Raw genomic sequence first — 55955 nt, 5'->3', positions numbered from 1 at the left:
GTTCCACCGGACGGCACCAGGGCGTCCGAGGGATCTTCGGACACTGTCGCGAAGAGATCGACAGGGAGTCCGACCTTGGCTTCACCCTGAACGCTCAGAACCGTCTTCGTCGCCTTGTCGACCGGAGCCGGATCCGAGACCGTCACCGTCTGAGCCGACGCCGAGGAACTCACAAACCCTGCACCAGCAGTGAAGTCAGCGGTAACACTCTGCGCGCCAGCAACATCGAACGCATGCGCCAGGGTCGCAACACCGCCAGTCACCGTCACCGGAGAACCGATCGCAACACCATTCGACTTGAACTGCACCGAACCCACAGCAGTGGAAGGAGCAACCGTCGCCGTCAGATCAACCGCAGAACCCGTGACCGCAGTAGCCGGGACCGAGAGTGACGTCGTCGTCACCACATCGACCGGAGCCGGATCAGACACCGTCACCGTCTGAGCAGACGCCGACGAACTCACAAACCCCGCGCCAGCGGTGAAATCAGCCGTAACACTCTGAGCGCCAGCGGTATCGAACGCATGCGACAGCGTCGCAACACCCGAAGCAACTGCAACCGGCGAACCGATCGCCGTGCCGTTCGACTTGAACTGCACCGAACCCACAGCAGTGGAAGGAGCAACCGTCGCCGTCAGATCAACAGCAGTACCCGTGACAGCCGTCGCCGGAACCGAGAGTGACGTCGTGGTCTCCACATCCACCGGAGCCGGATCAGACACCGTCACCGTCTGAGCCGACGCCGACGAACTCACAAACCCAGCACCGGCAGTGAAGTCAGCCGTAACACTCTGCGCACCAGCAACACCGAACGCATGCGACAGAATTGCGGCCCCACCGGTAACAGTCACCGGGGAACCGATCGCCACACCATTCGACTTGAACTGCACCGAACCCACAGCAGTGGAAGGAGCAACCGTCGCAGTCAGATCAACAGCCGCACCCGTAACCGCCGTAGCCGGAACCGACAACGACGTCGTCGTCTCCACATCAACCGGAGCCGGATCCGAGACCGTCACCGTCTGAGCAGACGCCGACGAACTCACAAACCCAGCGCCGGCAGTGAAGTCAGCGGTAACACTCTGAGCGCCAGCGGTATCGAACGCATGCGACAGCGTCGCAACACCCGAAGCAACTGCAACCGGCGAACCGATCGCCGTGCCGTTCGACTTGAACTGCACCGTGCCCACAGCAGTGTTCGGAGCAACCGTGGCCGTCAGATCAACCGCCGTGCCCGTGACCGCCGTAGCCGGAACCGACAACGACGTCGTGGTCTCGACATCGACCGGAGCCGGATCGGAGACAGTGACGGTCTGGGCAGATGCCGACGAGCTGACGAAGCCAGCGCCAGCAGTGAAGTCAGCCGTAACACTCTGCGCGCCAGCAATATCGAACGCATGGCTCAATGTCGCAACACCGCCAGTCACCGTCACCGGAGAACCGATCGCCGTGCCGTTCGACTTGAACTGCACCGAACCCACAGCAGTGGAAGGAGCAACCGTCGCCGTCAGATCAACAGCCGCACCCGTAACCGCCGTCGCCGGAACCGAGAGTGACGTCGTGGTCTCCACATCCACCGGTACCGAATTTACAGTGATGGTGGCCAACGGGCCTGCGCCCGCGTTCAGGTTCGCATTTCCCTTTGCATCGCGCGGACTGCACCTGGTCGGCGCCCATTGCGTGCCACCAAGGAAACTGGCGCGGGCGAGCTGAGTATTGAAATTCTTGTCATCGCCGTAATTGGCGGCAGTGCCCGCCGTTCGAATGGTCGGTTGAATTACGCCCGACGCGCCTGCGACCATAGTCACGTCTATCGCAGGCAACCTGAACCAACTGTCGCCGTTGCTGTTTGTGCTGCCGTCCAAGTTCTTCTTGGTTTTGGGAGCTCGGATGCCACCCTCGCTGTTGGTGCTGTTGGCAGCACCATTCCCAACCACCTGATTACTACCTGAAATTCGCAGGTAAGGACCGTTTGCGTCCTCGACACCCGCATCACTGATTCGAATAACACTGGGCGCAACACCATCGAGGTTGAATGAAGTCCCCGCGACGATTGTCGCGCTGACGAAGGTCGCGTTGCTCGGTAGCGTGAAGTCGTTCTTCAAGCGCGACAGGTTCGTCGTCGTCGCACCTGAATCAGAGTTTGGGTAAGAGGATGCATTTGTCTGCATCCGGAAGGTGAATGTTTCTCCGGGAGAAACTGTTTCGGGAGCATCAACTGTAACGGAGCTTGTCGTCATCTTATCGACGGTGAGCACGGACTTCGCCTGACACGCAGTCTGAAAGGTCGTCGTAACAGGCGCCGCTGACGCGGGCGTGCCGACCAGCAGCATTCCGGCGACCATGGCGGTTCCGGTTATGGGCACGGCGAATCGCCGCAACTGAGAGATTTGGGGCATGGGCACTTCCTTCGGAAGGGCAAACATGAGCAGTGGATTCGGACAAAACGTGTGCGCGCCGTCACAACATAACGAAAAAACTAGTACGTGTACTACTTTTGGCAAGACACTTGTCCAATTCACCCCGGACTCACCCTCGTATCACCAGACGCGGGATGGAAAAGCAGGGTATGGAAACTCGATTGAACGCAAAACTATCGCCAAAGCGGCCCATCGACAACGCTTTTGGTGGTCACCGCGCCATTCGGCGGGAAAAAGTTGATATTTCGTCAGTTCGGAAAAAGTTCCAAACCTACCAGTACGAAAGTACGAAAAGGGCCGCGACGGAGTCCGTCGCGGCCCTGGTTGTGTTGGTTCAGCGTGTCAGCGAAGCACATCCGTGCCGACAAACGGCACCAATGCCTCGGGCACTCGCACCGAGCCGTCGGCCTGCTGATGGTTCTCGAGAATCGACACGATCCAGCGCGTCGTAGCCAAGGTGCCGTTGAGGGTGGCAGCCGTCTGCGGCTTGCCGTTCTCGTCGCGGTACCGAACTCCGAGGCGACGGGCCTGGAACGTCGTGCAGTTGGACGTCGATGTCAGCTCGCGGTAGGTGCCCTGCGTCGGAACCCACGCTTCGCAGTCGAACTTACGCGCGGCCGAAGAACCTAGATCTCCGCCGGCGACGTCGATGACGCGGTACGGAACGTCGATGGCGGCCAACATGTCTCGCTCCCAGCCGAGAAGACGCTGGTGTTCGGCGTCGGCATCCTCGGGACGGCAGTACGTGAACATCTCGACCTTGTCGAACTGATGGACACGGATGATGCCGCGGGTGTCCTTGCCATAGCTGCCGGCCTCGCGGCGGAAGCACGAGGACCAACCGGCGTAGCGCTTCGGGCCTTCGTTCAGTTCGAGGATCTCGCCCGAGTGGTAGCCGGCCATCGGCACCTCGGAAGTTCCGACGAGGTACAGGTCGTCATCCTGCAGGTGGTAGATCTCGTCCGAGTGAGCGCCGAGGAAGCCGGTACCGGCCATGATTTCCGGGCGCACGAGCACAGGCGGAATCATCATCGTGAAGCCGTTGGCGATCGCCTTCTGCGCAGCCAACTGCAGCAGTCCGAGCTGGAGCATCGCTCCGTAGCCGGTCATGAAGTAGAAGCGCGAGCCCGAAACCTTGGCGCCGCGTTCCATGTCGATCAGGCCGAGCGACTCACCCAGTTCGAGATGATCCTTCGGCTCGAAGTCGAACTTCGGAATCTCACCGACGTGTTCGAGCACGATGTAATCGTCCTCGCCACCGGCCGGCGCACCTTCTTGTACGACGTTGGAAATCGCGCGGTGTGCGGCGTCGAGCGCGGCCTGCGCCTCGTGCTGCGCGGCCTCGGCTTCCTTGACCTTTGCCGCCAGTTCCTTGGAACCCTCGAGCAGCGCCGGACGCTCCTCCGGAGATGCCTGTCCGACCTTCTTGCCGAAGGCCTTCTGCTCTGCACGGAGGTTGTCTCCGGTCAGGACGGCAGCGCGTCGGGACGCGTCGGCTTCGAGCAGAGCATCGACCAGTCCTGGATCTTCTCCACGGGTGCGCTGCGACTCGCGGACGATTTCGGGGTTCTCACGGAGAAACTTGAGGTCAATCACGACTTCGAACTTTACCCACTCACCGCAGCTCGCCGACGCTCACGTCCACGTCGAAGAGGGGGAGATCACGATTCGAGCAGACTCAGGTAATCCTCGCGTCCGAACATCCGAGCCGCGTCGACGGCAGTCGGGTGTCCACCTTTCGGGTCGGCTCCACCGTTCACCAGCGCTTTCACCACCGCATCCTCGCCCTTGAAGACGGCTCCGGCGAGTGGTGTCTGATTCTTGTCGTTGGGTCGGTTGACGTCGGCGCCGCGATCGATCAAGGCAACGACGGCGTCAGCGTGACCGTGATACGCGGCCAACATGACGAGCGTGTCGCCGCTCTCGTTGGTCAGATTGACGGGAACTCCGGCATCGACGTACGACGCCAGCCCGGCTGCATCGCCGGTTCGTGCCATGTCGAAGAGCCGGCCCGCCAGCTCGACAGCCTCGGGATCGAGTGGGGTGTTTTCGCTCATGACTACAAAATACTCACAGACGCGATTGTGAGTTTTGTAGTGAAGGTTCGATATCGCCACGGCAACAGGCATGATGGAATCGATGTCCGAAGACAAGATCGAGAAGTCGCCAGATCCGGCAGATCCCCAGGGGGCGCCGGCGAAGAAAACTGTCTCCGCGAGTCGCACCCGTCGGGTCCTGGCTGCCGTCGCGGTGGGTGCGGTGGTCGCCGCGATCGCAACGATCGCGATTTCCGGTGGATTGAACAAGGACGACTCGTCCTCGGTCAGTGTCAGTGGCGGCGGTCCAGCAGCGACGGGCTCCGCTCGCGACGACGCTTTCACCGCGGCTGCGGCCGGCGACTGCCTCAACTGGACGCCTGCGACCGAGTCGGGCGGGGACCGCACGGACATGTCGAAGGTTCAGTGCGGAAGTGAGCATCGCTTCGAGGTCGCCGGTCCACTCGACCTGTCGGTATTCCCCGGCGCCGAGTTCGGCCCCGGTTCCCGGTACCCGGGCGCCCTTCGATTCGCCGAACTCCGCGACGAGCACTGCACACCCATCGTCATGTCCTACCTCGGTTCGAAATTCGATCCCAAGGGCAAGTTCAGCGTCGGCCTGATGTTCCCGAGCGAATCCGGTTGGGCCTCGGGCGAGCGCGCACTGCGTTGCGGCTTGCAGTTCTCGACGACGACCGGCGAACTTCAACCGTTCGCGGGCCGCGTGGCGGATCAGGACCAGTCGAACGTGTGGGACGTCGGCACGTGCATCGGCATCAACCAGAACCTCCCGACCGATCCGGTCGATTGTGCGAAACCGCATGCATACGAGGTTATTTCGGTGATCGACCTCGGCACTCAGTTCCCCGGCGCGATGCCGTCGGTGGAAGATCAGGACCGCTACCTCGAAGGCGTCTGCACTCAGGCGTCCAACGAGTACCTGGGTTCCGCAGACGCACTTCGCGACAAGACGCTGACGCTGTTCTGGGACAACATTTCACTGGAAAGCTGGTTGGCCGGTAGTCGCCGCGTCAATTGTTCGATCGGCAAAGAGGTCGAAACCGGCGGGTTTGCCGCGATCACCGGAAGCGCCAAGGGCGAGATCCTGATCAACGGTGCCGCTCCGGTTCCGCCACCCGCTGCACCGGAAGGTCGGTCGTTGCCGACGCCGTTGCCCGGCGCAGCTCCGCCGTCGTAAGCCATGACGGTGACTATGACGCCCGACCGGTTCGAGGAACTGGTCGGCGAGGCACTGGATCTGATTCCGCCAGAACTTGCGAAGGCCATCGACAATGTCGTGGTGCTGGTCGAAGCACGTGACGAGGAAGAACCGGGTCTGCTCGGTTTGTACCAGGGCGTCGCTCTGACCGAGCGGGATTCTCATTACGGCGGGTACCTGCCGGACACGGTCACCATTTTCCGCGATTCGATCCTCGATATCTGTGCATCGGAGGACGAGGTTGTTCACGAGGTTGCAGTGACCGTCATCCACGAGATCGCGCATTACTTCGGCATCGAGGAAGACAGGTTGCACGAACTCGGCTGGGGATAGGGGCAAAGTCGTCCGATTTCGGGGGGAACCAAAAGCGACCGGCATGCATCAAACTAGGTGCGGGGGGATTTCGACGGCTGTGTGCACGACCTCCCGACCACTTATCCGCCCTGGTCAGGAAGGAGTTCGGCACTATGTACGTCGATCCTCAAGCCCTAGTTGCCGCCGCAATAGAACTCGAGTCTGCGGCGACGCGCTTGCGCGGAATCGTCTCCACTGCGCAGCCGACGCTGCGCGTCCTTCCGGCCGGGTCCGAAGAAGTCTCCGGTAGCGCGGCACATTACTTCAACACCATCTCGGGCAGCCTTGCCTCGTCCACCGATCGGGCAATCGAGGAGCTCACCGCGGCTGCGGCGGCTCTGCGCAAGAATGCAGCTGCCTACGAGCTCGAAGACCAGCTCACCAAGACCAGCCTGGCGGCCGCACCGATCTGATCGACAGCGATCGAACTCGGCAACTTCGAACTCGACAACTTCGAACTCGGCAACAGTCACACTTCCTGGGGGGAAGAACAATGGTCGGCATCACGGGCGTCATCTGGTATCCGCGGGGCGCAGCACCCAACTCTGCAGCACTGGTCGCCGGGGCGGGGCCGGTCCCTCTCGGTGTGGCGGCCGGTGCTTGGTCTACCGTTTCGTCCGGACTTACCGACACCGCTGCGTCCATCTCTCGCGTGATGGCGGACCTTCGCACTGGGTGGTCAGGAGAAGCAGCCGATGCCGCGTTGAGCAAGTTCGCACCGTTCCAGGAATGGGCTGGTGCGGCCGCGCTGCTCGCGGGAGAAACTGCAGGTAAGGCCCAGGTGCAGTCCGGCTCGTACACGGTTGCCACCCTCGCCATGCCGTCCCTGCCCGAGATTGCAGCGGTTCAAGCGGCCAAGGTCGCCGCGTACTCCATCGGCGGTGCGCTGGTAGGCGGGGCCGCTGCAGCCGAGGCGGCTGAAGAAGCTCTCAAAATTCGAGCGGCGGTGACGATGGAAACGTACGACGCCGCAACAGCCCATCTGGCCGTGCAGCAGAACTTCGACTCACCACCGTCCATCGCGGAACCCACAGCTGGGGCATCCGCTTCGGCCGAAAGCCCAGGCAGCGCCGCTCGACAGTCCGTCGTGCACGCGGCATCCACGCTCGCTGACGTAATCGCTGATCCTGTGCGCGCCGCATCCGCTGCTGTCGCATCTGTAGTTTCCAGCCCGGTATTTGCCGCCGCTGCCTCACAGGCCGGTGCCATCTCCGGTGGAGTTGCCACCGCAGCCAGCGCCACCACCACCGCAGTCACGGGCGCCACCAGTGCCGCATCAGCTCTCGCGACGGCAGGAGCACGACTCGGCGGCGCAAGGCTCGGTGCTTCCACACCATCACTGTTCGGCACCCCGTCGGCAAGCCGGGCACCGGCACAGGTCAGCGCAGCATCTGCGACTACCGGAGTCGGAACAAGTGCAGGCTCGTCGTCGAGCGGCAGCACCGGCCGGCACGCTCTTCCCGATCCCTCCACCGGCCAGAGCGCCGCACGCCAGAACCCCGTGACCTCGCCGGTTCAGGGCACCGCGGATACCGTCAGAGTGGATCCCGCCCGAACCGCAAGCGGATCTGCGCCGATCGCCGGCGGTCGTCATGCCGCCCAAGCGGAAGACGAGACCGAGCACGAGACACCCGATTATCTCAAGCACTTCGAGCACTTCGCCGACGGCCGGACGGTCATCCCTTCGGTGATCGGTGGCGCGCTTGAAACCGCAGAGCGTTGACGGTGGACCTCGGCACCTCACCTGACGGCTGGAATTTGCCGGTCATCACGGTGTCACAGGACGAAATCGACTATGTACGTGAGCGACTCGGTCTCGATGCGCTTCCCGTGGTTCTCGGTGGCGCGTCGGTCCACGGCAGTGCGAGCGCTCACCATACGGCGATGCAGTCCGCGGCAGATTCACTCTCCGAGCGCGATCTCCTCCCCGGTGGGGAGATCCATCACGAGCTCAGTGCCCGCCTGCGCGTCCTGACTCACCCCAAGTGGGAGTTGGCGCTGCGTCGGCATGCCGGCGGAAGCATTTCACGCCTCTGCATCGCGCAGGGCGAATTCCTTTGTGTCGAAGCAACATCAACCGAATCTTCGTTTGCACTACGCAGTGTCACGTCCGAACCGGCCGTACCCGTGGTCACCGCACTCGGCAGCGCCGAAGCAATGCCGATCGCCGTGATCAACGCACCGACCGAAATGCTGAGCCTGGCATTCGGCGCCGGCCCGGATGCCGACAGCGTGACCCCTGCCTTGATCAACGCCGGGATACCCGAAGACGAAGCGCACCAACTGGGTAGCGCAATCGTCACCTGTACCGCTTTCGCCGAATTGGTCGGAATACCACACAGTTTGGGAGCGACGACGCTCATGACCGGCGCAGTGACGGTGTACGACACCTTGGCCGGCCGTCTCGTGGGTTCGACCACTCGGGCTGCCGACGGCACCGAATGGACATCCATCAGTTCCGGAACACCCCATCGCCTTCGGCAAGCCGTGAACGCGCTGGTAACCGAACTCGAGGAATCGACGCCGGACACTTCCGGGTAACCTCGGGGCGTCCCTTCAACGCCCGGAGCCTTACTTCAGCATGCAGTTCTCGCGTCAACCGTCGTCACCGGGCGAACAAGGCTCGGTCGGCACGATCGATCGGCCGACCGAAGAACGGGCAACAACACCTCACCGACAAGATCTCAACGGCCTGCGTGGCCTTGCCATCGGTTTGGTGGTCGTGTTCCACGTGTGGTTCGGACGGGTATCGGGCGGGGTGGATGTCTTCCTGGTTCTGTCCGGGTACTTCTTCGTTGGCTCACTGGTCCGACGCGCCGAAGCCGGGGGCTCGTCGAACCCGCTCCCAGCACTGCGGCGAGTGTTTCTGCGGCTGTTCCCTCTGATCGCGGTGGTCAGCGTCTTGACTGCGATCGGTACCGCGCTGCTGTTGCCGCGGACGCGCTGGGCAGATCTGGGTGATCAACTGATCGCGGTGCTCGGCTTCTTCCAGAACTGGCAGCTCGCCAGCACCGCAAGCGATTACCTGGCCGCCGATGGTTCGGTCACTCCCCTGCAGCATCTCTGGTCGATGGCCGTGCAAGGTCAGTTCTATCTCCTGGCCATTGCACTCGTCTCGGTGATCGCCTACCTGGCTTCGCGCGTGAATCCGAACTACTTTCGACCCTCGCTCGCGGTCACCCTCTTCGTTCTGGCCGCCGGATCTTTCCTCTACGCGCTCGCCAAATCGTCACGCCATCAAGCTTGGGCGTACTACGACTCCGGTGCCAGGTTGTGGGAATTGGCTCTCGGAGGTCTGCTCGCGGTTCTGATGACCAGCACGCGCAGTCGGCAGATCGCGTCGTTGCCGTTCTCGATCCGGGCAACGATCGGTTGGGCGGGTCTTTCGTCGATCCTGTTGTGCGGAACCGTTCTCGACGGCGCGGCGCAGTTCCCCGGCCCGTGGGCGCTGGTACCGGTGCTGGCAACTCTTGCGCTGATCCTGTCCGGAGTCGGCGACGACGCACCCTGGACGTCGCAGACGCTCGCTCATCCGGCGCTGACGTGGCTCGGCTCGTTCGCGTTCGCGCTGTACCTGATTCACTGGCCCATCCTGGTGTTTGCGCTCGTGATCACCGGACGCCCCGAAGCCGGCCCGCTCGGCGGGGCAATGATCATCGCCCTCTCCGTCGCCGGGGCGCTCGCACTCCGGCGCCTGGTCGAGGTTCCGGTGGAGCGCGGAGGTCGCTCGCGCCGATTCACCGTTCTGGCTTGCGTCATCACCGCTGCCGTGGTCCTCGCCGCTTCGGTCGCTTGGCAGTCGTACGCGAGCAGCCAGACGACGGGCCAACGGGCAGTCGACACCCTCGATCTCCCTACCCATCCCGGCGCCCTCGCGCTCACAGACGGCGCCGATGTACCCAAGGCGTCGATGGTTCCCTCGATCTTCGATGCGCCGCTGGACCTTCCGGCCAGCACGCTCGACGGTTGTATCGCCGATTTTCTCGAGCGGGACGTCGTCCACTGCACCTACGGCGACGCCGAGGCCGACAGAACCATCGCTCTCGCGGGCGGTTCGCACTCCGAACACTGGCTCACTGCACTCGACGAACTCGGCAAGAGCCACGGGTTCCGCGTCGACACGTATCTGAAGATGGGCTGCCCGCTCACGATCGACTCCATGCAGACGTTGTCGGACAACGATTATCCGGATTGCGTCGACTGGTCGCGTGGAGTGCTGACCGAGTTGGCCGACGCCTCACCCGATTTCGTGTTCACGACAGCAACCAGGCCGAGTTCCGACGGTCCCGGCGACGTGACGCCGGAGTCGTACGTGCACGTGTGGGAGGAACTGGGGCGCGACGGTATCGACGTGCTCGCCATTCGCGACACCCCGTGGTTGCATCACGACGGCGTCGCCTACCGCGCGATCGACTGTCTGGCGACCACCACGTCACCCGATCACTGCGCGATGCCACGGTCGGAGATGCTCAGCGACGTCAATCCGGCGCCGTCGGCAATTGCCGATCTGACCAACGTCCGGCTACTCGACCTCAGCGACGGCGTGTGCGGACCGGAGTTGTGCCGCGTCGTGGAGGGAAATGTGTTGGTGTATCACGATTCCCACCATCTGACCGCCAGCTACGTGAGCACCCTGTCCACAGAACTCGGGCGCCAACTGAGCGTCCAGACCGGCTGGTGGTGAAGTAGGCGGTCAGCCCATCACGTCGTCGGCACCGGGGATGAGCCGATGCTCGAACGGCGGATTCACAGCTCCCCAGCGCAGGCACTCCCAGCCGCCGTCGGCCGAGGGCAACAGTTCGACGGTCTCGGTGTTGGCCAGGTGGTTGTTGGCGGCGAACAGACCGGGGACACCGGCAAGTTGGGCGGCGACAAGACGGATCGCCGCACCATGACTGACCACGACGATGTCTCCGCCGTCGCGTGAGCCTTCGAGAAATTCTTCCCGCAACGCGTTGACGACGGGGACGTACCGTTCCAGGACGTCGTATCCCGTTTCGCCGCCGGGAATGCGGGCGCCGAGGTTCCCGGTGTGCCAGTGATGGAACGTCTCCATGAACAGTCGGTGCGCGGCTTCGTCAGTGCGATCCTCGAGATCCCCGGCCTGCACCTCGTGCAGTCCGTCCCGCACATCCAGGGAGACGCCCGCTGCCTGCTCCACGAAACCTGCGGTCTGCCGTGCACGCAACGCCAACGACGACACAAGTGCGAGGGGCGGGGCCGAAGCGAGGCCGATGCCCAACGTTTCGGCCTGCGCCAACCCTGCCGGCGTGAGCTTTGCTCCTGGCAGGGCGGTGTCGAGACGTTTGGCGACATTCGCCTCCGTCTGACCGTGCCGAACGAGGATGAGCCTTCCGGTCATCGTTCTCCCTCTCCCCGCTTGAGCTCGTCGATCCAGTTGATTGCTTCTTCGTCCGAAGGTGGTTGTGGCCCGGTCGAATTCGCTGTTGCCCACGATCCGAGGAAGCGGACTCCGGATTTGCGATGCAGTGCACGCATCGCTTCGGCCACCAACGAGTCCTCGATGTGCCCGACGCAGTCCACGAAGAAGCGATAAGTACCCAATTCCGTTCGCATCGGCCGCGATTCGATCCGAGTCAGATCGATACCGCGAGCTGCGAATTCGGAGAGTGCACGTACCAGGGAGCCCGGAGCGTTGTCGAGGTGAAGCACCAGCGCGGTGCGATCGGCACCGGTCCGCGGCGGAACCGGGGCCGGCTTGGTGACCAGCACGAAGCGTGTGCGGGCACCGCCCACATCGGCGACGTTGTCCGCGAGGCTGTCGAGTTCGAGCATCTGACCGGCCAGCGCCGTGGACACACCGGCGTCGACGGTTCCGGCCTGCACATCCAGGGCCGCACCGGCATTGGACGAGGCCAGCACTACCTCGGCTTGTGGAAGGTTCTCGGCGATCCATCCGCGGACCTGTGCGCCCGCATGTGGGTAGGCCCCGATCGTGCGGACCTGATCTGCGGTAGTCCCGGCCCGAACCAGGATGGAGAAGCTCACGTCCAGATCGGTTTCGGCCACGATCTGCAGCGGCGAACCGAGGGCCAGCGAATCGAGCGTCGGCGCTACGCCGCCTTCCACCGAGTTCTCGAAGGGAACCACGGCCCCGTCGACCGAACCGTCGCGAACCATGTCGAGCGTCGCCGGCGGACTTCCTGCCGGTACTCGCTCGACGGTTTCGCCGAACGCGCCCTCAGCCTCCAACTGGGCGAGAGCTATCTCCGTGAAGGTTCCCGACGGACCGAAATACGCGATTCTTGGCACGCCTACGAGATTACGCACCGACCCGCGCCGGTCACTGCAAACCCGCGGCACGCAGAGCGGTTTCCACCGCCTGCGGACCCGCGACCTCGATCGTGAGCAGCACCTCGCGCATCGCGGACGCGGCTTCCGGGATCAGAGCAGTGAGTTTTTCCGGCTTCGGATCGACTATCGCGGCGCGAACGTCATCACCACGCAGTGCGGCGACGGTGCCACACAGCAAGGCGATCACCTCGTCGGCGTCGGCTGCGCGGGCTACGAAACCGACGGACTCGTGCGCGAGTACCGCCAGGAAATCGGCCACTTCGGTGGGCGTACGACCGGCGGCGAGTCCGGGGATCCGGCCACCTTCGCACAGTCGCAGTGCCGCTTCGGCGGGTGTCAGATCCTCTTCGCCGCCGTCGACGTACACAGCGAGCGGAGCGGGCAGGCGCAGCGCGATCGCGTCGTCGATCTGGTCGGTGGTGACGTCGAGGTCGAAACGGACGGCCTCGTACGACACACCGGTGTCCGCACGTAGTTTCTCGGGATCGATGTCGAGACGGACGACCACCCGGCCCGCGGCTTCGGCGCCGATCAGGGCGGACGCCGGAACGACCGGGAGAAAGAGTGCTTCGAGGAGTCCGCGCGAGTTTCTCGGGGCGGGCAGCCCGAGTGAGAGAGGAATGGCCACGGACAAACCGTAACCCCGGCGAAGTCGACGGATTCCACGCGAGTTGCGTAAAAGTCTTGCGATTCACACCGGAGCACCTTAGGTTAGGGTTACCTCATCATCCGATGGAGTTCGAGAGAACACCCGCCAAGGGGGCAGCATGGCAACGAAGACCAGCACCGGCCCGTCCACCGCCGAACGCGTCCGCAGCGCCTGCGTGCGCGCACAGGACGCAGTTCTCGCCATCGAAGGCAGCGACCCCACCGTCACCTCGGTGCATCACCTGCGTTCGAACGGTGACGTCGTCGTTGCAGTCCCACATGCCTCCGCAGCTGCGGCTCTGGCCTGGAACTCCGGCGGCGGCGGCTTGCCTGCCGTCCTCGAGATCACCGATCACGCACCACTGCGACTGCGCGAGCCCGTGCGCTCCCTCGTGTGGCTTCGCGGCACGTTGCACGCGGTGCCCGATTACGAGGCACGCGTTCTCGCCGACGACGTCGCATCCGAACATCCCCACCCGGGACTTCTCGACATCGGCCACACCTCGGTCCTTCTTCGTTTGAGCCTGGCCTCGGCTGTAGTCGCTGATTCGACGGGAGCAGAACCCGTCGCCGTGGACGAACTGCTGAACGCCAGCCCTGATCCCTTCTGGGAAATGGAAACGGCGTGGCTGCAGCATCTGGACGAAGACCACCGCGACCTCGTGGACCTGCTCGTGCGCAAGCTTCCCCCGTACATGCGCACCGGACGCGTTCGGCCACTCGGCATCGACCGCTACGGCCTGCGCCTGCGGGTCGAGGATCACACCGGTGACCGCGACGTGTGGATGCCGTTCGCCAACCCCGTCGACGACGCTCCCGCGCTGAGCCGCGCCATCCGCATGCTGGTCGGGTGCCCTTTCCTCAACGGCCTCCGATCGGGCGGCGCATCGAACGGCTAGCGTTGCGCGGGTGAATGCCCGCGAAACCGTCCGCACGTGGTTACGGCCGCCGACTCCCGTCCCGGCCGGCCCGGCGCTCGATCCGGCCGCCAGACGCGGAGTCTGGATCGAGATCACGATCGTCCTGCTGGTCACCTTCGGACTCAGCGGATTGTCCGGGATCCTGTCGCTCGCCGAATCCTTGGCGACGCCGGTTGCGCTCTCGGATCAGACGGTTGCGCTCAATCCCTCGCGGGCCGCCATCGACTGGATCGACCTGGCGCGCCAATTACTGGGCGTCGCAAAGCTTCTCGCATGGGCAGCGCTAGGACTCTATCTACTGTGGCGCTCGGGGATCGGTCCGCGTGCTGCGGGGCTGACTCCCAAACCTCGATTCGGACGCGACATAGCCCCGGGTTTCGGCTTGGCCGCCGTGATCGGTCTCCCCGGCCTGGTGTTCTATCTCGTGGCTCAGGCGCTCAGCGTCAACCTCACCGTCCAGGCCAGCGCGCTCGACGACCACTGGTGGCGGGTGCCGATCCTCGTACTGTCCGCAATCGCGAACTCCGGCGCCGAAGAGGTGCTGGTCGTCGCCTACCTGATCACTCGCCTCCGAACGCTGGGTTGGAGCGAGAACAAATCGCTGCTCGCATCGTCACTCCTGCGCGGCAGTTACCACCTCTATCAGGGGTTCGGCGGCGGCGTCGGAAACGTGATCATGGGGCTCGTGTTCGGCCGGTACTGGCAGCGCACCGGGAAACTCTGGCCACTGGTCATCGCCCACGCTCTCATCGACATGGTGGCGTTCATCGGTTACGCCCTCCTGCGCGATCACGTCTCCTGGCTGCCGTGACCGGTACCGTGAACTGGTGACCGGCGACTCCGAATATCCTCAGCGCCCTCCGCGGCGCCAGCCGCCAGGGCCACCTCCGCGTGGACCGATGCCTCCGAGGCAGAACCCTCCACGCCCGAATCCACCCCGTCAGGGCCCACCCCCGCAGCGGCGTCCACCGATGCCGCCGGAAGGCCCGACGGTCATACGCCGCGACGGACGCCCGCCGCAGCAGAATCCGGCCAATCAGGCCTGGTCACAGGCCCCACAACAAGCGCCGCAGCAACCCAGACGCGAGGACTGGGCACCGACCCAGCGCCCGCAGCCGTTCCAGGACGATCCCCGTCGTCAGGGTGGGCAGCGTCAGGATCCGCAGCGTCAGGCCAAGTACGCGCCCGCTCCGCCGCGCCGAACCCCGCCGAACGCCCCGCCGCGCCCTCCTGAACCACCGAAGCAGCGACGCCCACGTAAGCGTCGTAGCTGGGGTAAACGTATCGGCATCACGTTGTTGGTGTTGCTGCTCGCATTGGCCGGTGCGCTCTATTACGTCGACAGTTCGCTCAATCGAATCGACGCGCTGCCTGACTACGCAGGACGCGTCGCCGATACTCCGGGAACGAACTGGCTGATCGTCGGCTCCGACTCTCGTGAGGGGCTCACCCCCGAGCAGGAGCAAGCCCTTGCGACGGGCGGCGACACCGGACCCAAGCGCACTGACACGGTGATCTTGGTCCACGTCCCCAAGAGCGGGAAGACGACGATGGTCAGCATCCCGCGCGACTCGTACGTTCCGATCCCCGGCTACGGCTCGGACAAGATCAACGCCGCCTTCGCCTTCGGTGGCGCTCCCTTGTTGGTGCAGACCGTCGAGGAGGCAACGGGGCTTCGCATCGACCACTACGCCGAGATCGGATTCAGCGGGTTCGCGGGCATCGTCGACGCCGTCGGCGGCGTCAACGTGTGCCTGGCTCAGCCGATCGACGACCCGCTGGCCGGGATCAACCTCCCCGCCGGGTGCCAGGACTTGAAGGGTTCGGATGCACTCGGGTTCGTGCGAACTCGCGCGACGGCGCTCGCCGACCTCGACCGCATGAACAACCAGCGCCAGTTCATGTCGGCGTTGCTGTCGAAGGCGACGAGTCCGACCACGTTCCTCAATCCGTTCCGGTTGTGGCCACTCGTCTCCGATACCGCCAAATCTCTACAGGTCGACGAAGGCGATCACATCTGGAATCTGGCCTCACTCGCCTGGGCGCTTCGGGGAGGGATGACCACCACGACGGTTCCGGTCGCCGGTTTCGAGGACGTGGACGGTTCGGGCAACGTGTTGTTGTGGGACAAGGCGCGCGCTTCGCAGTTCTTCGACGCCCTGGCCAACGATCAGCAGATTCCACAGGATCTGATCACCACGGGGTAATCGCCCTGAGTTCCGGTAGTACCGCGGGAGGACAAGCCCGGCGAACAAATCGCTTTCCGGCAGGACGCGGAATCGGCGGCCGAAAAATACCGTGAAGGTATGAACACAACACACCGCCGATTCCGCACTCTCGCCGTCGTTGCCGCCGCCGTCGGAGCTGCTGCACTCGTGACGTCCTGCTCCGGAACCTTCGAGAAGTTCGACGACTCCAAGGCGTACAAGAAAACCGAAACCTTCTCTTTTGCACAAGCATCCAACGGAATCGACACACTGCCGAGTTGGGTTCCCGCCGGCGCAACGGGTATCGACGAGGTCATCCGCACCACCGGCAACGAACGCATCCTGCGAATGACTGCGAACATCGCGGAGATAGATCACAACAGCTGCATCGCACGACCCACCGTCGAAACTCGTCCCGCATCGTTGTCCGCACAGTGGTGGCCGACGGGGGTCGAGAAGGGCAGTTCTTTTCAGTGCGGCGATTGGTACGTCGGCGAAAAGGACTCGTTCGTCTACGGGTACCGACCGGAATCTCTCGGCTTCATCATCGATCAGCTCGACAAGAAGTAGCTCCCTCTCAGCGGCGACGACCCAGTAACCTGTTGGGATGACACAGGCGAAGAACTCGAGCGAATTCACCACTCTGCTGCGTCAGCAGATCCGTAACGAGTTCACTGCATCGCAGCAGTACATCGCGGTAGCGGTGTACTTCGATGCTCACGATCTTCCGCAGATGGCCGCGCGCTTCTACAGCCAGGCCACCGAGGAACGCGGTCACGCGATGATGATGATCCAGTACCTGCTCGACAACGACCTCGACGTGGACGTACCCGGTATCGACGACGTCGTGACGAAATTCGACAGTGTCCGGGCTCCGGTCGAATTGGCACTCGAGCAGGAGAAGACGGTCACCGAGCAGGTGACGCAGCTGGCACGTACAGCTCGCGATACCGGCGACTACCTGGGCGAGCAGTTCATGCAGTGGTTCCTCAAGGAACAGGTCGAGGAAGTGGCAAGCATGACAACACTTCTCACCATCGTCGACCGCGCCGGCGACAACCTGTTCCACCTCGAAACGTTTGTCGCACGCGAGATGAACACCCCGGCCGCTGCCGACGCAATGGCGCCGACGCCCGCCGGCGGCGGCGTCTGAGGGCCACCGGCCTACCGAGTCTCAGGCCGCTCGGCGGCGTTCAGTAATCTGAGGAAATTGTTGTACGCCTCAAGATCACTGTCGCCGTCGATCTCGGCGCGGCGGTCCAGGGCGGCATTCATCCGTTTGTCGTCCCGGTTCCAGCGCATCGCGAAGATCACGACCACCACCAGCGCGACGGGCTCTCCGTACGACCACGCGAGGGCGCCCGCCAGCTGCTGATCCTGCATGACGTCCACGCCCCACTCCGGAGGCGGATCCACGAAGGTGGTCAGTAGCGGTTTTGTCGCCATCATGAGTACGACGCCGATGAACACGTGCAGCGGCATCTCCACGAACAGGTCGAAACACCGCCCGAGGTAGCTCTGCCGCACCGGCAGTGGGCCGGTCGCGAGCACCGGCATGATGAAGAGCAGACCGCTGGCGAGAAAGAAGATCTCGAGCGAAACGTGTCCGGCCGGTAACGCCGAGACAGTGTCGAAGATCGGCGACAGATAGATCCCGTAGTAACTGAACAGAAATACCGGGATCGTGAAACCGGGGTGCAGCATCCACCGCGCCGGTGGGCTACGCAATGCCGAGAGGGCAAGCGCGAGAACACCTTTTCCTATCCCTCGATGCGGCGTCGAACGCAGTAGCAGTAGTCCCGGCGAGCCCAGTACCCAGAGCGGCGGGATCGCCATCGAGAGCGTCAGGTGTTGGAACATCCAGACACTGAAGAGTTCGTAGCCGTAGCTCTCGACCTTCAGTCCGGTTACCGCGATCAGCAGCAGGCACCCACCCAGGAAACACGCTGTCCGATGCCACGGCCACGGTCTCACACTCGCGCGAACTCGCTGAGCGCCAGTCCAATACCAGAGCGCAAGAACAACTCCCAGCGCAGGTAGAAGCGGGAGGGATGAAGTATCCCACTCCAGCATCTGCCCGATCGACGGCGGCGGCGTGTCGTTCACGAACGCTTCACCGGCGGGTCCTCCTTCGTCTCCATGCGGGTACCGTCGACTCTACACCTAACTACTATGTTGGATAGTATTTAGGAATTCGACGGAAGGTCCAGGTGCACAGCAGTGTCCAGAAGCATGAAGATATCCGCCGCCCTGATCGCGGTGTTCGCGGTAGCTCTGATCACGTTCATCACCGTCGATCCGATCCGGGCGGACAACGAGAGCACCGATCGGGCAGCACAATCCACCGCCGTCCTCACCGACGACGCGTACCGATTGACCTCGGCCGCCGACGGCAAGGTGAACCTGGTCGAGTTCCTCGACTTCGAATGCGAGGCCTGCCGCGCGCTGTACCCGACGATGGAGCGAATCAGAGCCGAGTACGAGGATCGAATCACGTTCGGGATCAGATACTTTCCGATTCCGAGTCACACCAACAGCACTCTCGCGGCGCAGGTCGTCGAATCCGCATCTCGCCAGGGCAAGTTCGTCGAGATGTATCAACGGATGTACGAGACGCAGTCGCAGTGGGGTGAATCTGCCGAATCGCAGGAGGTGCTGTTCCGCTCCTACGCACAAGATCTCGGCCTCGACATGACCCGATTCGACTCCGACCTCGGCAGCCGCGGCGTCCGCGAGCGGGTCGAGCGCGACTTCGAAGAAGGTCGACGCCTCGGCGTCCAGGGCACGCCCACCCTCTTTCTGAACGATGTGAAACTGGCCCCGATGCCGACCTACGAAGATCTGAAAGCCCAGATCGACACCGTACTGGGACAATGAACTCCGTCCTTACCGGTCGCATTCTGGCTGTCGCCGGCCTTGCCGGCCTGATCGCGTCATTCGTCCTGACGCTCGAGAAGCTGGCAACGCTGAGCGACCCGGCGTACGTACCGTCGTGCAGCATCAACCCGATCATCAGCTGCGGCACCATCATGAGTTCACCGCAGGCCGAGGTGTTCGGATTCCCCAATCCGATATCGGGTCTGATCGGCTTCACCGCGCTCACCACTGTCGGGGTCCTCGCTGCTACCGGAGTATCTCTCCCGCGGTGGTGCTGGTTCGCCACACTCGCCGGGCTGGCCCTGGCCGCGACATTTGTTCACTGGTTGATCTTCGCGAGTCTCTATTCGATCCAGGCGCTGTGCCCCTACTGCATGATCGTCTGGATCTCGGTGGTGTGTTCACTCTGGTATTGCGCCCTGCACCTTGCGGTTTCGCGAACCAACAGCGCCACGGCCGCCACCGCCGCCAGATACCACTCGGTAGTGCCCACGGTATGGATGCTCCTTGTGGTGCTTGCAATCACCGAGGCCTTCTGGTGGTACTGGCGGACACTCGCCTGAGTACGGGATTCAGGTCAGAACAGCGCAGATACCCGCGGAGACAGCTACCGTCACGGCTGCGGCAACGGCCGTCGTGACAGCCGCCGGCACACAGGCCGCCACCGCGCAGGTCAGTCGCCGAGGCGACGCCACGTCGCCGTCGACCAGGGAACGCAATCGCACTGCGGTCGCGCCGCCGTGATCGCCCAAGCTCCAGTCCGGTTGAGGAAGCGGCGATTTCGACACCACGGCAAGAGCGGAACGCACCGCAGCCGGGCTGGTGACGCGAGCGGCGTGCCGGTCCGCCGACAGTTCCACGATCGCGCCGACGGCAGCAGGTGCCGCCGCGAACAACGGCACTCGCGGCAGAACAGCGGCCAGGACTTCGCACGCACCGACGATTCGGTGATGACCGCCGCTCAGGTGTGCACGCTCGTGCGCGAGGACCGCGTCACGCTCGCCTCCGGTAAGAGCGGATGACAAGCCTTGCGTCGCAACGACAAATCCAGGTTTTCCGGCGACGCTGTAGGCCATCGGCAGCGGATGATCCAACCACAACACGTCGGACTCCGAGTTGTCGCGGCGCGCGACGATCGAGAGAACATCACGATGGAAATCTCGCACCCTCGCGTGCTCACGCGCTTGTTTGCGGCCGGCCAGCACGATCCGAACGGCGATCAAACCCACCGCAGCAACGGCTGTGCCGGTGATCAGTTCACCTACCCACGAACTCGTGCCGTGCGCGAAGGCGCTGAAGCACCGAGCGATACCGTCGACCAGCCCCTCGACCGGTGCGTGGCTCGGCCACACCAGAACCAAGACCGCGGAGAGAGCGAGATACAGAGCCGACGCCATACTGCCGAGCCACGCCGCGAGTAGCACCGCCGGTGACAACGCCGAGGAAACGGCTCGCAATACCCGCGGGACCAAAAATCCCACGAGTACCGCACCGAGAAGCATCGGCAACGCCAATGTCATTGCGCACCTTCCCCGGAAAGACCTCGGCGCAGGGCCTCGTTCTCGGCGTCCGTCATGGTCTTGGCGAAGTGCAACAGCACGGCAGCGGAATCGGAACTGCTGTCCAACAATTCGCGCAGAGCCCTGGAGGTGGCTTCTTCACGGGTGCGGCTCGGCCGATAGAAGTAGGCGCGACTCTTCTTCTCGCGACTCACCCACCCCTTGTCGTAGAGATGCGTCACGACGGTCAGGATGGTGGTGTACGCGAGCTGTCGACGCTCGCTCAAGATCTCGACCAGATCCTTGACCGAGAGTGCGTCGTCGGACTGCCAGAGCACATCCATGACCTCGGCTTCGAGTCCGCCCAGCCCCTGCATTGCTCCTCCATCGCGTCGTGACAGAACTTCAGTCGCCCGTGGTCTTCTCCCCGAACGACACGCCCCGGGAATTCAGATACGCGAGCGGATCGGTCTTCTGTCCGTCAGATTGCCACACCTCGTAGTGCAGGTGTGGTCCTGTCGATTGTCCACGATTGCCGACGGTCGCGATCAGTTCACCCGCCCGCACCTTCTGACCGGCGACCACGAGCGCCTCGTTGATGTGTCCGTAGACGCCGACGGTCCCGTCATCCTGCTGGATGCGGACCCAGAGCCCGAATCCCGCCGCGGGGCCGGATTCGAGCACAACACCGTCGGTCGCCGACACGATGGGTGTTCCGATCGCGTTCGCGATGTCGAGACCGTAGTGGGTGGTTCCCCACCGTGGACCGAAGTTGGACGTCATCGTCCCGCTGACGGGGGCCATCACCTGCGGCTTCTCTGCCTCGTACGTCAGCGCCGCTCGCTCGGATTCGAGTTGTCGCGTCTTGCCGAGTTGTTCGGCTATTCCGGCAAGATCCGTCGTTCGAACAAGGTCGAGGATCTCCGGCACCGACACCGCCGCCACATCCTCGACTGCAACCGGCGGCGGCGATGCGTGCCCGATGGAAGTGCCGGACGCCAGGATTGCGCCCGTCGCCACGGAAACCGCGGCTATGCGCCCGCCGGGTCTGATCGGCTCGGCTTTTCGATGTCGTCCCACTTCTCGGTCCTCGCGTCGATGGCAAATGAAGGTCTACGCCGCCACCATACAACTATGTTGCATAGTTTTTAAGACATGCACTATTGCGCATATATGCATATGTGTCTAGGCTGACGTCGACGAAAGGATCTTCGATGTCACACGGACACGGACACGGAATCTCCCCCGCCGAGGCTGCGACCAGCAACAGCGGCAAGCACGTCAACAAACTGTGGATCGCCGCCGGCCTCGGGTTGGTGACGTTCGTGCTGCAGGTGACGGTCGGACTCTTCACCTCGTCGCTGGCACTGCTCTCGGACTCGGCGCACGTGTTCACCGACATCTTCGGCATCTTCATGGCGCTCGCCGCGATCCTCGTCGCACAGCGTGCCGCCCGGCGCCCCGACCGCACTTTCGGCATGTATCGCACGGAAGTGTTTGCAGCACTGGCCAATGCGATCCTGCTCTTCGCAGTCGCCGGATGGGTGCTCTACGAGGCTGCCAGCCGATTCTCGGATCCGCCCGAGGTTCCCGGCCTCCCCGTCGCGATAGTCGCCGTCGTCGGATTGGCAATGAACGTCATCGCCTTCCTGATGCTGCGCAGCGGCGCGAAGGAGAGTATCAACATCCGCGGCGCCTACCTCGAAGTCATGGCGGACATGGTCGGGTCCATCGGCGTCCTCGTCAGCGGCTTGGTCACGCTCGCGTTCGGTTGGCGTTACGCCGACCCCGTCATCGGCGTAGCCATCGGTCTTTTCGTCTTGCCGCGCGCCTTCAACCTGGGTCGCCATGCCGTCCGCATCCTGCTCCAGCAGGCTCCCGATCGCATCGACGTCACGTCGATCATCGAGAAGATCAACACCCTCCCGGGCGTCGTCGACGCGCACGATCTACACGTCTGGACGCTCACCTCGGGGATGGAAGTTGCTTCCGTTCACGTCACAGCGGCAAGTGACGCCGATCCCACAACGGTGCTCGCGGCCACCCAAACCTTGCTTACCGAGGCCTTCGAACTCGAACACGCCACCGTACAGGTGGAACTACAGGGAAGTGACGGTAAATGCGCGGAACTCGCCTGGTGAAATAGACATTCCTAAATGAAACATTCGATTTCACCGGGCTCGATAACCTCACGGAATTCGGCGAAAAATTAGGTCTTCTTTAGTTTGGGAACGCTTACCACAATAAGGTCAGACTGGGATGACAGGGCCTCTGACCTGCACTATCTTGGAATTCATGACTTCTGGGGAGACTCACATGACCAAATTCCACGCACTACTCCGAGACCAGATTCGCAACGAGTTCAACGCTTCGCATCAGTACATCGCGACAGCGGTTTACTTCGACAATGCGGATCTGCCACAGCTGGCAAAGCACTTCTACAAGCAGGCTGTGGAAGAGCGTAACCACGCCATGATGATCGTTCAGTATTTCCTCGATCGCGACATCAACGTCGAACTCACCGGCGTCGACGCTGCGAAGGCCGACTTCAAGGATGCCCGCGAGCCCATCGCCCTCGCGCTGACGCAGGAGAAGACGGTCACCGAGCAGATCGTCCAGCTCGCGAGCACTGCCCGCGAAGAAGGCGACTACCTCGGTGAGCAGTTCATGCAGTGGTTCCTCAAGGAGCAGGTCGAGGAAGTGGCAAGCATGACAACACTTCTCACCATCGCGGATCGCGCAGGCGCCAACCTGTTCGACCTCGAAGACTTCGTTTCCCGTGAGATGAGCACCGTCGGTGACACCACCGGTGCGCCGAACGCAGCAGGCGGAACCATCTAGCCTGCAGCACTCACAGATTTTGCCCTCGAGCCGAACGGTTCGCTTCCTGCCAGCAGGATCGAACTGATCAGCTCGGGGGCATCTGTCATCGGTACGTGCCCCAGACCGGGCAGAACCATCAACTTTGCCTGCGGGAACGGCTTTTTCACGCGCTGCGCCTGATACACGGGCAGGATGAGATCGCGTCGGCCCCACGCAACCGTCACCGGCACAGTGGGATCCACGATGGGCGGCAACACGAAGTCCATCTCGAGACCGAGGTCGACGAGTTCGTTGGACACGAGCGAACGGCAGTCGGCCAACGCCGCCGCATACCCGACATGACTCGGATGAGCGAAGAACGCGGCGAGCGCCGGATAGCGAATCAGCTTGTACCGCAATGCGCGTGGCAATCCGTCGCCCATGAGCTTGGCCGTGCCGCGCAGTGCACGGAACGTGTTGATCGCTCGCACCTGATCGAGGTGATTGACAAAGAACCCGGCCGGCGAAAGAGCTGTCGCCGACGCGACGTCTCCGCGCGCCGCCAGCGAGAGTGCAATCCAGCCGCCGAGCGAGTTTCCGGCGACGTGGGCGCGCTCCCCTGCCGGAGTTACTTCCTTGACGAACTCACTGACATCGTCGATCAGCTGTCCCATGACGTCAGGACCGAGTTCGGGCAGCAGTGACTCTCCGTGACCCGGCAGGTCGACGGTGACGACGCGGCGGTACGGCGTCAGCTGGTCCAAAAGCGAATCCCACGCCTGCCGTCGATGGACGATTCCATGGACGAGCACAAGCGTGGGACCACTACCGGAGATGTCATGCGACAAGGTCATGTCGCCAACATTAACCGTAACTTTGCGTAACGCCTATAGTTATGGCGAAAAAATCAGCGCAGCGTGACCTGACGACCACGAAGTCCGTCGCGCGAGCGAAGCTCGGCCGAGGTGAGCGGAGCATCGACGGCCAGAGCCTCGGCAAGACGCTCACCGAGCTCGACGGTTGCCGCAACCCACTCGTTTGCATGCTTTTCGCGGTCGAGGTCGAAGACGGGAACCAACAGGCCGTGGGTGCGGAACGAGCCCGCGTAACGCGAGCCCTCACCCAGGTGCAGTCCACCGGTCGCGTGCACGCGCGCCAGCGCGAGCATCAGGTCGTCTTCGCTCTCGGGACGAACCCAACGCAGGTGCGCCTTCTCGCCGGCGTCTACCCACCACGCGGCAACGAGGCCGTCGCCTTCGAGGCGTGCAGAGGGCATGATCGCCGAGTTGGCGTGCTGCACGGTGGCGGCAACCTCGGGATCGGTTTCGACGCCTTCCGGAATCCACCAGTTGAAGTTCTGGTGCACGGTGATGTCGAGCAGCGCCGACGGATCGACGACAGCGGTGACCGCGGGGGTCTCGGAATCGGGGTTCGCGGCAGAAAGCGCGTCGCCGGGGGCCGCGTCCTTGATCCAGTTCACCGAAGCGGCGAGGTCTGCGCCGAGGTCGGCCGAGTGCGCCTGAACCTGGACACCGACAAATCCGGTGGCCGTCTCGCCCTCGTCGCGGACGAGTGCGGCAACAGCGCCGGGGAGGACCGTCGCCAACGTGACGGGACGGTCGGAGCCGATGACCGGCAACGGAGCCGTGGCGGACGGAACGAATTCACGCAGCGCGACCAGATCGCACTCGGCGGCAAGGCCCTCGAACGGGCGGCTGACTACGCCGGCAGCGGCTTCACGCTCTGCTTGGCGTGCCGCCAGCTTCTCTGCGCGTGCGCTGCCCTGCTTCGGTCCACTGTTTCTTTTGCTCTTCTTGGCCACGAGGGCAAAATCTACACGCTGCCCAGCCATTGCTTCGTGCGCCCGGGATGGTTGGTGGCAACCCAACTGACCCCGAGCTCACGACACAGGTCCACATCCGCCTTGTCGTCGACGGTCCAGCAGTACGTCGCGCGACCCGCAGCGGCGGCCCGATCGACCAGATCGGGATGTTCGCGCAGCGCCTTGATCGACGGCCCGATCGCCGTAGCGCCCACCGCCGTCGACGCACCGCCGCCGAGGTACCGCGACGCGTCACCGAGCAGGACCGTCGGCAGCAGCGGTGCCGAACGGCGCACTCGCCACACCGCACTCGCCGAGAAAGACATGACAACAGCGCGCGAATGATCGGCCGACGGCGGTGACGCGATCCCGAAGCGGTGCAGTTCCGCCAGGAGTTTGGCTTCGACCAGGCCGCCGAAGCGCACGGGGTGCTTGGTCTCGATGAACAGCTTCACCGGGCGCGCAAAATCCAGGGCGAGGGTGATGAGATCGGCGAGAGTCAGCAGTTCGGCCGGTTCGCTCGTCGACCCGTAGTCCAGAGCGTTCAGCGAATCGAGAGTCATCTCGCTGACGATCCCCGTCCCGCTCGAGGTGCGGTCGACCTTGCGATCGTGAACGCAGACCAGGTGTCCGTCGCGGGTGAGCCGAACGTCGCATTCGAGCCCGTCCGCACCCTCTTCGAGAGCTAGTTCGTAGGCGGCGAGCGTGTGCTCCGGCCGCGCAGCCGACGCACCTCGGTGCGCAACGACGAGTGGACCTCGACGATCTGGGCTCACAGGGCTGCGGTCTCTTTCTCTTCCAACACCGTCTTCTTTTCCAACACCGAGCGTGGCACCGGCACCCACCGGGTTTCCGATTCGGGCTCGCCGCGCCAACTCTTGCGCTCGATCCGTCGGATCACGATGAGCGTCAACGCGGCGGTGACGGCAGCGATCAGCGCTATGAATGCGTTCAGCAGAACCCCGTCCGCCATGGCCTGAATCCCCGGGCGTGATCGCCAGTACGCATTGACCACCAGCAGCAGAGCGCTGAATCCCCAGAAGCCCCACCAGATCTTGACCAGCAGGGTTCCGCGCGGATCACGGCGAACGAGCTCGAGGAGATAGACGGCCGGCATCACCAGGTTGAGGATCGGCACAGCGCAGCCGACGACCACTTCCGAGGCGGTACGCGGATCGGATTCCCGGGCGCGTGCGAAGTGTTCACGACGCCGACGAAGCAGCCAGCACACGGCGGCTACAGCAGCGAAGACGGAGACCAGCAGTCCACCCAACTGGGTGAAGTACACGGCGGCGTCGGAGACCGTGAGCAACGGCTGCGGGATCAGCGTGGTGCGGTTGCGGACCAGGATCGCGTATCTGCACAGTTCGGCGAACACCGCCAGTCCGTAGAGGATCGTCGCGAGCGTCAGCAACGGCTCGACTCGATCGGCCATCCGGTCCGCACGCGAGGGCGGTACCGGTGAGGTGTCTACGACGTCCTGGAGTCCCCACTGCGGGACAGCGTCGTAGCGCGGAGTGGAGAAGCTACGACGCACTGGTGCGTCCCCCACGCCTCGTGGGTCGGACGGTGAGCGCGCGATCCAGCGGAAGCCTCGACGGTTGGGCGGTTGGTAGATCTCGGTCCGGGTGGGGATGAGGAGAACGCCGCTGCAGCGCGGGCACCACTGCGTCGGGCCGCCGACTCCATTGCGCTGCGTCGGGCCGCCGACTACGGGCCAACGCGCGGCGCACCGGGCGCAGACCTGAACGACACTCACAACTTCGATTCTGTCACGCCGTATCGGTAACGGCAGCAAATGGATTCACTCCCGATTTGTGATCGAACCTCCACCGCCTTCACCTGCATTGTTCGAATAATGTGACCTCCGCCACTTAAAAACTCGAGTTATCCACAGTTTCCACAGGTTCATCCACAGTTCTGGATGAATGAATCGGGCTTTATCCACAGGTCACGGGCAAGACCCTGAGAATTTGCTGACAGGTGTTAGCGAACGATGCACAGGCTCGAGGATGAATTTGACACCGCAGGTCAGTGAACTTTCGGGCGTCGGCGTCATTTATCCCGGCAAAGTTCACAATCCATTCAGAAATTGTGCCCGAAAAGACAGAAAAGACCGTTATCCCCTTTTTCGCCGAAGGCCGGTTTTGACACACCTGGAAGCATGACCGTCGATGACTTCTCCGTCGACGACTTCTCCACAGGCCGAGCCAACTCTGACGTTCACCGCGAAACGGGTCATGCAGCTCGCGTTCGTATTGATCGGATGTCAGCTCGTCATTCGCGCCTGGGTTGCCGCGAGTAACTACTTCTACTGGGACGACCTCATCCTCATGGGCCGGGGCGCGCGCTTCTCGCTCTTCTCGAGCGAACTCCTGCTCTACGATCACGACGGTCACTTCATGCCCGCGGCCTTCTTCTTCACCGGGTTGATCGCACGCATCGCACCGTACAACTGGGCACTGTCGGCGACACTGCTCGTCATCGGTCAGGCCGTGGCGTCCTTGGCGCTTCTCCGCACTCTTCGGTTGGTCCTCGGCTGGCGACCGGCGCTGTTGATTCCGCTGATCCTGTATCTGTTCGTCCCGCTGACACTTCCGGCGTTCTCGTGGTGGGCGGCCGCGCTCAATGCCTTGCCGCTACAGACCGCACTTGCCTGGGCGTGCGGGGACGCGATCAAGCTGTACCGCACCGGGCATGTGCGCTACGTGTTCTCGGGCACCGCAGTTTTTGTCGTCTCCCTACTGTTCTTCGAGAAAGCAGTGCTCGTTCCGTTCGTGGCACTCGCTTTTCTGGTGCTGTACTTGGGCACGCAAGGCGAAGGAACGCCGATCCGGAGTGCGATCACGAAGTGCCGACTCCTGTGGGCGGCCTGCGCCGCTGTCCTCGCGATCTGGATTCCGGTGTACCTGACCACCGTCGAGTCCCCGGTCACCGGCTACGGCCGTTCCATGTCCACCGAACTGCTGCATCACGGCACGTCCTTGGGGATGCTTCCCACTCTTATCGGCGGCCCCTGGCACTGGGAGCGGTGGATCCCCAGCCCCGCGTGGGCCGATCCGCCGACGGTATTGGTGGTCGCGGCCTGGGCCACACTGCTGACGACGGTCGTGATGACAGTGCGTGCCAGACGCGGCGCCGCCTGGATCTGGGCCGCCGCGGCGCTGTACTTCCTGGCCTCCGTCGTGGCGATGACCGCGACCCGATCCGACGCCGACACCACCTACGAATTGGCGCAGACCTTGCGCTACTACACGGATTCGGCGACGGTGTTCGCACTCGCCGCCGCCCTGATTCTCGCCTCACCTCGGCGACGTCCGGCCCGCATGCCCGTCGCAGTCGCCGCCGGGCTCTCAGCGCTCTTCGTTGTCAGTTCGCTCGTCTCGACTGTCACGTTCGTCGACATCTGGCGCGAGAACCCGACTCGCGACTACCTCGCCAACGCACGAATGTCGTTGTCCCAGAATCAGGATGCTCCGCTGCTCGAGCAACCCGTCGCGATCGCGGTACTTCTTCCCGTCGCCTTTCCGAACAATTTGGCAAGCAATGTTCTCGCGCCTCTGTCTGATCGACCCGAATTCTCTTCCAGCACTCCGATTCTGCGCACGATCGACGACAGCGGAAAGATTGTCGATGCCGAAGTGACCTGGACGAGAAGGATTCCCGAAGGAACGGCACCGAACTGCGGCACCCGCTCCGAAGGCCCCATCGAACTCCCCCTCGACGGCCCCCTGGCCGGTTGGGAATGGACGGTTCAGCTCAACTACCTCGCGAGCACCGACGGAACGATCGACGTCGCGTTGGAGTCCGGCGACGCCGTATCAGTACCCGTGACGCAAGGTTTGCACTCAGCGTTCGTACGCCTGGTCGGCCACGGAAACAGTGTGAAAATCACGCCGACAACGCCGGGACTGACCCTGTGTTTCGGCGGTGGACAAGTCGGTGCCGTCGTCCCGACCTCCGCAAAATAGTGGCAGAGTAGAAGTCATGGAGCTGCGTATATTCACCGAACCCCAGCAGGGCGCTACCTACGAACAACTACTGACTGTTGCCCAGACCGCCGAAAAACTCGGCTACGGCGCATTGTTCCGCTCGGACCACTATCTCGCCATGAATACCGACGGCCTTCCCGGACCTACCGACGCGTGGATCACGCTCGCCGGTATCGCCCGCGAAACGTCCACCATCCGCCTCGGCACCCTCGTGACGTCGGCTACGTTCCGTCACGCCGGCCCGCTGGCCATCTCGGTCGCGCAGGTCGATCAGATGAGTGGTGGCCGCGTGGACCTCGGCATCGGTGCCGGTTGGTACGAGGAAGAGCACCAGGCGTACGGGATCCCGTTCCCCGCGCTCAAGGATCGCTTCGAACTGCTCGAGGAAACTCTCGACGTCGTGACCGGTCTGTGGCGTACGCCGGTCGGCGACACGTTCGACTACGACGGTAAGCACGTGCAGATCAAGAACTCTCCCGCGCTTCCCAAGCCGCATCAGGTCGACGGTCCGCCGATCCTGATCGGTGGCACGGGCAAGAAGAAGACTCCGGCACTCGCCGCTCGGTTCGCGAACGAGTTCAACATCCCGTTCAAGTCCCTCGAAGAAACGAAGGACATCTTTGCGCGCGTTCGTCAGGCTTGCGTCGACATCGAGCGGGATCCGAACGAATTGGTGTACTCCAACGCTCTCGTCCTTTGCTGCGGCCGCGACGAGGCAGAGGTCAAGAAGCGCGCCGAGGCCATCGGACGAGACGTGGACGAATTGCGTGAGAACGGTCTGGCCGGAACACCTTCGGAACTGGTCGACAAGATCGGAACATTCGCCGAAGCCGGTTCACAGCGTGTGTACCTGCAGACTCTCGATCTCGCCGATCTGGATCATCTCGAACTCGTCGCAAGCGAGGTCATGCCCCAACTGCAGTGAGATACGGGCCGGGATCTACAGCGCGTTCGCGTCGAGGAATGCGCGTAGGTCCCGGTCCCACTGGGCCGAGCGCGAACGGTCGAGAAACACCCGCACCAGCATGAACGCGATGACCAGCAAGGACATCACGCTGAACCAGGTGAAAACCCCGGTCACAACGGCTGCGACGTCGGCAGCGCTCTGAGTGATCGGGGCTACGGACTTGTCACCTTGATCGTTGACGTAGATGTCGACCTCGGTACCGGCAGGCGTCGCTGAGTCGACAGTGATGTCGCTCGTGTGAACCTCACCGTTCCAGTTCCACTGTGCGCTGGCCATTTCCGTCGTCGGCGCAATGTAATCGGCGTTGGAGACGGTGGTTTGCTTCGAATCCGCCGTTGTCGTCGCCGAAATGCTGTGCAGTTCCGAGGATTGTTTGGCGATCAGTGCGTTCTGGCTCGAAGCCGTCGCGGCGCCGGCCCACACTGCGAGTGGCAGCAGCAGAATTGCGAAAATGATCAGACCGAAGGACATGAACCCTTCGATCCGATCACTGCGGCGAACCATCGGATCGTGGCCTACGTGAATGGTGCGTCGAAGCAGCGACGCAGTTCCTCGCGTACTACCTGACATTGTGAACTCAGTTCTCTCGACGACACACTGTTACTTCGAGATTCCCTTTGTTTCGATCTAGTTGCAAGTGTTAACGAGCTGAATCACATGTGTCCTCCAACACCTGTTCCAGTTATTCGCTCGGCGGAAGGATATCCGTCTGCGCCGGAACCTGATCCTGACGGAGTAATCCCACCGGGCAACTGACGCCGGTGGCATGCACCGGGCAGTAACCGCCGGGATTCTTCGCCAAATACTGCTGGTGGTAATCCTCCGCATAGAAGAAGTCGCGCAGCGGACCGATTTCGGTGGTGATCGCGCCGTATCCCGCTTCGGCAAGCCTTTCGCCGAAAGCGACGGCCGACGCGTGAGCGATTTCTTCCTGCTGCGCGGACGTCGTGAAGATCGCCGAACGGTACTGCGAGCCCTGGTCGTTGCCCTGACGCATCCCCTGCGTCGGATCGTGGTTCTCCCAGAAGTGCGCCAGGATCTGCTCGTAGGAGATCACCGCGGGGTCGAAGACCACCAGCACTACTTCGGTGTGCCCCGTGCGTCCGGAGCACGTCTCTTCGTATGTCGGATTGGGAGTGAAGCCGCCGGCATAACCCGCAGCGGTCGTGTACACACCGGGAAGCTGCCAGAACTCCTTCTCGGCGCCCCAGAAACAACCCATACCTACGACGACGGTCTGCATTTCGGCCGGAAACGGCGGCGTCAACGGATGTCCGTTGACGTAGTGCGCGGTAGGTACCGGCATTTTCTGCTCTCGCCCGGGGAGGGCGTCCTCAGGCGCGATCAGCGTGGATTTTGCGGACGCTCGTCCCAGAATGTCGTCGTACCAGCTCATGCTTCGATGCTACGCGCGAGCGGCTGTTTCGCCACGCCGTGACCGCGCGGGCACCGGGCAGCTCCACCCAGCGGTAGCCGACTTCTGATACCGCAGCCGTGACCAGAAGGAACAGTGCGAAGGCCAGCGTCGGTCCCACGTACATCACGGTGTTCTCGACGACGCGGTACAGGATCAGGGTGTGCACGAGATAGATGACGTAACTGCGCGTCGAGAGCCACTTCACGACCGACCAGCGCGTTGGGACGCCGTCGTAGCGGCCGATGAGGACAACCGCTGCGGCGACTACCGAGATAGTCCACAGGTAGTGCTCGCCGGCCCAGTACACGCGGAACTGGGTCGCCACGATGATGACGTGCATCTGCATGAGGACGGCCGCGATCAGCCAGCGGCCGGGAGCGAGCTTCGCCCACGCGAGGTACATGATCTGGCCGAGGAAGACGGCCGGCAGCGTCGCGGCGATCTTGGACAGCATCGGCACGGTGTACGGCAGCGGCGCGTAGACGTTGTAGAGCAGAACCAGTGAGCACAGCGCACCACCGGCGAGCGGCATGACGATCGGACGCAGCCGCAGTATCGGACGAGCGGCGACGCACGCGAGATAGAAGAGGAATTGGACGGTGAGCGTCCAGGTCACTCCGAGAACTGCCACCTCGGGCTTGAGAAAGAATCCGCCGAGAAAAAAGCTCATCAACGCTTCGGTATCGGAAATACCTTCCTGACCGCTGAACATTCCGTTGATTCCGAGGCGGACCAGAAGAATGGCAATCGCGGTTGCCACCCAGAATGCGGGCAGCAGTCGACTGAATCGGTTGGTCAAGAACTTTCCGGGACCATCGCGAATCGCGGACCGCGTCACCAATGCGCCGGTAAGCATCATGAATACTGCGACTCCGACAAAAGAGAGGTGCTGGTTGAGTTCGGCCGGCTCGATCAAAACGCCGTAGACGACGTCGATCACCCACCAACCCGAGCCGAGATCGTCGATGACGTAAAAAGAGATGTGGGAGTAGATCACGGCGGCAACCGCCAGGGCTCGCAGCAGGTCAGCGCCCGGAAGATTCACCCGAGGCGCGGCCGCCTCTGGTGATTCCGGGAGGAAAACTGGTGCGGGCATCGCGCAAGTTTAAGGTTCCGTTCACCTTTACGACGAATTTGCGCATATTAGCTTACCCTTAGATCAGGGTAAGTTTGGTTGCCCAAACTTTATTTTTTGGTGATTACTACCTGAGCCGGACTGTTGCGGACGGTGTACGAATGTTATTGGGTGGAAACCCGAAGAATGATTTGCACATACGCGAGTGACGTCACGCCGTGACCGGTGATCGACGCACTCTAAAGCACCAGGGCTCACCAGCCCGCAAAGAAGGGACCCTCGTGTCTGTTTACACGCTGCCGGAACTCCCCTACGACTACGCAGCCCTCGAGCCGCACATCTCGGGCAAGATCATGGAGCTGCATCACGACAAGCACCACGCGGCTTACGTTGCCGGTGCCAACGCTGCACTCGAGAAGCTGGCCGAAGCTCGTGAGAACGACACCATCGCAGCGCAGGCCAACTTGCTCGAGAAGAACCTGGCGTTCCACCTCGGTGGCCACACCAACCACACCGTTTTCTGGAACAACCTCAGCGCTGACGGTGGCGACAAGCCCGAAGGCGAACTCGCCGCAGCGATCGACGACAACTTCGGTTCGTTCGATCTCTTCCGCGCTCATTTCTCCGCGAACGCCAACGCCATCCAGGGCTCCGGCTGGTCCATCCTCGCGTGGGACTCGATCGGACAGCGTCTGATCATCGTCCAGCTCTACGATCAGCAGGGCAACATCTCCATCGGCCTCACGCCGCTGCTGCTCCTCGACATGTGGGAGCACGCCTTCTACCTCGACTACCAGAACGTCAAGGGCGACTACGTCAAGGCATTCTGGAACATCGTCAACTGGAACGACGTCTCGGCTCGCTTCGACCGTGCACGTACCCAGACCGCAGGTCTGATCGTCTAATCACGCTCTTCTCGCGAACGGCGGCGCCTCACCAGGGGCGCCGCCGTTCGTGTCAGCAGAGCACCACCGAGCAGGACCGTCGTCGCTCCGAAGACCAATGCCAGTGTGCGAGTTCCGGAGTCACCGCTGCTCGCGGTGGTCTGATTGACGGCCACCGGATCCGACAGCACCGAGGTCAGCTGAACCTGCTGCGGAGTGGTCATCGCGGGAATGCCGGATTTTGCGCCGTCGAGGCCCGTGACCAATGACTTGGCGATCCCTTGCAGCGTCGTGAATCCCTGGGTGATCTGGTCGGTCACGTCACCGAGCATCTGCGGCGCCTGATCGGCGATGGGGATGAGTCCGTCGTTCAATTGTCCGGCAGCACTGCTCAGTTGATCGCTCGCCCCTTGCAGCTGCCCGACGGCGGTGCGGACCAGATCACCGAGCTCCGTATCGGGTCCGACCGAACCACCCAACAGCGCCGGAACGGTGCCCAATTGCGCATTCAGCGCACCGAGATCCGAACTCACACCGGCCAGTTGCGCTGTCACGTCAGGCGGGATCGGAAGGCCGTTCAACGCGGTCTGCAACGTGTCGATTCGTGTCTTCAATTCCGCGGTCGAGGACGACGCCTCCCCCAACGTCAAGCCCAGCGAATCAGCGCGCGTGGCCAACTCTTCCGCCGATCCCGATGCCTGATCGACAACACCGGATACCTGTTCCGCCACGCTCATCAACTCCAACGCCCCGGATCGTGCGGTCTCGAGATACGGCAGCAGTGTGCCGGCGCCTGCCTTCACCTGATCGATGGACTTTCCGGCCTCGTTGGTTCCGGCGACCAGAATCTGTGCGGTGGTGAGGTTTTGATCTATCGATCGCCTGGCGGCCGACGTCTGAGCCAGCAGGCCCTTGATTCCGTCGGCGCCGACCTGCGCGGAGACCGCCCGAGTCAGTTCGGTCGACCTCTCCGAATCCGAGCCCTTCACCGCCAGCTCGACACTCGCCTGGCGGGGATCCGTGCCGAACATCGACGCAACGGATTCACTGAAGTCTTCCGGCACCGTCAACGTCGCGAAGTAGTTGCCGCCGGGGTTGTCGACCACCTGGAAGTCGAAGTCTTCATTCTTGCCCAGAGTGTCCACCAGCGTGTCACCCGCTCGAAGTTCCTTGCCGTCGAGAGTGGTTCCGGCGTCTGCGTTCACGATCGCGACGGTGCGCGAATTGTCAGCACCGCCGCCCGCGAAAATCACGAAGCCGATCCCCGCGACCGCAGCGGCGACTATCGCCGCTACACCACCCACCGCCAGCCGTCGACCGAGGCGTGACGGCTGGCGGTGGGTGTTCTCGGTGGTGTTCTCGGCGCTCATGGGCGAGACGATAAAGCAACAACTTGTAGAAACGCTGAGAAGTACTAGTGTGCGGGCGTGGCCGGCTTTTCTGGCTCCTCGGGTTTCTCCTTCGGCATGTCCCGAGGCCCGCTGATCAGGATGTCGGCCCAGCGTGTGGCTGGGTCGATGTCGAGCAGGACGGCCTTCACCAACAACGAAAGCGGGATCGCCAGCAACGCTCCGAGCGCCCCGAGTACCCACGACCAGAAGACAAGTGAAAGGAACGTCATCGTCACCGACAGTCCGACGGCGTCGCCGACGAACTTGGGTTGGATGATGGACTGGATCACGAAGTTGATGACGGAGTAGACGACGATCACCCAGAGCATCAGCCAGGGTCCGCCCTGCAAGAGCCCGAGAAGTGCCGGCGGGATGACGCCGATGACAAACCCGATGTTGGGGATGTAGTTGGTGATGAAGGACAGCAGCGCCCACAGAACGGGTAGCTGAATGCCCATCAGCCACAGCGCGCCACCGTCGAGCACCGCCACGATGAGGCCGAATACCGTCGAGACCACCAGATACTTGCGAGTCCCTGCGGCAAAAGTGGAGAGCGCGTAGGAGATTTCGGGACGCTGCTCGGCCAGCACGTGCAACCGCGAGCGGATACTCATGCCGTCGAAGGCCATGAACAGCAACAGCGCAAGGATGAACACCAGATCCGACAGAATGCCGAGCAGACCCTCCAGCCCGCTTTCGAGTACACCCACTACCTTCGTGAGATCGATACTGCTGAGCGTGCTTTGGATCTGTTCGGTGCTCACTCCGAAGTCGGCCAACTTGTCGCGGCCCTCGTTGAGGAGGTTGGTCATCTCCTCGGAATACTGGGGCAAGATCGTCGCCAACTGCGCCGTCGACACGATCAACGAGGCAGCGAGCCCGAGCAGAATCAGATAAACGGTGACAAGCGAGCCCAACATTCCGACCCACTTGGGCCACCCTCGTCGCTGCGACCAATCCTGAATGGGCTGAACGGCAATCGTCAGCACCAGTGCGAGGAAGACCGGTCCGAGGATGCCGCCGAACACTTTCATTCCGCCGACGGCAACCACGGTGGCCGCGATACCGAGAAGGACGATCAAACCGCGAGGGATCGACCAGTTCTCACTACCGGACAGCGTGGGGATCGGAGCGGGAGCCGCGACGGCCGGCTTTCCCTTCTTAGAGAACACCGACTTCCTTTGCCCGGCTCCTGATCTGGAATGCTCCCACGATCATGAAGAGGCCGAACAAGATTGCGTACCAACCCAACAACCAGATGAGGCTGATGATGCCTTCGCCGGGCGCGACGAGAAGAATGATGCCGAAGATGACAGCGAGTACCGAGGCTGCGAGCAACCATCCCCAACTGGATCCGGGCAGCGCCTTCATCTTGAAGGCGCCGACGATCCCGAAGATTCCGAACATGATGGCGTAGAAGGCAATGATGTACAGCAGCACCAGCGCAGTGATGCCTGGCCAGACCAGGGCGACCACACCGGCTCCCACCGAAACGACGCCGGTGAACACCCACCATCCCCAAGAACTCAGGTGCTCGCGGTCCCGGACGGCTCGAACGATCGTGATCAAGCCGTCGGCAATGGAGTAGATACCGAACAGGAAGACCAAGGCCACCACGGTAATTCCCGGCCACACCAGTGCGATGATTCCGAAGATCACACCGAAGATTCCGCGGATCAGGATCATCCACCAGATCTCTTTGCCGTACTGCACGAACGGATTCTGCGTGACCACCAGTAGCCTCCGAAGCAAGCGGGTGTCTCTGACCGATTCAACAGCTCTTCAAACAGGGCAATACCGACAGATCGTATGGCTATCGAGACCTTTCCGCCCATCGAAACGCGCGGCTGATACCGAGTTGTGCTCTTCGGGTACGAAGCGAGAGGACCTTCAGCCTGCTTCCCGAATACCCGGCGCAGTCCACGATCCCGACAGCACTGCCGCCTTCGGCCAGTACAGGCGCAGAAAGACGTTGAAGTCACCGGACGGAGCCGGCAGCCAGTTCCGCTCCTTCTCACCACCAGGGGATTCGTGCTGGAGATAGATGTCGAGGGAACCGTCGTCGGCAAACACCAGATCGCTTCGATCACCGATCGCGTATCGGTCGATCGGGTTGTCCACGAAGAACTGCCGCTCGTTCATCATCGTGAGCGACCAGAAGCCCTCGACCGGCGGCAGTTCGTCCTTCTCGAAATGAAGTACGTACTTCTTCTCGCCGGTCAGAGGCTTCCCGTCGACGTCCGTCGTGGCGTGCGGGTACACGGCATCAGCGTCGAGGTTGGCCCCGAAACCGAGCCAGACGATCAAAGCTCGCTGAGCGTAATGAGTTCCGTAATGCCCCAAGCCGCGGTGCATCGTCCAGCCGTTCTTCGGACTACCCTCGGCCTCTTTGGCGATCTCGCTCAGCACGTCCATTCCGGTTCGTGCTGCTCGGTCGAGGGCATCACGCACCTCTTGCGGACGCGACTTCCAGGGCAGCGAGGAGCCGATTCCGATGTCGGACAGCTGTTTCATCATCTCGGTATCGTCCGGGCGGGGAGGATTGTCGTCGAGAAGTGCGTCGAGTGTGGTGAAGAAGGCCTCGCCGTCCATGGCGGCCACCTGGTCCACCGGCGGCGTCCGGGTGTCGACGGCAGGGTTCACCGGCACTTCGCCGGGCGTGTAGTCCTGCGGATCACCCGTCCACTCCGACAGCGGTGTCAGTCGCGTCCGGTCCTGCAGGCTGTGCACTTCAGCCAGGTCCGTTCCCCCCGACGTCGCATAGCGGGCGACTATCCAGTTCATCGCCGTCGGAGAACGCAGCAGCGTCAAACCCTTGGGCACGTTGCCTTTCCAATTCGGCCCGGCCACCAGATACGGACCCCCGGTGCGTCCCACAGTCCGAGATCCCGGCACCGTGAACACGTCGCTCCACGCGTCGAGGATAGGCACCAGCCAGTACCGCGTGCCGAAGTCCGGCAATGAGAGCACCTGCGGTTCCGTCGAGACGTCCAGCCACCCCGACGAGTAGAGAGTGTCCGCGTTGGGTGAGACGACATCGGTGAAGGTCGCGTCGGGCGTTGTACGCGCATAAGCGAACTGGTTGAGCGGGGCTTTCATCGCCACCGGGGCCGGCACCGCCGTCATGACGTCACGCGATACCGCCGCAATCAACAGTGGATATCCGAAGATCCACGCCTGCGTTGCCAGGTCTTCCAGCCGAGAACGGTTCTTCGACAGAGTCATGCCTGCGCATACCACCGCCCTCACCAGCGCAAACCTGGCTGGCACTCTCCCCGTCTTGTGTGCCAGTACCGAATGGGTGCATATTTCGATTACCCAACGAGGTGTGCCGGACCGACGCATGCGCGTCCGCCCGAGATTTGCCCCAGCACCGAGGGAGGAACAGAAATGAACAGAAACGAAGCAATAGGCATTTCTCCGTTCCAAGCCGCCGGATCTTTGCAGGGGTTTGTCATTTCCGGGCGTTGGCCGGACACCACCCAGGAGTGGGCGCAGCTTCTCGCCTTGGCTGTCCGAGTGGCCTCGATGCCGGGTTTGTTGCCGACGACGACGGTCTTCGGCGTTCGTGAGGACGTTCCCGAGGACCCCCAGCCGGGCACTGTCGGTCTGGTGGTTGCCGAAGGTCCGGTGCTGGGCGATTTTGCCCTGACACCCGGCCGTTTCTCCGATCACCAGCCACCGGCCCTGATCATGCTGCACCCGCCGTCGGAAACCACGTCCAGCCTGCCGGAATGCGAGGGCAGCGCGTCAGGGTGCGTACTACTGCCCGGTCTTCCCTACCTGGGTTTGGAGCATCGTGCGGCCTGGGTCGAGGCAGAGCCGGACGGCACAGTCGTCTCCATGATCAGCCGTGTCGGCATCGATCCGATCAGCGATCCCGACACCGCTGTTTTGGCCATGCTCCTCGCCTCGTGACGGCCCCGGTAAGCGATAAGTTCGGACTCCCAAACTTGCTGCGCGCTTTGCCAATTCGTTTCGACCGCGCTAACGTGGGTAGCAACGAAGGGGAGTAGCCCCCAATCGCCTGTGTCGACATACTGGTTCGACGCGCTCCGTCATGTGCGGATCGCGAAGCACCCGGCCTGGCGAACCGAAGGTCCTGTGGCCTCGGTGGGCGAGACCTTCGGCCGGACAAGCGCACCCGCTGCGCCTGCCCAGGCCGGAGGCTCGCATTTTTCCTCCGACCTACACCGACCGGAGGAGTAAATCTTGCTTGCCGCAATACTTTTGAGTTTCGGCGTCATCTTCGTCGCGGAACTCGGCGACAAGTCGCAACTGATGGCAATGACGTTTGCCTTGCGCTATCGCTGGTGGGTCGTTCTCGGCGGAATCACCGTCGCCACCACCCTTGTTCACCTGGTCTCGGTCGCCGTCGGCCACTACGTCGGCGTCGCACTTCCGACTGCGGCAATATCGATCGTCGGCGGTATCGCGTTCCTGATCTTCGGCCTCTGGACGCTGCGCGGTGACGATCTCACCGACGACGAGCAGAACAAGGCCGGTCGCGTCACGCGGTCCGCCTTCATCGCCGTCGCGTCGGCGTTCTTCCTGGCCGAACTCGGCGACAAGACCATGCTCGCCACCATCACGCTCGCCACCGACAACGACTGGATCGGCATCTGGATCGGATCGACTGTCGGCATGGTGGCGGCAGACGCTCTGGCCATCATCGTCGGCTCGGTACTGGGCAAGCACCTTCCGGAGGGATTCATCAAGATCGGTGCCGCGGTGCTGTTCTTCGTCTTCGGTGTCTGGCTGCTGCTCGAGGGCATCTTCCCGGACTCGTCGGCCGGCGTCATCGGCGGCGGAGTTGTACTCGCAGTGTCCGTGGTGGGTGCGCTGGCCCGGATGATCTGGAAGCGCACCCACCCGAAGCCGACGTCAGAGCTTGGCTCTGATCTCCTCGGCGATCGGTTGGAACTGCTCGAGGAACGTCAAGGCCCAACCGAATGAGGCGACACCCTCGTAGTCGAACGAGTACACCTGATCGTTCTTGACGGCGCGCAGACGCTGGAAGATGGTGTCGCCAGCCAACTTCTCGTCGATAGGCCCCTTGCCACTGTTGGTGATGATGACGTCGGCCTCGTCGAGTAGCTCCAACTGCTCCTTCGGGAACCACTCGTTGCTGCCGGCAGGAATTGCGAGCGAGCGGTCGTTGAACTGGAACCCGGCCTCGCTGATCACCGTCGTCTGATACTTCGTGGGCGAATACAGTGAGAAGCCACTCTCCTCGAAGTACGTGGTGTAGACGACCTTCACCTTGCTCAACACATCAGCGTTGTCGCTGCGGAACTTGGCGATCCGCGCCTCGTACCGGTCTGCCAACTCTTGAACCTTCGCGCTTTGGTTGAGCGCGTCCGCGACCCCAAGGGCGCGATCCTTCCACGCGTACTGCCCGTCTTCGGCAAAAACCGCGGTCGGTGCGATCGACCGGATCTGCTCGTAAAGATCCGGGTTGTTCTCCGACAGCAGGTTGGTCATCACGATCAAGTCGGGAGACAAAGCCGCTATCGCCTCGGCGTTGGGCTCGTACCAGCGTCCCACCTTCGGGAGAGACCGAAGAGCAGACGCATAGGGTTCCGGGACGCCGTCGGCGTTCTCGTAGTCCACCGGCAGTCCGACGGGTGTGAATCCGGCGTCGAACATCGCGGGGCCCGTGTAGTAATCGGCGCTGACCACCCGTTGCGGGTTGGCGGGCACTTCCACCTGCCCGAGAGCGGTATTGATGGTGCGCATCGACCCTTCGGCAGACTCACTGGTGCTGGTTCCGCAGGCCGTGAGCAATCCGATTCCGGCCAACGCGCCGGCTCCGAGAAAACCGCGACGGGTAAGCGCGGCCGTAATGCGTGCGAACTCTGCGTCTGTGTCGAGAGTCGGCAAGAGAAGTGATGTCATGGGCTTCCTGACGGTCAATCGAATTAGGGTCGCCTAAAATTACTCTCACCTGCGCCGTTGCGGTGAAGTTTGTTGGCCAAGAGGTGTCTCTTTCACGCCAGAACTCAACTGGTAATACCACTTGACCTCTCACCAGTGAGCACCTAAGGTCGGTACATGTTCCAACCTGTTGCACGTACCTCTGCCTCCGGCGCAGTCTTCGACCAGATTTCCGTGAAGGTGCTGGCCGGAGAGCTGGCTGCCGGCGAGGCACTACCCAGCGAGCGCAAACTCGCCGAGGCATTCGGTGTCTCGAGGCCGGCAGTCCGAGAGGCTATTCAGAAGCTCGCCCAGGCCGGACTCGTCGAGGTCCGTCAGGGCGAGTCCACGTCGGTGCGCGATTTTCGACGCCAGGCCGGACCAGAACTTCTCCCCCAACTGCTGGTTCGCGATGGTGTCCCCGACCTGACAGTGGTGCGCAGCGTCCTGGAAACTCGCGAGTTGATGGGACCACAGATCGCGGTGCTGGCGGCTCGTCGCATCTCCGCTGAATCTGCCCAGGACCTCGACGCGGCCGTGGATCATCTAGGCGCCACCGACGATCCGGTCGAGTTGCAAAGCCGCGCACTGGCGTTCTGGGACGTCGTCGTCGACAGCGCAGATTCCATTGCCTTCCGCTTGATCTTCAACAGCCTTCGAGCTGCATACGAGCCGGCCATGACGGCGCTTGCCTCCGTCATGGTGGCCGAAGTCGGCCAAACCGATCTGTATCGAAAACTGGCCTCCGCCATCACTTCACACGACGAGCCCGCCGCCGAGACCCTGGCAGCAACGCTGCTCCACACCGGTACGACGGCAATCGGCGACGCTCTCACCTTCCTGGAAGGACTGAAACCATGAGCAAGCCTCTTACCCTGGCCGATGCCGCACGGACGTTTCGTAGGTCACCGACGCCGTGGATGATCGGCACCATGCTGCTGGCCGCGGCGGCGACGCGCATTGCCTTGGGCGACTGGCAGAACACCGACGCACTTGTTCCGCTCGTGATGATCGCCGCATTCCCGTTCGTGGAGTGGATCATTCACGTCTTCGTTCTCCATTGGAAGCCGCGGACCATTGGCGGCGTCACACTCGATTCACGGCTGGCGCGAAGCCATCGGGAACACCACTTCGCGCCGCGAACCGTCTCACTCATCTTCATCCCGTGGCAGACGCTCCTGATCGTGATTCCCGTTCTGACAGCCGTCGCCCTCCTGGCGTTTCCTCGCGTCGAACTCGGCCTGACATTCCTGACCTGCATTTCCGTGCTCGGTCTCGGCTACGAGTGGACGCATTTCCTCATCCACAGTGACTACAAGCCGAAAACTGCTCTCTACCGGTCGATTTGGCGCAACCACCGCAACCACCACTTCAAGAACGAGCACTACTGGTTCACCGTCACCACCGCGGGAACTGCCGATCGCGTACTGGGCACCTACCCCGATCCCAAATCCGTCGAGACATCCCCGACGGCGAAGAACCTGCACGGCACCGCGTCAAAGCTGTGAATGAACGCCGGTTCCTGGCCCCCAGCTGGCAATGAACTTGAACTTGACTGTGTATCAGTAATTTTCGTTGAAACTCACCAGTGCCGTGCTTAGTGTCGGTGGAGTCAGAAGTTCGAAAAACGCTGTAACCGAAGGACACACCACATGTTCAACGATGTATTCAACAACGTAATCCACCCGATGGTCACGAACTTCCAGCAGTTGGGCCCCCAGCAGTTCATTCCGCAGCAGTTCATCCCTCAGGGCGTGTTCCAGCAGGCGCCGCAGGCGGCCGAGCAGGCAGTGACGATCTTCGGTAGCTGATACCGCAATCCACAGATAGCGCCACTCAGGGGTCGTCCGTCCAATATGCTGGACGGACGACCTGAGTGCCTCCGCCTGACAAGGATCCCCATGACCGCGAACACCCCCATCCACGCTTTCACCGACGACGCCCTGGGCGACCTCGACGCCACCGCCGTCGCCGCCCGGATCGAATCTGGTGAGGTGACCGCACGGGAAGTCATGGAGGCGTCGATCGCCCGCGCCGAGTCCGTGCAGGGGCAATTGAACGGTCTGGCCTGCACTGATTTCGATCGTGCCCTCGCCAGGAGCAACCGGCCTGCCAAGGGCGTCTTTGCCGGTGTCCCCACCGCGATCAAGGACAACACCGACAGCGCCGGCCTTCCCACCCAGCAGGGCAGTACCGCCTTCACCGCGATCCCCGCCAAAGCCGACAGCGATTTCGCGAAGCAGTTCCTCTCCACCGGGGCCATTTCGATCGGCAAGACTCGACTACCCGAGTTCGGATTCAGTGCGTCCACCGAATACATGACGGAAGAACCCGTCCACAACCCGTGGAATCCGGCGTACTCGTCGGGCGCTTCCTCGGGAGGCGCAGCCGCGCTTGTTGCTGCCGGCGTACTCCCGATCGCGCACGCCAACGACGGCGGTGGATCGATTCGCATTCCCGCCGCTGCCTGCGGACTGGTCGGACTCAAACCCACTCGCGGTCGTACCGTTGCCGACCCCGCCGACAAGTCGATGCCGATCCGGTTGATCGCTCAGGGCGCCGTTACTCGCACTGTTCGCGACACTGCACGATGGATGTCTGCGGCTGAGAACTACTACCGCAATCCGCGACTCGCACCGGTTCGCTTGATCGAAGGACCCAGCTCAACCCGCCTGCGCGTCGGCGTGATCACCGATTCCGTGACAGTCACCAAGACGGACGACGAGACGCGCAAGTCCGTCGAAGCTACGGCCGAACTCCTTGCCGGCCTCGGCCATCACGTCGAGGACGCAGCATTGCCCGTCGGCCCGGAATTCATCAACGACTTCAGCATCTACTGGGGATTCCTGTCGTTTGCCATCTCCACCGGTGGCAAACAGATGCTCGGACCCGACTTCGACAAGTCCGCCACCGACAATCTCACCAAGGGACTCTACACGCTGTACCGGAAGAACCTGGTGAAGACGCCGCGCGTGCTCTACCGTCTGCGACGGCTCCAGCAGCAATACAGCGCCATGTTCTTGAAGTACGACGTCGTGCTCTCGCCGGCCCTGGGGCACACCACCCCCGAGCTCGGATACCTCTCTCCCGCTCAGCCTTTCGAGGAACTCTTCGACAAGCTGATCGCGTACACATCGTTCACGCCACTGAACAACATCTCCGGAGGTCCCGCGATTTCGCTACCGATGCATCAGACCAGCAACGGTTTGCCGTTGGCTTCGCATTTCTCCGCCGATCTCGGCGACGAGCGCACGCTCCTCGAATTGGCCTTCGAACTGGAAGAGGCTCAGCCCTGGAGAAGAATCCAGGACTGAGCCCCACCCGATAAATACCCTCAGTCTCGCGGTAATCCGAGCATGCGCTCACCGATCACGTTGAGCTGCACCTCGGTTGTGCCACCGTAGATGGTGGTGGCTCGGCCCGAAATGAGCTGCTCCATCGCCTTGTCGCTGGGCTGACCTGGGATGCTGACCGCTCCGGCAGCACCCAGTTCAGCGACGACGAACTCGGCGATCGATTGGCTGATCTTCATCGCCAACAGCTTGCCGACGCTCGACGTAGTACTCACGTCGATTCCCGAAAGTTGCTTGAGCACAACGCGGGAGCCGATGAGATCGATCGCCTGACTCTCCGCAACCAGCTCGCCGACACGGTAGCGGCCGATCGGGCTCAGGTCTGCCGACTTCGCGAACTTCAGCAGGTCGGTGTCCGAGGCGTACGCCTCCATCTTCTGGCTGAGCGCGACGCGCTCGCCGGCCAGCGTCGTACGGGCGACGTTCCAACCGTCGTTGACCTCGCCGACCACGTTCTCGTCGGGGATGAACACGTCGTCGAGGAACACTTCGTTGAACAGCGCCGAGCCCGTCATCTCACGCAGCGGGCGGACGGTGATGCCCGGTGTCGACATATCGAGCACGAAGTAGGTGATGCCCTGATGCTTCGGCTTGGTGGCGTCCGTGCGGGCGATCAGCATTGCCCAGTCGGAGAACTGAGCAACCGTGGTCCAGATCTTCTGACCGGTGATCTTCCAACCGCCGTCGACCTTTTCGGCCTTCGTGGACAAGGACGCAAGGTCGGAACCAGCACCGGGCTCGCTGAAGAGCTGGCACCACACCAGCTCACCCTGCAGGGTGGGCACGGCCAGCTCTTGCTTCTGCTTGTCCGAACCATGTGCCACGACGGCCTGCACGGCCCAAGTTCCCATCAGGAGCTGCGGCATCGAGATACCGGCAGCCTTGATCTCCTGGGAGATGACGATCTGCTCGAGCGGAGCGGCACTGCGTCCGTACGGCTTCGGCAGGTGCGGCTGGACCCACCCTCCGTCGCCGAGTGCAATGAGCTGGTCGTCCTCGTCGAGATCGACCAACTTGGCCAGCTCAGCCGCGATGTCGCCGCGGATCTCCTCCGCCTCGGGCGGAAGTTCGAGAACCGAAGCCCGGCTGACACCGTCAAGTGCTTGCTGCGCAACACGATTGGCACGATCCTCGCGGGTGCCGAGAATGCCGCGGATCGAGAGCGCGCGGCGGTAGTACAGGTGTGCGTCGTGCTCCCACGTGAAGCCGATGCCGCCGTGAACCTGCACGCAGTCCTGCGCTACCTGCACTGCGGCGTCCGGCACGATGACTGCTGCAATGTCGGCGGCAAAATCTGCCGTGTCGTCGCCCTTGTCCAATGCACTTGCCGCATCCCACACAACGGCGCGTGCCTGCTCGAGCGCAATGCCCATCTGCGCGCACTTGTGCTTGACGCCCTGGAACTGGCCGATGGGTCGCCCGAACTGCACACGTGTCTTGGCGTACTCCGACGCGGTGGAGACGCACCAGGACATGACGCCGACGTCTTCGGCGCCGAGAACGACTGCGGCAATGGACCGTACCCGCGCCTCGGTGAGACCGTCGAGTATCCGTTCGGCGCTGATCTGAACATTGTCGGCTTCGATCCGCGCACTACCGCGCAGCACGTCGATGCTGTCCTGAACGGTGATCGCGACTGCGCTGCTCTCGAGCACCGCGTAGCGAACCCCCTCGGGCAACTGGATCGGAACCAGCAGCACGTCGGCGTGTTCACCGCCGAGCACACCGTCGAGTGCGCCCGTGACCTTGTACCCACTGTCCGACGACTCGGCCGCCAACGGTGCACCCAAGGCAACTGCTGCCGTCCGGCTTCCGTCGATCAGGCCGGGCAGGAACTCGAGTCCCGCCTTGGAATCGGCGGCACCGAGAACGGCGCTTGCCAATACCGTCGGGACAAATGGGCCGGGAGAGACTGTGCGGCCCAGCGCTTCCAGTGCCACGGCCAAGGTCAGCAGACCGGCGCCGTGCCCACCCTGCTCTTCCGGAACCGCGAGCCCGAGAAGGTCTTGCCCGACCAGTGCCGTCCAGAACTCGGGGAACTTGTCCTCGGTCCGTGACTCCACCGCCGCGCGCACCTGCTCGGTGGTGATGGTGCGCTCGGCGAAGGAGCGCACCGAATCTGCAAGCGCGGTGTGTTCCTCACTCAGCCCGAGGCCGAGTTCGTATGCGTTGCGTGCCATGCGCTTACAGACGTTCTGCGAGGTCGGCGGTGGTCCAGGGACCCTCGCTCTCGATGGTGTTCACGCCGTGCCAACCGGCGAGTTCCGTGATGGCCCCACCCTGAACGGCGTACACCTTGCCGGTGAGCTTGCAGTCCGCGGCCGCGAGATACGCCACCAGCGGCGAGATGTTGGACGGCGCAAACGCGTCGAACTCACCCTCGGGGACCTCGGCCGCGAAGAGCGCACCCATACCGGGTGTCGCCAGCGTAAGTCGAGTACGCGCGATCGGCGCAATTGCGTTGACGCGCACGCCGTATCGATCGAGCTCGTCAGCGGCCACCAAAGTCAGGGCCGCGATGCCCGCTTTGGCTGCGCCGTAGTTGCCCTGGCCCGCATTCGGCATGAAGGTACCCGAAGCCGAGGCGGTGTTGATGACCGAAGCATTGACGGTCTCCCCTGCCTTGCTCTGGTCCTTCCAGTACGCGGCAGCGTGGTGCAGCGTCGCTGCGTGCCCCTTGAGGTGCACGGCAATGACTGAGTCCCATTGGCTCTCGTCCATGCCGGCGATGAAGGCGTCACGAAGAATGCCGGCGTTGTTGACCAGGATGTCGAGTCGGCCGAACTCACTGACGGCCTGCTTGACGAGGCCCTCGGCGCCGTCCCAGGTGGCGATGTTGTCGGTGTTGGCGACGGCTTTGCCGCCTGCAGCGACGATCTCGTCGACTACCTGCTGCGCGGGGCCGGCGTCTGCACCGGAACCGTCGTTTGCTCCGCCGAGATCGTTGACCACGACGCTCGCACCCTCACGAGCGAAGAGCAGCGCATGCTCACGGCCGATGCCGCGTCCTGCTCCGGTGATGATCGCTACGCGACCGTCGAGACTTCCCATCAGTTCAGATTCCCATCAGTTCAGTTGTCGGACATGAAGACTCATTTGTCAGTGATGACAGCAAGGCCGTCCTTGATGACGAGGTCACCGACCGCGCTGGTTTCGTACGAGTACGACGTGGCTCCGTCTGCCGAACCCGACTTGTAGAACACCGTCTCGATGTCCTGGGTCGGGAGTACGGGCTTCGCGAATCGCACTGCGAGACGGCGCAACCGCTCGGTCTCGCCGCCGGCCAGTTCGGTCAGGGCTCCCCACGACGTGAACGCCATCGTGCACAGTCCGTGGTTGATAATTCCGGGGAGACCGGACATTCGAGCGATCTCTTCGTCGAGGTGGATCGGCATCGGATCACCGGACGCCGGCGAGTACCGGAACGTCTGGTCCTCGTCGATGTGCTGATTGACCACCGCTGCCGGACTACCAGCACGAAGAGCGTCGTCGAATCGGTGTTCGGGAGCCTTCTCACCCAAGCCGGGGCCCGCGTCGACCTTGCGAAAGAACGCCGTCATCCACTGCTCGTTGACCAATTCACCCTTGTCGGTTTTGGTTTCGACGTAGATGACGACGGTGGAACCGTTGTCGCGACCCTCGAAACCGATGGGCTTGGCGCGAGCGACCAGATGGTCACCGGGGTAGATCGGACGGTGGAACAGGAAATCCTGCTCACCGTGAACGAGCTTCATCAGCAGTTCCACCGGTGCCACCGACAGGGCAGCCGGTGCCATCGACATGAAGACGGGTACCACCGCGAAGACCGGCGGAGCGATCTCGCCCTTCAGATGTCGCTCGATGGGATCGTTGGTGGCAGCGGCATATTCGGCGATACGCTCGGCTGTCACCTCGAAGTGCTCCGGATCAGTCCATACATCCAGTCCGGAAGTATCGAATTCGACCGCGTTGGTCTTCGGTGTCGTCATCGAGCGTTATCCGACCAGCTCGGCGAACTTCGCCAGCGAAGCCTCGAGGTCAGCCTTGGCGTTCTTGGCGACTGCCTTGCCGATCGGCCCGACGATCATGGTGCCCTTGAAGCTGGCGTCGACGGTTGCCTTCGAGCCTGCACCGTCGGCCTCGACCGAGAGGATGAATTCGACGGTGACACCGGCCATTCCGGTTCCGGCGATCTTGACCATCTTCGGAACCTCGACCTCTTCGACGGTCCATTCGATCTTGTTGGCCATACCCATCACGGAGACGACCTCGGTGAACTTGGCGCCCAACGCAACCTCGGTGGGGAGTTCACTCTTCCAGCCCTGGTGAATGGTGAGCCACTCTTCCCAGCGAGACAGGTCGGAGAGCGCATCCCAGGTCTTCTCGGGGGACGCGGGCAGTACGGCGGAGACGGAAACGGAAGCCATGATGAAACTCCTAGTGGGTAGCTAGCGGGTTGAGGGTGTGATTCAGCGTGCGTAGGGCTTGTATGCGGTCACGACGACTGCGCCGCCGAGTCCGATGTTGTGCTGGAGTGCAACCTTTGCGCCGTCGACCTGACGCTTGTCGGCGGTTCCGCGGAGCTGCCAGGTGAGTTCGGCACACTGTGCGAGGCCCGTTGCTCCGAGGGGGTGGCCCTTCGAGATGAGGCCGCCGGACGGGTTGACCACCCAGCGTCCGCCGTAGGTGGTGTCGTCGGCGTCGACGAGCTTGCCGCCGTCACCTTCGGCGCACAGCCCGAGCGCCTCGTAGGTCAGCAACTCGTTGGTGGAGAAGCAGTCGTGGAGTTCGATGACGTCGACGTCGTCGGCGGTGATCCCGGCCTGTGCATATACCTTCTCGGCGGCCTTCCGAGTCATGTCGGCGCCGACGAGGCTGATGGCGCTCTTGTCCTCGAAAGTGCTGTTCATGTCGGTGACCATGGCCTGCCCGACGATCTCGATCGCCTGAGCAGCGAGGCCGTGCTTCTCGACAAATGCTTCGCTGGCGATGATCGCCGCGCCGGATCCGTCCGAGGTGGGCGAGCACTGGAGCTTGGTGAGTGGCCCGTGAATCTGGCGTGCTTCGAGGATCTGCTCGAGGGTGTACTCGTCCTGGAACTGCGCGTACGGGTTGTTGAGCGAGTGCTTGTGGTTCTTGACGGCGATCTTCGCGAACTGCTCGGCAGTGGTTCCGAAGCGTTCCATGTGCTCGACGCCGGCCGCGCCGAACATGTACGGAGCGGGCGGCATCGCGAACTCCTGCAGCTCGGCGAGAGCGAGGAGGTGCCGCATGAGTGGCTGTTCGCGGTCGTCGTAGGTGGATCCGAGCGACCCGGACTGCATCTTCTCGAAGCCCAGCGCCAATGCGCAGTCGGCCTGACCGCTCTTGACTGCCTGCGTGGCGAGGTAGAGCGCGGTCGATCCCGTCGAACAGTTGTTGTTGACGTTGACGATGGGGATGCCCGTCAGACCCAGCTCGTAGACAGCCCGCTGACCTGCGGTGGACTCGCCGTAGACGTAGCCGACGTATGCCTGCTCGACCTCGGAGTAGTCGATCCCTGCGTCTTCGAGCGCCTTGGTACCCGACTCGCGTGCCATGTCGGGGTAGTCCCACTCGCGGGATCCCGGCTTCTCGAATTTCGTCATGCCGACGCCGACGACAAAAACCCTGTTACTCATTGCCACTCCTGAAGAGAACGGTATCTGTGTGTGACACGCTGTCCCACCAAAGTATGTGAGACATCTTGTCCAGTCAATGGCGGGGTGAGTATCGTTCGATTTATGACAAAAACAGCCGAGTCGGCGCAGCCCGACGGGCGCAGCACTCGCTGGAATGATCACAAGGAACAGCGCAAAGCGCGGATCCTCGACGCAGCCCTCGACGCAGTCAACGAAGGTGGCGCCGACGTCGGCGTCCAACAAATCGCCGAGCGTGCCGACGTCCCCCGTTCCGTTGTCTACCGGATCTTCAAGGATCGAGCCGACCTCGACGAGCAGCTGCGAGTCCGCATCCTCGAGATGATGATGACCGACCTGACCCCCACCCTCACGCCGCAAGGCACCGTCGGCGAGGCTATCTCGCGGGCCGTCGACACATACCTTCGCTGGATTGTGAAATACCCACGACTGCATCACTTTTTGGGCAAGGGATCCCCGAGCACCCGAGCCACCGGTTCAAAAGTGGTGACCGGAACGAAGACAGCCATCGCCGTCCAGTTGGGAAACCTGTTGGGCGCGATCCTCACCAGCCGCGGCAAATCGTCGAAGATGGCGGAGCCCTTGGCTTTCGGCGTGATCGGCTTGGTCGACGTCAGCGTCAACCGTTGGCTCAGCCAACCAGGTTCCGACGTGACCAGCGCAGAATTGGCCGAATTCCTCGAACGCTCCATCTGGCAGGTTCTCGACGGCAATCTCCGGAGCATCGGCGTCGACATAACGCTGTCGACCCCGATCGCCGACCTGTGACAGTCACCGAAACACCCTGGATACTCGACGGACGCGGACTTCAACTGATCCACGTCCCATCACCAGCCCTAAACGCATTGGGTGACGATGACGCCACTCTCGCAATGGAACTCGCACCCGAAATCCTGACCCCGTATCTCCTCGGCGAAGAATGCCAGGGCTTGTGGCGCTACCGGAGCAAGCAGATAGCAGAGAACCCGCACGACAGCGCTTGGATCACCCGCATCGCGGTCGACACTCGGACGTCGACGCCGGTGGGGTTGGCCGGATTTCACGGCCGTCCCGACGCGCGCGGGATGGTCGAGATGGGATATCGCATCGACCCGGCGTTTCGACGACAGGGCTACGCACGAACCGCCCTCGAGATACTTCTCGACGTCGCGAGTCGGGAATCCGAAGTACACATCGTTCGCGCGACCATCAGCCCGGACAATGCCGCATCTCGAAACCTGATCAGCCAGTACAATTTTTGCGAAGTCGGTGAGCAGTGGGACGAAGAAGACGGTCTGGAAACAATCTTCGAAGTCAGTGCCTCTCGATCGGCCGAGGCCGCCAGCGATTGATCACACCGAATACCGACAAGGTAAGAATGTCGGGAGTCAACCGCACGGCAACATCACGCACCGCCGCCAGCGGGCGACTCGCTGGCATCACGACGGTTGACATGTGCCGCGAAATCCATTGAACAGCTAGAACTCTACGACGCCGAGCCTTTGTGTAGCCAGCGAGATCGTGCGCATAGGCAGCAAGAGTAACGGCGTCCTCGATCGCCAAAGCGGCACCTAGCCCGAGGTGGGGTCGCATGGCATGAGCGGCATCTCCGATCAACGCAACTTTGCCGCGTGTCAACAACTTCGGGGTCCGAATCTCGAGCAACTCGTTCTCGATGATGCGAGCCGGATCAGCGTTCGCGACCAGTTGCGACACCGGTTCGGGCCAGTCGGCAAAATGCGCGAGACTCTCGACGCCGCGTTGCGCACCCGCGAAGGCGTAGGTGCGGTTGCCCGCCAACGGGAGAATCCCGAACTCCCCTCGAATCCCCCACACCTGTCCGACAAAATCCGGCGGTGGGCCATCGACGATCCAGCGCCAAGCTGACACTCCGGTATGTACCACGGTTCCCTCGCCGGGCCAGAGCTGCTGTCGCACAACACTGTGCACACCATCCGCGGCAACGACAAGGTCGTATCGAGCGGTATCACCCGCGGTGACTATCTCGCCGCGGCCGTGATCTCCGCAGCCAACACCCGTCACCCTGGTTCCGGTGCGTAGACACTCGGCGGGGAGGGCGCGAACCAACACCTCGATCAGATCGGCGCGGTGGATTGTCACCAGATCGCGTCCGCCGGCGAGGTCACCAATTCTGCGCGTCACCAGATTTTGCCCGCGCAGATTCCTGATCGCGCCCGAGCTGTACGGAAGGGAGTTAGCCCTGACCTGTTCACCTACACCGATTTCGTCCAACGCTGCCAGCGCGTTGGGAAACAGCACGACGGCGGCGCCTACCTCCGTGAACTCGGACGCACGCTCGTACACGGTGACATCCCAGCCTGCTTTGCGGAGCGCGATGGCAGCCGTCAGCCCGCCAATTCCCCCGCCGACGATTCCAGCGCTTTGTCCTTCCGGCACAGGTCAGATCCTCTCCGGAACTGTGACAGCCGTCAACCCGCTGGTGTTGTCGGTCCAGTGAATGGCTCGATCCTCCAGCATTACCGGCGTCCACAACCTGTATGTCTTCACCTGATGGTGATGACGACACAGGCATTGGAGGTTGCTCGCAATGGTCCACCCACCACGTCTCGGATCGGATGGATCGAATTCCGTGACGTGGTCGAGTTGGCACCTGTTCGCGGGCACCGAACAGCCAGGGAACCGGCAGTGACCGTCGACGGCCCGCACCAATGCGGCCAGTGCCGCTCCCGGAGCGTAGGTCAGCGCGCCGGGAGGTGGATCGGGTTGGGCGCCATGCCCATCCGATCTTCGAACTATGTCCGGGGATCGCGCGACCAACCGTTGCATTTCCCGAATCCGATCCCCGCAGCCTTTCGGTTCGCGACTTGGGCGATCACGTCGGGTGACAATCGGCAGGACAGCCGGAGCATGTTGCCGGCGCGGTCGATTTCCGGCGGCCTGGGCGCGGAAATCTACGAACAAAGCCTGCCAGGTGGAATCAGCAGCAAGCTCGCGAGCAAAATCAGGATCGATCGGTCCGTACCCGTCGATGCTCGCGGGATCTGACGTCAATCCGAGGAGCGTCGCCAGATCACACACGATGTGCAACAACGGCTTCCGACGTGAGGATGTAGTTGATTGGGCTTCCGTGGATGCAGCCTCGCACGTTTCGCTGCCACACTGGCAACGTATCCCGTTCTCGCCGTGCAGGAGAGCGACCAGCGCATCGGCCCTACGGGTCAAGACATTTCGCGGATCGTTGGTGCAGACACTTCCGGCGGCCTCGTTGATCAGGCCGAGCGCTTCGACGGCCTCGCTGGCGCTGAGTGTTGCCTGCAACTGCGCGAGGCCGTGACGTTCGGCACGCGTACGGACATCGCGGTGCTCCAGCATCTTCCGGCGACGTTCGGCAGCAGCATCCGGATCGTAGGCAAAGAGCTGACGTTCGATGTCGCGCTCGAGTTGCCCGGGAGGAAGACGGAGCGCCGAGGCAAGTACCCGGCGCTCGAGCGCTGAGATAGCCTCGGGGTCGACCCCGGTGAGTCCGTCGACAATCTTGCGCACACGCGCATAGTCCAGCTCGCCGGCAGCGAAGGCGGCCTTGGTGAGCGGAAGGAACTCCCGTAGGGCATCACCGATCTCGACGTGGACTTCGGCAGTACGACGTGAGCAAGTGAGCATGACCGCAATCTCGTTGCATGCAATCCGCCACGCCTTGTCGACATCACCGGACGCGTCGAGTTCGGTGATGAATCTCGACTCCGACAACATGGATGCGCCGAGCACCTTCTGCGCGGCAAGCATGTTCTCACTCTGCGCCGTTGCAAAGAGCATGTCCGGCAGCACGAGTGGGTCGAAGACAGGACGGCCGTCATCGACGGATCTCCCCACACCGCTCGTCAATCCATCATCGAACATACATTCGACACTAAGCCCGCCCACCGACAAGAAAGCTAGAGTGCCGGTTTGTATCCCTTACCTTGCATCCACGCCAGCACGTCCAACACCCTGATGACCGGGATGGATTCGTCGAGACCTGCACGTGTACGTAGGTCGAGGAGTCGACTCTGCAACTCGCCTTCCCGCATGGCTGCGCGAACCGGCTCCAAGTGGGCCGACTTCGTTCCCAACTCTCGACCGATGACGTCGTCGTAGATCGGATAGAACCTCGGACGCTTGCGGGCGATGAGCTTGGACGCCATGGTTCGCCCGACGCCGTGAATCTCTCGAAGCGCCGTCTCCAAACGCCACACCGGAGATTCCGGGGTGAAGGGGCCGGGTTCGTTCGAGAGATCGCGATCTGGTCCGACGTCGGCCAGAAGGCGGTTCAATTCGGCGTTGTTTTCGCCGAGAAGGAAGAAGGCTCCCTGCGCCGGAACCTGAACCGACAGAAGCGTCACCGCAACAAGGTCTTCCGCGGTGAAGATGTTTGCATCACGCTCGCGATTGCCACTGGGATCCCAGGAATCCCACAGCGCGCCGGTTCGCAGATAACCCGTCTTGCGGAGCGGTCGCGTGAAGTATTCCTCCAACACGTCGAGCGCGCCGGAATCGTCCCCGTCACGCAGCACACGTGGGAGGCGGATGGGCAACTGATCAACCATGGTCGAGCGACCTTTCCAATACGTACTTGGCAAATCCAGAGTTGTGATACTGCCGGAATGGGCCCTTGCCCTTGGCAACAAGATGCTCCGCGAGTGGACGAACCGTCGTCACGTCGACGGGCAGTCGAGCAAACTGCTCCAACGCATCCGAGTCCTCGAGACTGCAGTCGATCACGGTCCCGTCGCCGTCGGCCGACGCCAATTCCGTGCGTCTGATGGCGACCAGATCGTGCTTGGCGTCGAGTTCTTCGATGCTGCAGCCGGTTCGCGATTCCAGTGCCGAACTGGACAGGTACACGGACATCACGTGCTCGATCGGCTCACCGCCGACGAGATGGCACTCGACGCTCAGAATCTCCATCGGACCGATGTTGAGTGTGAACAACCGATGGCGCTCCGCCGATCGGTTGGTCGACGGCAGGCAACTGATCGTCCACTGTTCGATCTCGACGTCGGCCGGCGCGTCGAACGCGTAGGAGAGAACCTCGGCAATCAGCTCTGCAAGATCTTCGAAGAGCGGGTCGCGCTGCAACCGCTCGAAATTCTCGACAGAAGCGGCGGGACGCACAGGCGCCTTGCTCACGCAGGTCCCCTCTCGTCCGGTGCTTTGCTCTCAGACCTCGCGTCCAAGGTACCCAGCCCTACGCGGGTCTCGCGCGTTCGCCCTCACATACACCCTCGCGTTATGGTTCTCGACACGTACCACCGCCTTACCGATCGCTAACTCGAGGAGCACACGAAGTGGAAATCAAGGGAACCGCAGCACTGGTCACCGGAGCGGCATCAGGCCTCGGCGCCGCAACAGCCAAGCGCCTCGCCGACGCCGGCGCTACCGTCTTCGGCCTGGATCTGCCCGCGTCGATCGAGCGCGCAGGCGACAACGTCCCCGCCGGCGTCACCCTCATCCCCACCGACGTGACCAGCGGCGAAGAGGTCGAAGCAGCGATCAACCAGATCGTCGAGTCGGGCTCCCCGCTGCGCATCGTCGTCAACTGTGCCGGTGTCGGCTGGGCCGGACGCATCCTGTCCAAGAAGGGTCCGCACGACCTCGAGCTGTTCCGCACGGTCATCACCGTCAACCTGCTCGGCACCTTCAACGTCATGCGCTTGGCCGCCGACGCAATCGCCAAGACCGAGGCCGTCGACGAGTCGGGCCAGCGCGGCGTCGTCATCAACACCGCGTCCGTTGCCGCCTTCGAAGGACAGATCGGCCAGATCGCGTACTCCGCTTCCAAGGGCGGCGTGCACGGCATGACGGTTCCGGCTGCCCGTGACCTCGCGCAGTTCGGCATCCGCGTCAACACGATCGCTCCCGGCATCATCGACACCCCGATGCTCGCAGGCGTCACCGACGAGTACCGCAAGGGCCTCGAAGCCGGCGTCCCGTTCCCGTCACGTCTGGGCCAGCCGTCCGAGTACGCGCAGCTCGCGCAGATGATCGTCGAGCACGACTACCTCAACGGCGAGACCATCCGCATGGACGGCGCACTGCGCATGGCGCCGCGCTAACTTCCCTGCTGTGCGCCTTTATTAAACGCCCGCGGGTTAAAAAATAGCACAACGCTGAGAAACCAAGAAAAAATAAAACAATTGGTTTTTGAGTTTGGCGCAGGGACACACACACAAAACGAGCCCGCCAA

The 55955-nt window shown here is 62.8% G+C and carries 58 protein-coding genes (1 of these 58 cut by a window edge); 27 read left to right on the top strand and 31 right to left on the bottom strand.

The window, feature by feature from the left end; all coding sequences use genetic code 11:
* The 3 genes from ACFQ6H_RS00830 to ACFQ6H_RS00820 form a co-directional block, all read right to left on the bottom strand.
* On the bottom strand, positions 1–1802 hold the 5' portion of the coding sequence (locus tag ACFQ6H_RS00830) for a beta strand repeat-containing protein (protein ID WP_378643384.1). It extends 526 nt beyond the left edge of the window; only the first 1802 of its 2328 coding nucleotides appear in the window; its start codon is at positions 1800–1802; the stop codon falls past the left edge of the window.
* A 960-nt stretch (positions 1803–2762) separates the two neighbouring features.
* Positions 2763–4016 carry a serine--tRNA ligase gene (serS, locus tag ACFQ6H_RS00825; RefSeq protein WP_007736032.1) on the bottom strand — a complete coding sequence of 418 codons (1254 nt, stop codon included), beginning with the start codon at positions 4014–4016 and terminating at the stop codon, positions 2763–2765.
* 65 nt (positions 4017–4081) lie between these two features.
* The gene (locus ACFQ6H_RS00820) at positions 4082–4477 is read right to left on the bottom strand and encodes an ankyrin repeat domain-containing protein (protein WP_230816040.1); all 396 of its coding nucleotides are present in this window, start codon (positions 4475–4477) and stop codon (positions 4082–4084) included.
* A gap of 70 nt (positions 4478–4547) precedes the next feature.
* Here ACFQ6H_RS00820 and ACFQ6H_RS00815 point away from each other — a divergent pair, with 70 nt between their 5' ends.
* From ACFQ6H_RS00815 to ACFQ6H_RS00790, 6 genes are all read left to right on the top strand, one after another.
* Positions 4548–5654: a septum formation family protein gene (locus tag ACFQ6H_RS00815; RefSeq protein ID WP_081557200.1), complete on the top strand. Its 1107-nt coding sequence runs from the start codon at positions 4548–4550 to the stop codon at positions 5652–5654.
* A 3-nt stretch (positions 5655–5657) separates the two neighbouring features.
* Positions 5658–6008, top strand: coding sequence for a metallopeptidase family protein (locus tag ACFQ6H_RS00810; protein WP_007736028.1), 351 nt, complete (start codon positions 5658–5660; stop codon positions 6006–6008).
* Positions 6009–6142: 134 nt separating this feature from the next.
* Complete coding sequence (locus ACFQ6H_RS00805; protein WP_378445529.1) at positions 6143–6442, top strand: PE family protein; 300 nt, start codon at positions 6143–6145, stop codon at positions 6440–6442.
* 80 nt (positions 6443–6522) lie between these two features.
* Positions 6523–7752 carry a PPE domain-containing protein gene (locus tag ACFQ6H_RS00800; protein WP_378642746.1) on the top strand — a complete coding sequence of 410 codons (1230 nt, stop codon included), beginning with the start codon at positions 6523–6525 and terminating at the stop codon, positions 7750–7752.
* 2 nt (positions 7753–7754) lie between these two features.
* Positions 7755–8570, top strand: a complete 816-nt coding sequence (locus tag ACFQ6H_RS00795; RefSeq protein ID WP_378642742.1) for an ESX secretion-associated protein EspG — start codon at positions 7755–7757, stop codon at positions 8568–8570.
* 40 nt (positions 8571–8610) lie between these two features.
* Positions 8611–10713, top strand: coding sequence for an acyltransferase family protein (locus tag ACFQ6H_RS00790; protein ID WP_378642738.1), 2103 nt, complete (start codon positions 8611–8613; stop codon positions 10711–10713).
* Between the two features lie 9 nt (positions 10714–10722).
* Here ACFQ6H_RS00790 and ACFQ6H_RS00785 read toward each other — a convergent pair whose 3' ends face one another.
* From ACFQ6H_RS00785 to ACFQ6H_RS00775, 3 genes are read right to left on the bottom strand one after another with little or no spacing between them, the layout of a single operon-like run.
* The gene (locus ACFQ6H_RS00785; RefSeq protein WP_378445525.1) at positions 10723–11391 is read right to left on the bottom strand and encodes a histidine phosphatase family protein; all 669 of its coding nucleotides are present in this window, start codon (positions 11389–11391) and stop codon (positions 10723–10725) included.
* Entirely contained in the window at positions 11388–12302 is a 915-nt protein-coding gene (gene pheA, locus ACFQ6H_RS00780) for a prephenate dehydratase (RefSeq protein WP_378642734.1), read from the bottom strand. The genes ACFQ6H_RS00785 and pheA overlap by 4 nt, the downstream gene beginning before the upstream one ends.
* Before the next feature lie 31 nt (positions 12303–12333).
* The gene (locus tag ACFQ6H_RS00775) at positions 12334–12972 is read right to left on the bottom strand and encodes a hypothetical protein (RefSeq protein WP_378642730.1); all 639 of its coding nucleotides are present in this window, start codon (positions 12970–12972) and stop codon (positions 12334–12336) included.
* Positions 12973–13111: 139 nt separating this feature from the next.
* Between ACFQ6H_RS00775 and ACFQ6H_RS00770 the strand changes: the two genes are divergently transcribed.
* From ACFQ6H_RS00770 to ACFQ6H_RS00750, 5 genes are all read left to right on the top strand, one after another.
* Entirely contained in the window at positions 13112–13891 is a 780-nt protein-coding gene (locus ACFQ6H_RS00770; protein WP_378536490.1) for a DUF2470 domain-containing protein, read from the top strand.
* A 10-nt stretch (positions 13892–13901) separates the two neighbouring features.
* Positions 13902–14723: a CPBP family intramembrane glutamic endopeptidase gene (locus ACFQ6H_RS00765; protein ID WP_378536487.1), complete on the top strand. Its 822-nt coding sequence runs from the start codon at positions 13902–13904 to the stop codon at positions 14721–14723.
* A gap of 160 nt (positions 14724–14883) precedes the next feature.
* Positions 14884–16119 (top strand): LCP family protein, encoded by a 1236-nt coding sequence (locus ACFQ6H_RS00760; RefSeq protein ID WP_378445521.1) that lies wholly within the window; start codon positions 14884–14886, stop codon positions 16117–16119.
* Positions 16120–16218: 99 nt separating this feature from the next.
* Entirely contained in the window at positions 16219–16689 is a 471-nt protein-coding gene (locus ACFQ6H_RS00755; RefSeq protein WP_378536485.1) for a hypothetical protein, read from the top strand.
* A gap of 37 nt (positions 16690–16726) precedes the next feature.
* Positions 16727–17272: a ferritin gene (locus ACFQ6H_RS00750; protein ID WP_378445519.1), complete on the top strand. Its 546-nt coding sequence runs from the start codon at positions 16727–16729 to the stop codon at positions 17270–17272.
* 11 nt (positions 17273–17283) lie between these two features.
* Here ACFQ6H_RS00750 and ACFQ6H_RS00745 read toward each other — a convergent pair whose 3' ends face one another.
* A complete protein-coding gene (locus ACFQ6H_RS00745) occupies positions 17284–18225 on the bottom strand; it encodes a cytochrome c oxidase assembly protein (RefSeq protein WP_378642726.1) in 942 nt (313 codons plus the stop codon).
* A 126-nt stretch (positions 18226–18351) separates the two neighbouring features.
* Here ACFQ6H_RS00745 and ACFQ6H_RS00740 point away from each other — a divergent pair, with 126 nt between their 5' ends.
* Positions 18352–18996 (top strand): DsbA family protein, encoded by a 645-nt coding sequence (locus ACFQ6H_RS00740; RefSeq protein WP_378540863.1) that lies wholly within the window; start codon positions 18352–18354, stop codon positions 18994–18996.
* Complete coding sequence (locus ACFQ6H_RS00735; protein WP_378633553.1) at positions 18993–19559, top strand: vitamin K epoxide reductase family protein; 567 nt, start codon at positions 18993–18995, stop codon at positions 19557–19559. The genes ACFQ6H_RS00740 and ACFQ6H_RS00735 overlap by 4 nt, the downstream gene beginning before the upstream one ends.
* 9 nt (positions 19560–19568) lie before the next feature.
* Here the strand turns inward: ACFQ6H_RS00735 and ACFQ6H_RS00730 are convergent, their stop codons facing one another.
* From ACFQ6H_RS00730 to ACFQ6H_RS00720, 3 genes are read right to left on the bottom strand one after another with little or no spacing between them, the layout of a single operon-like run.
* Positions 19569–20516, bottom strand: a complete 948-nt coding sequence (locus ACFQ6H_RS00730; protein ID WP_378633550.1) for a M56 family metallopeptidase — start codon at positions 20514–20516, stop codon at positions 19569–19571.
* Positions 20513–20872 carry a BlaI/MecI/CopY family transcriptional regulator gene (locus ACFQ6H_RS00725; protein WP_378642723.1) on the bottom strand — a complete coding sequence of 120 codons (360 nt, stop codon included), beginning with the start codon at positions 20870–20872 and terminating at the stop codon, positions 20513–20515. The genes ACFQ6H_RS00730 and ACFQ6H_RS00725 overlap by 4 nt, the downstream gene beginning before the upstream one ends.
* 28 nt (positions 20873–20900) lie before the next feature.
* On the bottom strand, positions 20901–21530 hold the full coding sequence (locus ACFQ6H_RS00720) for a M23 family metallopeptidase (RefSeq protein ID WP_378537150.1): 630 nt from the start codon (positions 21528–21530) through the stop codon (positions 20901–20903).
* Positions 21531–21709: 179 nt separating this feature from the next.
* Here ACFQ6H_RS00720 and ACFQ6H_RS00715 point away from each other — a divergent pair, with 179 nt between their 5' ends.
* Positions 21710–22636, top strand: coding sequence for a cation diffusion facilitator family transporter (locus ACFQ6H_RS00715; RefSeq protein WP_378536472.1), 927 nt, complete (start codon positions 21710–21712; stop codon positions 22634–22636).
* A 154-nt stretch (positions 22637–22790) separates the two neighbouring features.
* Positions 22791–23336: a ferritin gene (locus ACFQ6H_RS00710; RefSeq protein WP_024487904.1), complete on the top strand. Its 546-nt coding sequence runs from the start codon at positions 22791–22793 to the stop codon at positions 23334–23336.
* Here the strand turns inward: ACFQ6H_RS00710 and ACFQ6H_RS00705 are convergent.
* Genes ACFQ6H_RS00705 through ACFQ6H_RS00690 form a run of 4 tightly spaced genes read right to left on the bottom strand, consistent with a single transcriptional unit; the run spans position 23333 to position 26878 of the window.
* The gene (locus ACFQ6H_RS00705) at positions 23333–24151 is read right to left on the bottom strand and encodes an alpha/beta fold hydrolase (RefSeq protein ID WP_003944129.1); all 819 of its coding nucleotides are present in this window, start codon (positions 24149–24151) and stop codon (positions 23333–23335) included. The genes ACFQ6H_RS00710 and ACFQ6H_RS00705 overlap by 4 nt on opposite strands.
* Before the next feature lie 53 nt (positions 24152–24204).
* Positions 24205–25119 (bottom strand): DUF5926 family protein, encoded by a 915-nt coding sequence (locus ACFQ6H_RS00700; protein ID WP_003944127.1) that lies wholly within the window; start codon positions 25117–25119, stop codon positions 24205–24207.
* An 11-nt stretch (positions 25120–25130) separates the two neighbouring features.
* Positions 25131–25895 carry a glycerophosphodiester phosphodiesterase gene (locus tag ACFQ6H_RS00695; protein WP_378445512.1) on the bottom strand — a complete coding sequence of 255 codons (765 nt, stop codon included), beginning with the start codon at positions 25893–25895 and terminating at the stop codon, positions 25131–25133.
* Positions 25892–26878: a DUF4328 domain-containing protein gene (locus ACFQ6H_RS00690; RefSeq protein WP_378642718.1), complete on the bottom strand. Its 987-nt coding sequence runs from the start codon at positions 26876–26878 to the stop codon at positions 25892–25894. Before ACFQ6H_RS00690 ends, ACFQ6H_RS00695 begins: the two co-directional genes overlap by 4 nt.
* Before the next feature lie 415 nt (positions 26879–27293).
* Between ACFQ6H_RS00690 and ACFQ6H_RS00685 the strand changes: the two genes are divergently transcribed.
* Positions 27294–29090, top strand: coding sequence for a hypothetical protein (locus tag ACFQ6H_RS00685; RefSeq protein ID WP_378642714.1), 1797 nt, complete (start codon positions 27294–27296; stop codon positions 29088–29090).
* Positions 29091–29106: 16 nt separating this feature from the next.
* Complete coding sequence (locus ACFQ6H_RS00680) at positions 29107–30036, top strand: LLM class F420-dependent oxidoreductase (protein WP_378642709.1); 930 nt, start codon at positions 29107–29109, stop codon at positions 30034–30036.
* Between the two features lie 15 nt (positions 30037–30051).
* Here ACFQ6H_RS00680 and ACFQ6H_RS00675 read toward each other — a convergent pair whose 3' ends face one another.
* The 3 genes from ACFQ6H_RS00675 to ACFQ6H_RS00665 form a co-directional block, all read right to left on the bottom strand.
* Complete coding sequence (locus tag ACFQ6H_RS00675) at positions 30052–30648, bottom strand: hypothetical protein (protein WP_378536462.1); 597 nt, start codon at positions 30646–30648, stop codon at positions 30052–30054.
* A 112-nt stretch (positions 30649–30760) separates the two neighbouring features.
* Positions 30761–31474, bottom strand: coding sequence for a peptide-methionine (S)-S-oxide reductase MsrA (msrA, locus tag ACFQ6H_RS00670; protein ID WP_378536460.1), 714 nt, complete (start codon positions 31472–31474; stop codon positions 30761–30763).
* On the bottom strand, positions 31413–32591 hold the full coding sequence (locus tag ACFQ6H_RS00665) for an acyltransferase family protein (protein ID WP_378540884.1): 1179 nt from the start codon (positions 32589–32591) through the stop codon (positions 31413–31415). Before ACFQ6H_RS00665 ends, msrA begins: the two co-directional genes overlap by 62 nt.
* Positions 32592–32851: 260 nt before the next feature.
* Between ACFQ6H_RS00665 and ACFQ6H_RS00660 the strand changes: the two genes are divergently transcribed.
* A complete protein-coding gene (locus ACFQ6H_RS00660) occupies positions 32852–33475 on the top strand; it encodes a superoxide dismutase (RefSeq protein WP_003944189.1) in 624 nt (207 codons plus the stop codon).
* Here ACFQ6H_RS00660 and ACFQ6H_RS00655 read toward each other — a convergent pair.
* The 4 genes from ACFQ6H_RS00655 to ACFQ6H_RS00640 form a co-directional block, all read right to left on the bottom strand.
* Positions 33472–34824, bottom strand: coding sequence for a hypothetical protein (locus ACFQ6H_RS00655; protein ID WP_378642705.1), 1353 nt, complete (start codon positions 34822–34824; stop codon positions 33472–33474). The two genes, ACFQ6H_RS00660 and ACFQ6H_RS00655, sit on opposite strands and share 4 nt — an antisense overlap.
* A 44-nt stretch (positions 34825–34868) precedes the next feature.
* Positions 34869–36017, bottom strand: a complete 1149-nt coding sequence (locus tag ACFQ6H_RS00650) for an AI-2E family transporter (RefSeq protein ID WP_378642700.1) — start codon at positions 36015–36017, stop codon at positions 34869–34871.
* Complete coding sequence (locus tag ACFQ6H_RS00645; protein WP_378642695.1) at positions 36007–36579, bottom strand: HdeD family acid-resistance protein; 573 nt, start codon at positions 36577–36579, stop codon at positions 36007–36009. Before ACFQ6H_RS00645 ends, ACFQ6H_RS00650 begins: the two co-directional genes overlap by 11 nt.
* A 156-nt stretch (positions 36580–36735) precedes the next feature.
* Entirely contained in the window at positions 36736–38070 is a 1335-nt protein-coding gene (locus ACFQ6H_RS00640; RefSeq protein ID WP_378642691.1) for a DUF1254 domain-containing protein, read from the bottom strand.
* 165 nt (positions 38071–38235) lie between these two features.
* Between ACFQ6H_RS00640 and ACFQ6H_RS00635 the strand changes: the two genes are divergently transcribed.
* Together ACFQ6H_RS00635 and ACFQ6H_RS00630 are read left to right on the top strand one after the other, a co-directional pair.
* Complete coding sequence (locus tag ACFQ6H_RS00635; RefSeq protein WP_230816072.1) at positions 38236–38763, top strand: peptidase; 528 nt, start codon at positions 38236–38238, stop codon at positions 38761–38763.
* Positions 38764–39057: 294 nt separating this feature from the next.
* Entirely contained in the window at positions 39058–39801 is a 744-nt protein-coding gene (locus ACFQ6H_RS00630) for a TMEM165/GDT1 family protein (RefSeq protein ID WP_378536450.1), read from the top strand.
* Here the strand turns inward: ACFQ6H_RS00630 and ACFQ6H_RS00625 are convergent.
* Positions 39730–40743: an ABC transporter substrate-binding protein gene (locus ACFQ6H_RS00625; protein WP_378642686.1), complete on the bottom strand. Its 1014-nt coding sequence runs from the start codon at positions 40741–40743 to the stop codon at positions 39730–39732. The genes ACFQ6H_RS00630 and ACFQ6H_RS00625 overlap by 72 nt on opposite strands.
* Before the next feature lie 156 nt (positions 40744–40899).
* Here ACFQ6H_RS00625 and ACFQ6H_RS00620 point away from each other — a divergent pair, with 156 nt between their 5' ends.
* The 4 genes from ACFQ6H_RS00620 to ACFQ6H_RS00605 all read left to right on the top strand — a co-directional run bounded on the left by ACFQ6H_RS00620 (position 40900) and on the right by ACFQ6H_RS00605 (position 44075).
* Entirely contained in the window at positions 40900–41622 is a 723-nt protein-coding gene (locus ACFQ6H_RS00620; RefSeq protein WP_378642682.1) for a FadR/GntR family transcriptional regulator, read from the top strand.
* Positions 41619–42269: a sterol desaturase family protein gene (locus tag ACFQ6H_RS00615; RefSeq protein WP_378642678.1), complete on the top strand. Its 651-nt coding sequence runs from the start codon at positions 41619–41621 to the stop codon at positions 42267–42269. The genes ACFQ6H_RS00620 and ACFQ6H_RS00615 overlap by 4 nt, the downstream gene beginning before the upstream one ends.
* A gap of 144 nt (positions 42270–42413) precedes the next feature.
* Entirely contained in the window at positions 42414–42572 is a 159-nt protein-coding gene (locus tag ACFQ6H_RS00610; RefSeq protein ID WP_003944172.1) for a hypothetical protein, read from the top strand.
* A 90-nt stretch (positions 42573–42662) separates the two neighbouring features.
* Entirely contained in the window at positions 42663–44075 is a 1413-nt protein-coding gene (locus ACFQ6H_RS00605) for an amidase (protein WP_378642673.1), read from the top strand.
* Positions 44076–44095: 20 nt separating this feature from the next.
* On the opposite strand, the gene ACFQ6H_RS00600 is transcribed toward ACFQ6H_RS00605, so the two are convergent.
* From ACFQ6H_RS00600 to ACFQ6H_RS00580, 5 genes are read right to left on the bottom strand one after another with little or no spacing between them, the layout of a single operon-like run.
* On the bottom strand, positions 44096–46294 hold the full coding sequence (locus ACFQ6H_RS00600; RefSeq protein ID WP_378642669.1) for an acyl-CoA dehydrogenase: 2199 nt from the start codon (positions 46292–46294) through the stop codon (positions 44096–44098).
* Positions 46295–46298: 4 nt separating this feature from the next.
* Entirely contained in the window at positions 46299–47165 is an 867-nt protein-coding gene (locus ACFQ6H_RS00595; protein WP_378642664.1) for an SDR family oxidoreductase, read from the bottom strand.
* A 41-nt stretch (positions 47166–47206) separates the two neighbouring features.
* The gene (locus ACFQ6H_RS00590) at positions 47207–48082 is read right to left on the bottom strand and encodes a MaoC/PaaZ C-terminal domain-containing protein (protein ID WP_378536437.1); all 876 of its coding nucleotides are present in this window, start codon (positions 48080–48082) and stop codon (positions 47207–47209) included.
* A gap of 6 nt (positions 48083–48088) precedes the next feature.
* A complete protein-coding gene (locus ACFQ6H_RS00585) occupies positions 48089–48520 on the bottom strand; it encodes an SRPBCC family protein (RefSeq protein ID WP_030535858.1) in 432 nt (143 codons plus the stop codon).
* Between the two features lie 42 nt (positions 48521–48562).
* Entirely contained in the window at positions 48563–49753 is a 1191-nt protein-coding gene (locus ACFQ6H_RS00580) for a lipid-transfer protein (RefSeq protein ID WP_230816081.1), read from the bottom strand.
* Between the two features lie 102 nt (positions 49754–49855).
* Between ACFQ6H_RS00580 and ACFQ6H_RS00575 the strand changes: the two genes are divergently transcribed.
* Both ACFQ6H_RS00575 and ACFQ6H_RS00570 read left to right on the top strand, forming a co-directional pair.
* Positions 49856–50539: a TetR/AcrR family transcriptional regulator gene (locus ACFQ6H_RS00575; RefSeq protein ID WP_378536435.1), complete on the top strand. Its 684-nt coding sequence runs from the start codon at positions 49856–49858 to the stop codon at positions 50537–50539.
* Positions 50536–51102, top strand: a complete 567-nt coding sequence (locus tag ACFQ6H_RS00570; protein WP_378642659.1) for a GNAT family N-acetyltransferase — start codon at positions 50536–50538, stop codon at positions 51100–51102. Before ACFQ6H_RS00575 ends, ACFQ6H_RS00570 begins: the two co-directional genes overlap by 4 nt.
* On the opposite strand, the gene ACFQ6H_RS00565 is transcribed toward ACFQ6H_RS00570, so the two are convergent.
* Genes ACFQ6H_RS00565 through ACFQ6H_RS00550 form a run of 4 tightly spaced genes read right to left on the bottom strand, consistent with a single transcriptional unit; the run spans position 51065 to position 54898 of the window.
* Positions 51065–52168 (bottom strand): FAD-dependent monooxygenase, encoded by a 1104-nt coding sequence (locus tag ACFQ6H_RS00565; RefSeq protein WP_378642654.1) that lies wholly within the window; start codon positions 52166–52168, stop codon positions 51065–51067. The genes ACFQ6H_RS00570 and ACFQ6H_RS00565 overlap by 38 nt on opposite strands.
* A gap of 3 nt (positions 52169–52171) precedes the next feature.
* Positions 52172–53629, bottom strand: coding sequence for a DUF222 domain-containing protein (locus ACFQ6H_RS00560; RefSeq protein WP_378642650.1), 1458 nt, complete (start codon positions 53627–53629; stop codon positions 52172–52174).
* 35 nt (positions 53630–53664) lie between these two features.
* Positions 53665–54315, bottom strand: coding sequence for a DUF6308 family protein (locus ACFQ6H_RS00555; RefSeq protein ID WP_378540925.1), 651 nt, complete (start codon positions 54313–54315; stop codon positions 53665–53667).
* Positions 54308–54898, bottom strand: coding sequence for a hypothetical protein (locus tag ACFQ6H_RS00550; protein WP_378642646.1), 591 nt, complete (start codon positions 54896–54898; stop codon positions 54308–54310). The genes ACFQ6H_RS00555 and ACFQ6H_RS00550 overlap by 8 nt, the downstream gene beginning before the upstream one ends.
* Before the next feature lie 158 nt (positions 54899–55056).
* On the opposite strand from ACFQ6H_RS00550, the gene ACFQ6H_RS00545 reads away from it, so the two are divergent.
* Positions 55057–55824 (top strand): SDR family NAD(P)-dependent oxidoreductase, encoded by a 768-nt coding sequence (locus ACFQ6H_RS00545; protein WP_003944195.1) that lies wholly within the window; start codon positions 55057–55059, stop codon positions 55822–55824.
* Positions 55825–55955: the final 131 nt, after the last annotated feature.

The organism is Rhodococcus sp. NPDC056506 (assembly GCF_042794945.1).
Lineage (GTDB): Bacteria > Actinomycetota > Actinomycetes > Mycobacteriales > Mycobacteriaceae > Rhodococcus_F.
This window is presented reverse-complemented; position numbering and strand designations above follow the sequence as displayed.

Excerpts from the sequence above, each read along its gene's own strand:
- ACFQ6H_RS00820 (WP_230816040.1), bottom strand. The coding sequence starts at position 4,477 with ATGAGCGAAAACACCCCACTCGATCCCGAGGCTGTCGAGCTGGCGGGC.
- ACFQ6H_RS00815 (WP_081557200.1), top strand. The coding sequence starts at position 4,548 with ATGATGGAATCGATGTCCGAAGACAAGATCGAGAAGTCGCCAGATCCG.
- ACFQ6H_RS00810 (WP_007736028.1), top strand. The coding sequence starts at position 5,658 with ATGACGGTGACTATGACGCCCGACCGGTTCGAGGAACTGGTCGGCGAG.
- ACFQ6H_RS00805 (WP_378445529.1), top strand. The coding sequence starts at position 6,143 with ATGTACGTCGATCCTCAAGCCCTAGTTGCCGCCGCAATAGAACTCGAG.
- ACFQ6H_RS00800 (WP_378642746.1), top strand. The coding sequence starts at position 6,523 with ATGGTCGGCATCACGGGCGTCATCTGGTATCCGCGGGGCGCAGCACCC.
- ACFQ6H_RS00790 (WP_378642738.1), top strand. The coding sequence starts at position 8,611 with ATGCAGTTCTCGCGTCAACCGTCGTCACCGGGCGAACAAGGCTCGGTC.
- ACFQ6H_RS00785 (WP_378445525.1), bottom strand. The coding sequence starts at position 11,391 with ATGACCGGAAGGCTCATCCTCGTTCGGCACGGTCAGACGGAGGCGAAT.
- ACFQ6H_RS00770 (WP_378536490.1), top strand. The coding sequence starts at position 13,112 with ATGGCAACGAAGACCAGCACCGGCCCGTCCACCGCCGAACGCGTCCGC.
- ACFQ6H_RS00760 (WP_378445521.1), top strand. The coding sequence starts at position 14,884 with ATGCCGCCGGAAGGCCCGACGGTCATACGCCGCGACGGACGCCCGCCG.
- ACFQ6H_RS00755 (WP_378536485.1), top strand. The coding sequence starts at position 16,219 with ATGAACACAACACACCGCCGATTCCGCACTCTCGCCGTCGTTGCCGCC.
- ACFQ6H_RS00750 (WP_378445519.1), top strand. The coding sequence starts at position 16,727 with ATGACACAGGCGAAGAACTCGAGCGAATTCACCACTCTGCTGCGTCAG.
- ACFQ6H_RS00740 (WP_378540863.1), top strand. The coding sequence starts at position 18,352 with ATGAAGATATCCGCCGCCCTGATCGCGGTGTTCGCGGTAGCTCTGATC.
- ACFQ6H_RS00735 (WP_378633553.1), top strand. The coding sequence starts at position 18,993 with ATGAACTCCGTCCTTACCGGTCGCATTCTGGCTGTCGCCGGCCTTGCC.
- ACFQ6H_RS00730 (WP_378633550.1), bottom strand. The coding sequence starts at position 20,516 with ATGACATTGGCGTTGCCGATGCTTCTCGGTGCGGTACTCGTGGGATTT.
- ACFQ6H_RS00725 (WP_378642723.1), bottom strand. The coding sequence starts at position 20,872 with ATGCAGGGGCTGGGCGGACTCGAAGCCGAGGTCATGGATGTGCTCTGG.
- ACFQ6H_RS00715 (WP_378536472.1), top strand. The coding sequence starts at position 21,710 with ATGTCACACGGACACGGACACGGAATCTCCCCCGCCGAGGCTGCGACC.
- ACFQ6H_RS00710 (WP_024487904.1), top strand. The coding sequence starts at position 22,791 with ATGACTTCTGGGGAGACTCACATGACCAAATTCCACGCACTACTCCGA.
- ACFQ6H_RS00705 (WP_003944129.1), bottom strand. The coding sequence starts at position 24,151 with ATGACCTTGTCGCATGACATCTCCGGTAGTGGTCCCACGCTTGTGCTC.
- ACFQ6H_RS00685 (WP_378642714.1), top strand. The coding sequence starts at position 27,294 with ATGACTTCTCCGTCGACGACTTCTCCACAGGCCGAGCCAACTCTGACG.
- ACFQ6H_RS00680 (WP_378642709.1), top strand. The coding sequence starts at position 29,107 with ATGGAGCTGCGTATATTCACCGAACCCCAGCAGGGCGCTACCTACGAA.
- ACFQ6H_RS00675 (WP_378536462.1), bottom strand. The coding sequence starts at position 30,648 with ATGTCAGGTAGTACGCGAGGAACTGCGTCGCTGCTTCGACGCACCATT.
- msrA (WP_378536460.1), bottom strand. The coding sequence starts at position 31,474 with ATGAGCTGGTACGACGACATTCTGGGACGAGCGTCCGCAAAATCCACG.
- ACFQ6H_RS00665 (WP_378540884.1), bottom strand. The coding sequence starts at position 32,591 with ATGCCCGCACCAGTTTTCCTCCCGGAATCACCAGAGGCGGCCGCGCCT.
- ACFQ6H_RS00655 (WP_378642705.1), bottom strand. The coding sequence starts at position 34,824 with ATGAGCGCCGAGAACACCACCGAGAACACCCACCGCCAGCCGTCACGC.
- ACFQ6H_RS00640 (WP_378642691.1), bottom strand. The coding sequence starts at position 38,070 with ATGACTCTGTCGAAGAACCGTTCTCGGCTGGAAGACCTGGCAACGCAG.
- ACFQ6H_RS00635 (WP_230816072.1), top strand. The coding sequence starts at position 38,236 with ATGAACAGAAACGAAGCAATAGGCATTTCTCCGTTCCAAGCCGCCGGA.
- ACFQ6H_RS00625 (WP_378642686.1), bottom strand. The coding sequence starts at position 40,743 with ATGACATCACTTCTCTTGCCGACTCTCGACACAGACGCAGAGTTCGCA.
- ACFQ6H_RS00620 (WP_378642682.1), top strand. The coding sequence starts at position 40,900 with ATGTTCCAACCTGTTGCACGTACCTCTGCCTCCGGCGCAGTCTTCGAC.
- ACFQ6H_RS00615 (WP_378642678.1), top strand. The coding sequence starts at position 41,619 with ATGAGCAAGCCTCTTACCCTGGCCGATGCCGCACGGACGTTTCGTAGG.
- ACFQ6H_RS00610 (WP_003944172.1), top strand. The coding sequence starts at position 42,414 with ATGTTCAACGATGTATTCAACAACGTAATCCACCCGATGGTCACGAAC.
- ACFQ6H_RS00605 (WP_378642673.1), top strand. The coding sequence starts at position 42,663 with ATGACCGCGAACACCCCCATCCACGCTTTCACCGACGACGCCCTGGGC.
- ACFQ6H_RS00600 (WP_378642669.1), bottom strand. The coding sequence starts at position 46,294 with ATGGCACGCAACGCATACGAACTCGGCCTCGGGCTGAGTGAGGAACAC.
- ACFQ6H_RS00595 (WP_378642664.1), bottom strand. The coding sequence starts at position 47,165 with ATGGGAAGTCTCGACGGTCGCGTAGCGATCATCACCGGAGCAGGACGC.
- ACFQ6H_RS00590 (WP_378536437.1), bottom strand. The coding sequence starts at position 48,082 with ATGACGACACCGAAGACCAACGCGGTCGAATTCGATACTTCCGGACTG.
- ACFQ6H_RS00585 (WP_030535858.1), bottom strand. The coding sequence starts at position 48,520 with ATGGCTTCCGTTTCCGTCTCCGCCGTACTGCCCGCGTCCCCCGAGAAG.
- ACFQ6H_RS00580 (WP_230816081.1), bottom strand. The coding sequence starts at position 49,753 with ATGAGTAACAGGGTTTTTGTCGTCGGCGTCGGCATGACGAAATTCGAG.
- ACFQ6H_RS00575 (WP_378536435.1), top strand. The coding sequence starts at position 49,856 with ATGACAAAAACAGCCGAGTCGGCGCAGCCCGACGGGCGCAGCACTCGC.
- ACFQ6H_RS00560 (WP_378642650.1), bottom strand. The coding sequence starts at position 53,629 with ATGTTCGATGATGGATTGACGAGCGGTGTGGGGAGATCCGTCGATGAC.
- ACFQ6H_RS00555 (WP_378540925.1), bottom strand. The coding sequence starts at position 54,315 with ATGGTTGATCAGTTGCCCATCCGCCTCCCACGTGTGCTGCGTGACGGG.